This is a genomic window from Microcystis sp. M44BS1 (genome assembly GCF_020244875.1).
In the GTDB taxonomy this organism is placed as follows: Bacteria; Cyanobacteriota; Cyanobacteriia; order Cyanobacteriales; family Microcystaceae; genus Microcystis; species Microcystis panniformis.
Map to the genome: position 1 here is coordinate 1 of NZ_JADBVM010000240.1, position 51,377 is coordinate 51,377.

General features: G+C 41.4%; 49 protein-coding genes. 23 read left to right on the forward strand and 26 right to left on the reverse strand.

From position 1 onward, the window contains the following. Positions 1 to 211: 211 nt before the first annotated feature. From IM515_RS18740 to IM515_RS18765, 6 genes are all read right to left on the reverse strand, one after another. On the reverse strand, positions 212 to 1,108 hold the full coding sequence (locus IM515_RS18740; protein WP_287630365.1) for an AEC family transporter: 897 nt from the start codon (positions 1,106 to 1,108) through the stop codon (positions 212 to 214). A gap of 49 nt (positions 1,109 to 1,157) precedes the next feature. After that, positions 1,158 to 1,733, reverse strand: coding sequence for a Uma2 family endonuclease (locus IM515_RS18745; RefSeq protein WP_287630363.1), 576 nt, complete (start codon positions 1,731 to 1,733; stop codon positions 1,158 to 1,160). Between the two features lie 4 nt (positions 1,734 to 1,737). Further along, on the reverse strand, positions 1,738 to 1,908 hold the full coding sequence (locus tag IM515_RS18750; RefSeq protein WP_287630362.1) for a hypothetical protein: 171 nt from the start codon (positions 1,906 to 1,908) through the stop codon (positions 1,738 to 1,740). Beyond that, positions 1,895 to 2,203 carry a nucleotidyltransferase family protein gene (locus IM515_RS18755; protein WP_024970637.1) on the reverse strand — a complete coding sequence of 103 codons (309 nt, stop codon included), beginning with the start codon at positions 2,201 to 2,203 and terminating at the stop codon, positions 1,895 to 1,897. Before IM515_RS18755 ends, IM515_RS18750 begins: the two co-directional genes overlap by 14 nt. A 46-nt stretch (positions 2,204 to 2,249) precedes the next feature. After that, positions 2,250 to 3,110 carry a formylglycine-generating enzyme family protein gene (locus tag IM515_RS18760; protein WP_287630361.1) on the reverse strand — a complete coding sequence of 287 codons (861 nt, stop codon included), beginning with the start codon at positions 3,108 to 3,110 and terminating at the stop codon, positions 2,250 to 2,252. A 206-nt stretch (positions 3,111 to 3,316) separates the two neighbouring features. Then, positions 3,317 to 5,743, reverse strand: a complete 2,427-nt coding sequence (locus IM515_RS18765; RefSeq protein ID WP_287630360.1) for a dynamin family protein — start codon at positions 5,741 to 5,743, stop codon at positions 3,317 to 3,319. A 221-nt stretch (positions 5,744 to 5,964) separates the two neighbouring features. Between IM515_RS18765 and IM515_RS18770 the strand changes: the two genes are divergently transcribed. Then, positions 5,965 to 7,605, forward strand: a complete 1,641-nt coding sequence (locus tag IM515_RS18770; protein WP_287630359.1) for a phospholipase D-like domain-containing protein — start codon at positions 5,965 to 5,967, stop codon at positions 7,603 to 7,605. Between the two features lie 338 nt (positions 7,606 to 7,943). Here IM515_RS18770 and IM515_RS18775 read toward each other — a convergent pair whose 3' ends face one another. The 3 genes from IM515_RS18775 to IM515_RS18785 form a co-directional block, all read right to left on the reverse strand. Then, entirely contained in the window at positions 7,944 to 8,255 is a 312-nt protein-coding gene (locus tag IM515_RS18775) for an MgPME-cyclase complex family protein (RefSeq protein WP_002789077.1), read from the reverse strand. 67 nt (positions 8,256 to 8,322) lie between these two features. Continuing rightward, on the reverse strand, positions 8,323 to 9,045 hold the full coding sequence (locus IM515_RS18780) for a pyridoxine 5'-phosphate synthase (protein ID WP_216628782.1): 723 nt from the start codon (positions 9,043 to 9,045) through the stop codon (positions 8,323 to 8,325). A 59-nt stretch (positions 9,046 to 9,104) separates the two neighbouring features. Next, positions 9,105 to 9,449, reverse strand: coding sequence for a YbaB/EbfC family nucleoid-associated protein (locus tag IM515_RS18785; RefSeq protein ID WP_287630358.1), 345 nt, complete (start codon positions 9,447 to 9,449; stop codon positions 9,105 to 9,107). Between the two features lie 449 nt (positions 9,450 to 9,898). Between IM515_RS18785 and IM515_RS18790 the strand changes: the two genes are divergently transcribed. Continuing rightward, on the forward strand, positions 9,899 to 11,095 hold the full coding sequence (locus tag IM515_RS18790) for a DUF4377 domain-containing protein (RefSeq protein ID WP_287630356.1): 1,197 nt from the start codon (positions 9,899 to 9,901) through the stop codon (positions 11,093 to 11,095). Between the two features lie 249 nt (positions 11,096 to 11,344). Here IM515_RS18790 and IM515_RS18795 read toward each other — a convergent pair whose 3' ends face one another. Further along, entirely contained in the window at positions 11,345 to 12,166 is an 822-nt protein-coding gene (locus IM515_RS18795) for a slr1353 family protein (RefSeq protein ID WP_287630355.1), read from the reverse strand. Positions 12,167 to 12,588: 422 nt separating this feature from the next. Here IM515_RS18795 and IM515_RS18800 point away from each other — a divergent pair, with 422 nt between their 5' ends. From IM515_RS18800 to IM515_RS18820, 5 genes are all read left to right on the forward strand, one after another. Next, positions 12,589 to 14,841: a ribonuclease R family protein gene (locus tag IM515_RS18800; protein WP_002771855.1), complete on the forward strand. Its 2,253-nt coding sequence runs from the start codon at positions 12,589 to 12,591 to the stop codon at positions 14,839 to 14,841. A 2-nt stretch (positions 14,842 to 14,843) separates the two neighbouring features. Further along, positions 14,844 to 15,626, forward strand: a complete 783-nt coding sequence (locus tag IM515_RS18805) for a DUF3153 domain-containing protein (protein ID WP_287630354.1) — start codon at positions 14,844 to 14,846, stop codon at positions 15,624 to 15,626. Between the two features lie 270 nt (positions 15,627 to 15,896). Continuing rightward, positions 15,897 to 16,943, forward strand: coding sequence for a class 1 fructose-bisphosphatase (gene fbp, locus IM515_RS18810; RefSeq protein WP_287630353.1), 1,047 nt, complete (start codon positions 15,897 to 15,899; stop codon positions 16,941 to 16,943). Positions 16,944 to 17,194: 251 nt separating this feature from the next. Beyond that, positions 17,195 to 18,565 (forward strand): AAA family ATPase, encoded by a 1,371-nt coding sequence (locus tag IM515_RS18815; RefSeq protein WP_287630352.1) that lies wholly within the window; start codon positions 17,195 to 17,197, stop codon positions 18,563 to 18,565. 17 nt (positions 18,566 to 18,582) lie between these two features. Next, complete coding sequence (locus IM515_RS18820; RefSeq protein WP_287630351.1) at positions 18,583 to 19,227, forward strand: HNH endonuclease family protein; 645 nt, start codon at positions 18,583 to 18,585, stop codon at positions 19,225 to 19,227. Between the two features lie 665 nt (positions 19,228 to 19,892). Here IM515_RS18820 and IM515_RS18825 read toward each other — a convergent pair. From IM515_RS18825 to IM515_RS18835, 3 genes are all read right to left on the reverse strand, one after another. Next, entirely contained in the window at positions 19,893 to 20,279 is a 387-nt protein-coding gene (locus tag IM515_RS18825; protein WP_012265532.1) for a type II toxin-antitoxin system VapC family toxin, read from the reverse strand. A gap of 5 nt (positions 20,280 to 20,284) precedes the next feature. After that, on the reverse strand, positions 20,285 to 20,509 hold the full coding sequence (locus IM515_RS18830; RefSeq protein ID WP_287630350.1) for a DUF2281 domain-containing protein: 225 nt from the start codon (positions 20,507 to 20,509) through the stop codon (positions 20,285 to 20,287). A gap of 335 nt (positions 20,510 to 20,844) precedes the next feature. After that, positions 20,845 to 21,066, reverse strand: coding sequence for a hypothetical protein (locus IM515_RS18835; protein ID WP_287630349.1), 222 nt, complete (start codon positions 21,064 to 21,066; stop codon positions 20,845 to 20,847). Between the two features lie 24 nt (positions 21,067 to 21,090). On the opposite strand from IM515_RS18835, the gene IM515_RS18840 reads away from it, so the two are divergent. The 9 genes from IM515_RS18840 to IM515_RS18880 all read left to right on the forward strand — a co-directional run bounded on the left by IM515_RS18840 (position 21,091) and on the right by IM515_RS18880 (position 27,943). Further along, complete coding sequence (locus tag IM515_RS18840) at positions 21,091 to 21,438, forward strand: NADH-quinone oxidoreductase subunit K (RefSeq protein ID WP_002796737.1); 348 nt, start codon at positions 21,091 to 21,093, stop codon at positions 21,436 to 21,438. Beyond that, positions 21,435 to 22,871 (forward strand): cation:proton antiporter, encoded by a 1,437-nt coding sequence (locus tag IM515_RS18845; RefSeq protein ID WP_287630348.1) that lies wholly within the window; start codon positions 21,435 to 21,437, stop codon positions 22,869 to 22,871. Before IM515_RS18840 ends, IM515_RS18845 begins: the two co-directional genes overlap by 4 nt. After that, positions 22,868 to 23,251 carry a Na+/H+ antiporter subunit E gene (locus IM515_RS18850; protein WP_193959127.1) on the forward strand — a complete coding sequence of 128 codons (384 nt, stop codon included), beginning with the start codon at positions 22,868 to 22,870 and terminating at the stop codon, positions 23,249 to 23,251. The genes IM515_RS18845 and IM515_RS18850 overlap by 4 nt, the downstream gene beginning before the upstream one ends. Continuing rightward, positions 23,248 to 23,499, forward strand: coding sequence for a hypothetical protein (locus IM515_RS18855; protein WP_002739224.1), 252 nt, complete (start codon positions 23,248 to 23,250; stop codon positions 23,497 to 23,499). Before IM515_RS18850 ends, IM515_RS18855 begins: the two co-directional genes overlap by 4 nt. Continuing rightward, the gene (locus IM515_RS18860) at positions 23,496 to 23,765 is read left to right on the forward strand and encodes a monovalent cation/H(+) antiporter subunit G (RefSeq protein ID WP_002771875.1); all 270 of its coding nucleotides are present in this window, start codon (positions 23,496 to 23,498) and stop codon (positions 23,763 to 23,765) included. Before IM515_RS18855 ends, IM515_RS18860 begins: the two co-directional genes overlap by 4 nt. An 8-nt stretch (positions 23,766 to 23,773) precedes the next feature. After that, positions 23,774 to 24,316 carry a DUF4040 domain-containing protein gene (locus IM515_RS18865; protein WP_002771877.1) on the forward strand — a complete coding sequence of 181 codons (543 nt, stop codon included), beginning with the start codon at positions 23,774 to 23,776 and terminating at the stop codon, positions 24,314 to 24,316. Continuing rightward, complete coding sequence (locus IM515_RS18870) at positions 24,316 to 24,978, forward strand: Na(+)/H(+) antiporter subunit B (RefSeq protein WP_002738825.1); 663 nt, start codon at positions 24,316 to 24,318, stop codon at positions 24,976 to 24,978. Before IM515_RS18865 ends, IM515_RS18870 begins: the two co-directional genes overlap by 1 nt. Before the next feature lie 273 nt (positions 24,979 to 25,251). Further along, positions 25,252 to 27,363, forward strand: coding sequence for a DEAD/DEAH box helicase (locus tag IM515_RS18875; RefSeq protein ID WP_287630347.1), 2,112 nt, complete (start codon positions 25,252 to 25,254; stop codon positions 27,361 to 27,363). Then, positions 27,356 to 27,943, forward strand: a complete 588-nt coding sequence (locus IM515_RS18880) for a DUF2290 domain-containing protein (protein ID WP_052277095.1) — start codon at positions 27,356 to 27,358, stop codon at positions 27,941 to 27,943. The genes IM515_RS18875 and IM515_RS18880 overlap by 8 nt, the downstream gene beginning before the upstream one ends. Here IM515_RS18880 and IM515_RS18885 read toward each other — a convergent pair. Next, the gene (locus IM515_RS18885) at positions 27,914 to 29,200 is read right to left on the reverse strand and encodes an RNA-guided endonuclease InsQ/TnpB family protein (RefSeq protein ID WP_052277096.1); all 1,287 of its coding nucleotides are present in this window, start codon (positions 29,198 to 29,200) and stop codon (positions 27,914 to 27,916) included. The two genes, IM515_RS18880 and IM515_RS18885, sit on opposite strands and share 30 nt — an antisense overlap. A 671-nt stretch (positions 29,201 to 29,871) precedes the next feature. Further along, a complete protein-coding gene (locus IM515_RS18895) occupies positions 29,872 to 32,043 on the reverse strand; it encodes an EF-hand domain-containing protein (protein ID WP_287627981.1) in 2,172 nt (723 codons plus the stop codon). A gap of 293 nt (positions 32,044 to 32,336) precedes the next feature. Here IM515_RS18895 and lepB point away from each other — a divergent pair, with 293 nt between their 5' ends. After that, positions 32,337 to 32,939, forward strand: a complete 603-nt coding sequence (lepB, locus tag IM515_RS18900) for a signal peptidase I (protein WP_287627980.1) — start codon at positions 32,337 to 32,339, stop codon at positions 32,937 to 32,939. A 260-nt stretch (positions 32,940 to 33,199) separates the two neighbouring features. Here the strand turns inward: lepB and IM515_RS18905 are convergent, their stop codons facing one another. The 6 genes from IM515_RS18905 to IM515_RS18930 all read right to left on the reverse strand — a co-directional run bounded on the left by IM515_RS18905 (position 33,200) and on the right by IM515_RS18930 (position 39,745). After that, positions 33,200 to 34,057, reverse strand: a complete 858-nt coding sequence (locus IM515_RS18905) for a hypothetical protein (RefSeq protein WP_287627979.1) — start codon at positions 34,055 to 34,057, stop codon at positions 33,200 to 33,202. Beyond that, a complete protein-coding gene (locus IM515_RS18910) occupies positions 34,038 to 34,712 on the reverse strand; it encodes a helix-turn-helix domain-containing protein (RefSeq protein ID WP_185241044.1) in 675 nt (224 codons plus the stop codon). The genes IM515_RS18905 and IM515_RS18910 overlap by 20 nt, the downstream gene beginning before the upstream one ends. After that, the gene (locus IM515_RS18915) at positions 34,709 to 35,524 is read right to left on the reverse strand and encodes a TIGR04255 family protein (protein WP_287627977.1); all 816 of its coding nucleotides are present in this window, start codon (positions 35,522 to 35,524) and stop codon (positions 34,709 to 34,711) included. Before IM515_RS18915 ends, IM515_RS18910 begins: the two co-directional genes overlap by 4 nt. 394 nt (positions 35,525 to 35,918) lie before the next feature. Continuing rightward, positions 35,919 to 36,890 (reverse strand): ribose-phosphate pyrophosphokinase, encoded by a 972-nt coding sequence (locus IM515_RS18920; RefSeq protein ID WP_287629103.1) that lies wholly within the window; start codon positions 36,888 to 36,890, stop codon positions 35,919 to 35,921. A gap of 204 nt (positions 36,891 to 37,094) precedes the next feature. Beyond that, positions 37,095 to 38,888, reverse strand: a complete 1,794-nt coding sequence (typA, locus tag IM515_RS18925; RefSeq protein ID WP_130758283.1) for a translational GTPase TypA — start codon at positions 38,886 to 38,888, stop codon at positions 37,095 to 37,097. 152 nt (positions 38,889 to 39,040) lie between these two features. After that, complete coding sequence (locus IM515_RS18930; RefSeq protein ID WP_012265516.1) at positions 39,041 to 39,745, reverse strand: DUF1997 domain-containing protein; 705 nt, start codon at positions 39,743 to 39,745, stop codon at positions 39,041 to 39,043. A 124-nt stretch (positions 39,746 to 39,869) separates the two neighbouring features. Between IM515_RS18930 and IM515_RS18935 the strand changes: the two genes are divergently transcribed. After that, positions 39,870 to 40,529: an SDR family oxidoreductase gene (locus IM515_RS18935; protein ID WP_287629102.1), complete on the forward strand. Its 660-nt coding sequence runs from the start codon at positions 39,870 to 39,872 to the stop codon at positions 40,527 to 40,529. Positions 40,530 to 40,554: 25 nt separating this feature from the next. Here IM515_RS18935 and IM515_RS18940 read toward each other — a convergent pair whose 3' ends face one another. Next, the gene (locus tag IM515_RS18940) at positions 40,555 to 41,118 is read right to left on the reverse strand and encodes a Uma2 family endonuclease (RefSeq protein WP_287629100.1); all 564 of its coding nucleotides are present in this window, start codon (positions 41,116 to 41,118) and stop codon (positions 40,555 to 40,557) included. A 21-nt stretch (positions 41,119 to 41,139) separates the two neighbouring features. On the opposite strand from IM515_RS18940, the gene IM515_RS18945 reads away from it, so the two are divergent. Further along, positions 41,140 to 41,340 (forward strand): ATP-binding protein, encoded by a 201-nt coding sequence (locus IM515_RS18945; RefSeq protein ID WP_287629099.1) that lies wholly within the window; start codon positions 41,140 to 41,142, stop codon positions 41,338 to 41,340. Positions 41,341 to 41,355: 15 nt separating this feature from the next. After that, positions 41,356 to 41,928, forward strand: a complete 573-nt coding sequence (locus IM515_RS18950; RefSeq protein WP_287629098.1) for a L,D-transpeptidase — start codon at positions 41,356 to 41,358, stop codon at positions 41,926 to 41,928. A 5-nt stretch (positions 41,929 to 41,933) separates the two neighbouring features. On the opposite strand, the gene IM515_RS18955 is transcribed toward IM515_RS18950, so the two are convergent. The 4 genes from IM515_RS18955 to IM515_RS18970 form a co-directional block, all read right to left on the reverse strand. Next, entirely contained in the window at positions 41,934 to 42,650 is a 717-nt protein-coding gene (locus IM515_RS18955) for a hypothetical protein (protein WP_287629097.1), read from the reverse strand. Between the two features lie 123 nt (positions 42,651 to 42,773). Continuing rightward, on the reverse strand, positions 42,774 to 44,282 hold the full coding sequence (locus tag IM515_RS18960) for a pentapeptide repeat-containing protein (protein WP_287629096.1): 1,509 nt from the start codon (positions 44,280 to 44,282) through the stop codon (positions 42,774 to 42,776). A gap of 444 nt (positions 44,283 to 44,726) precedes the next feature. Then, positions 44,727 to 45,029, reverse strand: a complete 303-nt coding sequence (locus tag IM515_RS18965; RefSeq protein WP_002758478.1) for a hypothetical protein — start codon at positions 45,027 to 45,029, stop codon at positions 44,727 to 44,729. Positions 45,030 to 45,200: 171 nt separating this feature from the next. Further along, positions 45,201 to 45,893 (reverse strand): response regulator transcription factor, encoded by a 693-nt coding sequence (locus IM515_RS18970; RefSeq protein ID WP_193959561.1) that lies wholly within the window; start codon positions 45,891 to 45,893, stop codon positions 45,201 to 45,203. Between the two features lie 45 nt (positions 45,894 to 45,938). Between IM515_RS18970 and IM515_RS18975 the strand changes: the two genes are divergently transcribed. The 3 genes from IM515_RS18975 to IM515_RS18985 all read left to right on the forward strand — a co-directional run bounded on the left by IM515_RS18975 (position 45,939) and on the right by IM515_RS18985 (position 50,751). Next, on the forward strand, positions 45,939 to 47,303 hold the full coding sequence (locus IM515_RS18975; protein ID WP_287629095.1) for a sensor histidine kinase: 1,365 nt from the start codon (positions 45,939 to 45,941) through the stop codon (positions 47,301 to 47,303). Positions 47,304 to 47,804: 501 nt separating this feature from the next. Further along, positions 47,805 to 48,206 carry a photosystem II protein Psb27 gene (gene psb27 / locus IM515_RS18980; protein WP_002732185.1) on the forward strand — a complete coding sequence of 134 codons (402 nt, stop codon included), beginning with the start codon at positions 47,805 to 47,807 and terminating at the stop codon, positions 48,204 to 48,206. 175 nt (positions 48,207 to 48,381) lie between these two features. After that, complete coding sequence (locus tag IM515_RS18985; protein ID WP_287629093.1) at positions 48,382 to 50,751, forward strand: endonuclease MutS2; 2,370 nt, start codon at positions 48,382 to 48,384, stop codon at positions 50,749 to 50,751. Positions 50,752 to 51,377: the final 626 nt, after the last annotated feature.

Below are 51,377 nucleotides of genomic sequence, written 5' to 3' on the forward strand. Positions count from 1 at the left end.
GAATTATGAATTATGAATTATGAATTATGAAGTGGGGTGTTGGGGGAGTGGGGTTTTAGGGTTTTAGGGTTTTAGTGGAAATTACTCTATCTCCCCATTACCCTATTCCCCCATTTCCCTATCCTCTTCTAACTGATAACTGCTCACTGATAACTGATAACTGATAACTGACTCCTAACCCCACCAACAAAATTTTTGCTGCAAATCCTACTTATAAATAGACTTTTAATAACCAAAGAAAGAAAGGAATAGTCAGAAAACTAGCAAGGGTAGTGACCACAACTGTGCGGGCCATTAAAGTGGCCGAACCACCGAATTCTGTGACTAAAATGACAGTATTAACGGCGGTGGGCATGGCACTCTGTAGGATGAGAATTTTTAGATCCATACCAGTTAATCCTAAACTATTGCCGATCGCAAATGCCAAAAGAGGAGCGACTAAAAGACGCAAACAGGCCCCTAATAATTCTAATTTACCGATCGCTAATTTTTGCTGAGATAATTGAATACCTAGGATAATTAAAGCCAAAGGAATTGCCGCTTGTCCTAGATAGCTAATACTTTTATCTAATTGCAGGGGAAGATGAAAAGAGAAAGTTTGAAAGCTAATGCCGATAAAAATTGACCAGATTAAGGGCAATTGAAAAACTAGGCGAAATCCTGAGAGAAAGCTTTTTCCTTGCAAATAAGCGGGACTAATACCAAATAACAGAATGCTAGAACCAATCATATAGATTATCGCTCTTTCCAGTCCAGCCGCACCCAGAGCAAAACTAGCCACAGGTAAACCCATATTACCGTTATTGGGCATCACAGCGGCAGCCATGAGGCTTTTGCGGGTATCAGCATCGAGACTGAGACAAGAGGCGATAATTTCGACGACAATCGCCATTACCAGTGAAATAAGAGCAAAGCCTAGGAGAATTAAACCGATATTGCTGCCGGATAAAGTGGTGCGATAGAGTCCATCAATCACCAAAGCGGGAGCAAGAATATACACCGTGATTTGGGAAAGGGAATGCACTTCAACAGTGAGAATTTTTCCTGCTATCACACCGATGAGGATGATAAAACCCACTGGAATAATAGCGGAGAGGATGACAAGCATTAATCAGGTAAAAAGTAAATAGTACATAGAAAAAAACTGATCTGATTTTTTAACGGATTTCTGTTATGTCTTCATATAAAGATTCGATCGCACAGTGAAAATCGATACTAGCTAGATAAATATCTGCTCCTTTGCTGTAGGGATAAAGAACCCAAAATCCTTCATCATTGCGACGAAAACAATCTACACTGATGCGTTCTTGACTGATAAGAACGTATTCTTCTAAAGTTTCAAGGGAACGATAGTCGGCAAATTTATCGCCCCAGTCAAAGGCAGCAGTAGTGGGGGATAATACTTCTACAACCAAGCGCGGATAACGGATAAAATCTTCCGAGAAAGACCGATTATCTCGCGAGTCGCAAGTAACTACAAGATCGGGATAAAAATAACTATTAGCTATTTCTAGACGAACTTTCATAGCTCTGGCATAGACAAGACAACCACTACCCCGCAGCCGGTTTTTTAAAAGCGTGGCTAAGTTGATAATAATCATACCGTGGGCTTTACTTGCACCGTCCATGGCGTAGGTTTGACCGCGAATGTATTCGTGTTTATCCTTGGCTATTCTCTCCGTTGCTAAATAATCTTCCGGGGAAAGATAGTTATAGTCAAAGTTAGTAATCATTTGGTTAAATCACTTTTATTGTCTCTAAAATCAATTCTAACTCTCGATCGAGGAGCGGTACATTTTCAAAAATTGTCTGACAAACACCTGCAAATTTTGCTGGTTGATTGGCAAATTGTTGAGCTAATTGACCGGCTCGGACAATATCTAGTAAAAAAGCCTTATCCCGCCACATAAATCACTTGCGCTGTCTCTAAAATCTCTCGTTGACGAATCCAATTATGACTCTGCTCGATCGATTTTTTCGTTAGCAAATCAACTTTCCGTCCCAATAAATTCTCTAATTCCCGTTTCATCCTCGAAAACTCCAGAAGTCCCCAAGAAACACTATCTTGGAAACTGACCAGTATATCAATGTCGCTGTCTGGACGAAAATCTTCCCGCAAAACCGATCCGAATAAACACATTTCAGATATCTGCCATTTCTGACAAAATTCGCTGATTATTTGCTGGGGTAGTTCTATTTTCAATTTTTTCACCTCCCTGTCACCAGTAATCAGCGATCGGTTTTCAGATTTAAGGGGAATTATCGCTAACGACACGAAAACCAATATCATAGAGTCCAGCAGTAGCCATAAATTTGACTCGGTAGGCCGAGCGACATTTGTTCGGGCCATCATTCCAGGAACCGCCGCGTAAAACTCGTCTGTCCCTATCTTCTATTGTGGCTGCTTCGTAGTTATCGCGCCAGTAATCTGCACACCATTCCCTGACATTTCCGTGCAAATCGTAGAGTCCGAAAGGGTTAGCGACGGCAAACATTCCCACCGGTGTGGTTTCCCTGCGATCGCATCCTAGGGAACCTTCCCCATAACGACCAGAACTGCACACTTTCCCGCCATAATCCCAGTCCACCCCGGAATAGTTGGCTAAATCCGTGGAAATTGTCGGGCCAAAGTGGAAGGGGGTTGATGTACCTCCCCGACAAGCGTATTCCCATTCTTTTTCTGCGGGTAAACGATAATTCAGTCCTGTGAGACGGGATAGGCGATCGCAAAATTCCACCGCTTCCCACCAGTTAATTTGTTCTACGGGGCGATCGTAACCTTCAAAATGGGCCGGATAGGGATTAAGTTCAATATTTACCGGTTCTAATTTTGCCACCTCGCGCCATTGTCGTTGGGTAATTGGGTAGCGACTCAGACAAAAAGCCTGAATATTAACCAGAGATTGGGGACTTTGACTCAATTTCCAGCCTAACTCACTTTTGGGCGCACCGATGAGGTATTGACCGCTAGGGATAGAAATCATTTCTAAAAAGGTTTTTTTGCTTAAAAAATATTTATAACCTCGATTAGTGACTTTTTCCCGTTTAATTTCCTCACCTTTGCCATTAACAGTGACCACCTCATCGGTAAAATCTAACCATTCTCCCATTCTGCACCCCTCTATCGGTTATCGGTTGATCGGGTTAAGCTGCGAGTCTAGAAAAATCTCGCAACCCACCAGTTACAAGAATAACAAGACTTCGATCGCTTATCCCCCGATGAGTTTTAATTTTAATTAATTTTTTGCTTTGACAGCAAATCGGTTTTTAACAGATGGATTGTTTCCCCTCACTTCTCACCTTCCCACTCCCCATATTAATCGCTGGAGTAATTAACAGCTTCCGGGACAATCTCTAATTCTTGTTCACCAATTACAGGTAAATGATTTTTCTGTAAACCCATAGCAGTTAAACAAGTATTAAGAGAGTTTATCGCTTGGTTATAATCCTCAATTTTTTGGTGAATTTCTTCCTGTTTGCGGGCATTATTCGCAATTTTTTCCGCTGCTTCCTGTTCTAAAGTTTGTTCTAGATAAGAACGAGCTTGATTGAACTGTTGTAGAATAGTATCCGCTTGTTTTTTTGCCATTGGTATCAATTGATTTTTCAGAGTATTATTAACAGTTTGGCGGAAATTTTTATGAATTGTCGCTGATACTTTTGGCTCAAAATCTAACTTAAGTAATTGACGGATAGCAGGTTCGGCAGCAAGAATACTTTCACAGTCATAACCTTGGGCAGTTTGTTGCACAGTTTGCCGAAATTGAAAGATCGAAAAAGTGCCTTCGTTGTAAAAATTATGATTTTCTCGTACATAGCGATCGCACTCAGTTTTTGCTTCGGAAATCAAGGCATGAATTAACTGCAATTCTAGCTGTTTTAGCTGATTTTCTATGCCACCATTGTTACCCAATAAACGATATACTTGCCGATAATAATCACCTTGCCTTACCGCATCTAAAAGACGCTGACAAAAGCGACTAATTAAACTGGTTGACTCCTCAATTAACACATCTTCTAGCTGGTTAGACAGATAATAAAAAGCTTCCACTAATACTGCTAATAAAGGTGCTGTAGCATTGCGAGGATGAGTTAAAGTCGCTTGCGAGTAAGCATTTTTAACAGAAAAAGTATTTAATAACTCATCCAATCTTGATACCATTCTCGCTTTCAGTTTCTTAAAGTCTTCCTCAAAGTTTTCATCGCTATTAACCACGACAGCATTGACATAACCATCGATATGTTTAGTTAATTTCTCTCCCACTTCCTTTAACTCTTGATTGAGGTGATTTAACTCCAGAGCTTTCATCGCCTCAATTTCTCGTGGTTGACTTTCTAAATCACTATAAATCCCTTGATAATAATTTTTGAGAGTAATGCAGAGAGATTGTAAATCATCGGCTAAATTAGCAAACAATTGCGGACGCTTTTCCTCCGTGAGATAACGAGTAATTGCCGTGCGAAATTCTTCGATACCGCTATCAGCAATTAACTGCTCTAGTAAAGGAGTTCCCCACTCGCTTAAAACTCGGAAGTAATTTTTATTAGGAGTTTCATAACCGTGGATGGAAACTTTAAAGGGAGTTGCCAGTAATTTACCGGAGTTGGCACAATAGTTATTAAACTCGCTGACAAATTGCGGTGTTTCTTCTTCTCCTCCTAAATTTTTAACACTTTCGGTAAAGATAGAATCTAAACCATAACGCTGATTAATATTGGTTTGATTTTTCACCTGATACCCATAAAACCCTAAAAGTCCGCTGGTTTTGTAAATGCGGGAAGTATCACGAAATTGCGTTTGAATTAGGTTTTCTAAACGCTGTTTTAGTTGGGCTGAGTACCAGGTTTCATCGATGCGGTTAAAAACATAAAAAACTCGATCACGAATACCAGCATTAGAGCGAATTTTTTCGAGTAATTCCGTTTCTTCTGTGGCTAATTCTCCCGCAGAAGCAGCCTTTAAAACACAAACCACTGCCGAAGTATCAGGATGCTCTATTTTACGATAGGCTAAGGCGGCATCTTTTTGGACTGGGGCATCAATACCGGGCAAATCTACCAAAACGTTACCATCTTTAAGGAGAGGATGATGACAGTAATATTCTAGACGTTTTAAGACGGCGCTATTGCTACCACGACGGGCAAAACTTGCCGCTTCTGCTAAATTAGAAAAGTGAAATTGTTCCATGGAATAGGTGGCATTATGCAGCGTATGGATCCGCTCACGATTTTGAGTAAATCCTTCAATTAATAATTTTAAACCCTGAGCTTGTTTAGCTCGCTCGGATTTGCCTTCTCCCCCTTCCTGTTCGATAATTTTTTGACAGTATTGGTTTAACTGACTACAGTATTCGGGGGAATTAATGTTACTGGGATTGGTTAATTGCAGATTTTGACAGACGGTATCGACTAAAGTACGAATTTCTACTTCGCTGAGAAAGGTTAAAACCACTCTTTCCTCATCAGCTTCTGCGTACTCAATATAACATTCCGTACCCGTTGCGTGTCCTTCGGCACTATACAGCAATTCTCGCTCTAAAAGTGCATTGATTAACATTGATTTCCCAGCACTAAAAGCACCGGCGAAAACGATTTCAAATTTGGGAGAAATGGCTTTTTGTAGGGCAATTTCTATCTTGCTGGTATCCTGTTGATTGCGGAGAGAGGATTCGCCTTTTAATAGTTCAATTATACTGTTAACATTACCAGCCAGATTACTGCATTGGGGTAAAAGTTCAGTCATGGTAAAACCCAAATCTAGAAGAACAGTGCTATTGTTCCCCAGATTATAACAAAATTCCCTAACTAGATGTCACATCTTTGGTCAGCGATTTAAGCAATCAAAGACAAAGCCATCGTCTTCAATCTAGAATCAGGATTGATTATAATCAATTTAGTACATACAGATTTCCGAGAACCTCCTTAGGTAAAAATTCCCTCCTGAATCCTAGGGTAATGATAATTATGTGGACAAAAATGGCAATAGATAAATTGAGATTAAAAAAAATTCGGCCTATGGGACAGTTGGGATTTTTGTTAGGAACAGTTTTTCTTTTGGGTGGCTGTCATTCTCTGAATGTTATCCAAAATCGTCCCCAACCCTTGCCCCAAGATCAATATATTCAAGTCTATTTTAATTATAATCAAGCCCAGGGTTCAAATTATACCGATCCCTATCGCCAAATTAATCGCCCGGGGGATAATTTAGAACAGGTTATTATTGATAATATCAACTCGGCCAAAAGTTCGATCGATCTAGCTGTGCAAGAGTTACGTTTACCCGCCATCGCTCAAGCTTTAGTTGCTCGTCAGCAGCAGGGAATTAAAGTTAGGGTTATCCTCGAAAATATTTACAATAAACCTATTCATACTTTAGCCAAAAACCAAGAACAATCAAGCGATCGAGAACAGGAACGTTATCAAAACCTTTTTGATTTAGTTGACATAAATCGAGATGGTAAATTAAGTCCAGAGGAAATCGCCCAAAGAGATGCAATTACTATCCTCAAAAAAGCGGGTATTCCCCTAATTGATGATAGTGCAGATCGCTCAAAAGGTAGCGGTTTAATGCACCATAAATTCATGGTTCTTGACAATCACACTACTTTAATCAGTTCAGCTAACTATACCTTAAGTGATATTCATGGAGACTTTTCTAATCCCAAAACTGTCGGGAATGCCAATCACTTATTAGTAATTACTAATCCCCCACTAGCTAGAGTTTTTCAAAGAGAATTTAATCTGATGTGGGGAAGGGAAGATAGTCCTAAATTTGGCTTAGATAAACCCCAGAGAAAACCACAAACAATTACTATCGGTAATAGTAGTCTGACGGTCAAATTTTCCCCCGATTCTACCGCTTATCCCTGGGCAATTACTAGCAATGGTCTGATCGGTGAAACTTTAAATCAAGCTAAAAAATCCGTGAATTTAGCCCTGTTTGTCCTGACGGAACAGCCTTTAGCTAATATTCTCGCCCAACGACATCAAAAAGGGATAGAAATTAAAGCTTTAATTGATCCTAGTTTTGCCTTCCGATACTATAGCGAAGGATTAGATTTATTAGGAGTTGCTCTCAGTAATAAATGTCGTTATGAACCAGATAATCAGCCTTGGCAAAACCCAATTAATACCCTAGGAGTTCCCGATCTAGCCCGGGGAGATAAATTACACCATAAATTCGGTTTAATCGATGATAAAATTGTGATTACTGGTTCTCATAATTGGTCAGCAGCTGCTAACCACCAAAACGATGAAGCTTTAGTTATTATCGATAATCCCACCGTTGCCGCTCATTTCGATCGAGAATTTCAATATCTTTACCGTACCGCTAAATTAGGACTGCCGGAAACTCTTAAAAATCGGATCGAACGGGATAGAAAAAACTGCCCCCAATCTGTAACAATTAAAAGCGATCGCTTAATTAATTTAAACACTGCCACAAAAGAGGAACTAGATACTTTACCCGGTATCAGTGGCAAATTAGCCGAAAAAATTATCGCAGCCCGGCAAGAAAAACCCTTTACTTCCCTAGAAGATTTGGATCGAGTATCGGGAATCGGTAAGGGAAAAATTAACAAGCTCAAAGGCAAAGTTAGCTGGTGATGATTGCTTCGTCTGTATTTTTAGCCACAGACAAAAACTAGCAATTTTCCCTTGTTATACTAAATCCGGTTATTAAAAACTGATTATTTATGACCCCTTTTGCCTCTTGCATGAGCAGAAAACGGGTTTCTCCGAGAAACCCGTTTTCTGTGCGTTACTCAACGGATTTAATATTACGGCAAGCTAAGTAGGTAGGTGTTAAAATCGTCAGCCCCCCTTATTAAGGGGGTTCCCCCCGCCTATCGGCACCCCCCTTATCAAGGGGGGCAGGGGGGATCGAACCCAAAATGTATCTTCTATTTAATTATAACCACTTATTTACCACAGACAAAAAAGGGTTATTTTAACGGATCGGAAATAGTATCGGAAGGAGCCTCAAACTGTCCAGTAATAACGTATTCTAGACGCAATTTCAGCCAAGTAATAAACTGTTGGTTGAGAGAAACAATTGCCGCTGCTGGTTGGGGAGTTTTCTTTTTGATATCGGCAAAAGCGGGAGTATCTAAAAAAGCTGGATTGGCAATTAACCAAAAATCAATTTCTTGACCTTTTTCTTGATAATTCCTGATTCTTTCCTTCAAAACTTCCTTTTCGATCGCTTCTTCTTCTAAAAACTTTTGACTGGCTACCAAATAATAATAAGTTGTCATCATCTTTCCTTTAATTTTTCACTGTAATTGTTCCCTAGTCGGGAGATTAGCTGATAGCTGATAGCCTTTACAATTGCCCACGCATAGCCAATTTCATTTCCCTAACAGCCCGTTCCAACCCGACTAAAACCGCACGACTGATAATTGTGTGACCAATGTTCAATTCTTCCATATTGGGCAAACAGGCGACGGCATAAACATTCCAATAGGTCAAACCGTGACCGGCATTCACCCGCAAACCGAGAGAGGAAGCGTATTCACAACCTTCTTTAAGAATTGTTAATTGTGCTTGACGATCGCTCTCCTGTTGTGCTTCGGCGTATTGACCGGTGTGGAGTTCAATAAATTTCGCCCCCGTATTAGCGGCCGCTTGAATTTGGGCAAAATCGGCATCAATAAACCAACTAACGGGAATATTAGCCGATTGCAGGCGCTCGACAACCTGACAAAAACGGTCAAAATTGCCCAGTATATCGATCCCCCCTTCCGTGGTCACTTCCTCGCGCTTTTCGGGGACAAGGGTGACATAATCGGGTTTAATATCGAGAGCAATGGCGATCATTTCCTCCGTCGGGGCCATTTCCAGATTTAGATGAGTCCGCACCGTTTGCCGGAGAATCCGCACATCGCGATCCTGGATATGACGACGATCCTCGCGTAAGTGAACGGTAATGCCATCAGCACCGCCGATTTCAGCCAAAACCGCCGCCGCCACGGGATCTGGTTCCACGGTACGGCGAGCTTGGCGAATTGTGGCCACATGGTCGATATTGACACCCAAAGTCAGCAAAGTTGAACCTCCTTGTTTGTTAGTCCAACTTTCCATCTTACCATTGCGGTCAAAAGCGATTACATACTGGGGATATTTAAACCACTGGTCAGTTCTTCCATTTTGGCGCGCATGGTTTCCGTGGAGGCACTATAGGCGACTTTCATGGCTTCTAGAATAGACTCGGCCACAATCTCCAGATCTTGGGAGAGGAGAGAAGGGTCGATTTCAATACCCCGGGGTTCTTGGTTGCCACTGAGATAGACTGTCACGAAGCCATTTTCACTCTGGCCGGAAATTTCCATATTTTCCAGTTCTTCTTGCAGAACTTTGGCCCCTTGTTGCACCTGTTGCGCTTTTTGGAAAGCGTCTTGTAATTCTTTAATCTTACCGAGACCGAATCCGAATCCTTGTCCTTGTGCCATGGTGTTTTTTTTGTTTAAGGGGTCATTCAAGGTTTTTATTGTACTGCTTAAGGTGAACCGGGTCAACTTTTTGCCCTCACAGGGCAAAAAGTGATTAATAGACCTCCTGCAAAAGTAAGTTATCGAGGAGCTATCGGGTCAAAATATCTAAAAGCTCCGATAAGTTGGACATAATCTCAGGTTTTATGGATAGGATAGTTGTCTATTGTCTTTTTTCTCCTCCTGTCTCGGAGTCTCCTGTCTCCTTACCTAAGGTCAGATTTTTGATTTTTGCAGGAGAGCTAATGACAACGATGACTTTCTGACTAAGTTAAGGTTTGCGGGAACTTGTTCTCTCTTAATCCGTCACGGGATGGTCAGAAAGAGAAATCCGCAAAATTATCCCAACCACTGAGTCGATTACCTCACGCCATAATACAATTGTTGCTTTGACGAGGAGAATAGCAATTTTGAACGCCAAAAAAACGGGAATTTTCTTGACAATTGCCCTAAGTTGTGCTTTAGCAGCGAAAGCGGCGATCGCTAATACTTCCCCTTTGGAGGGGACTCGATGGAAACTAAGGGGGTGGACAGCCGGAAGTTTGGTGAAAGAAACGGAAATTACTGCCGCTTTCCAGAAAAATATCCTCAGTGGTTCGGCCGGATGCAACCAGTATAATACTGGCTATCAAGTCAATAATGACACGCTTCAGATCAATCAAGCGATCGCTACTACGAAAAAAGCTTGTCCGGAACCGCAGATGAAACAAGAAAATCAATATCTGACCGCCTTGCAAGGAGTGGAACAATTCCAAGTGACGGCTAAAGGCGATTTACAGTTATTTTATCGTACTCCCGAAGGTTTAGGAATACTCACTTTTACCCCCGCACCGACCACCACGCGCACGGAAAAGACAATTTATATCAATTCTAGGAAACAACCCTGTAGCCAAGGCCCAACCAAAGACTGTTTACAGATACGAGAAAAACCAGAGGAAAACTGGAGATTGTTCGCCAATAGTATCGAGGGATTTGATTATAAACCAGGATTTTTCTATCAAATTAAAGTTAGCATTGAAACCGTCTCCAATCCAGCTAATAATCAAAGTTCGGAAACATGGAAGCTATTAGAAGTTATTAGCCAAACCCCAGAAAAAGAGACTCCGCGAGCTTGGTTTGATCGACAGTTAACTAATTGGAATAAAGCCAAGGCACCTATACCCAAATCTCCCGTTAAAACCGTGATCGATAACCAGTGTCGTGAACAGGTTCGTCCGGCAATTACTGCCAATGATCAAGCGCTTAATAAAGCAGGATGGTTACTGTACGGATCCGTGCAAACCTATGGGAAAACTAGCGTTATTTCGGCCATGAGTGGAGTGGATGGAATGTGCCGACCAATGGGTTATCAAGACTTTGTTTTTGTCGATGGTAAATTCGCTGGCACTCTTTCCCCGCGACCGATGGATTCCCGCACTGATGGTGCATCTCAGAGAATTGTTTTACAAAATAGCGATCGAATTATTGTGGTTTTTAATCGCTATAAAGATACGGATCCTCTCTGTTGTCCTTCCCAATTAAGTCGCGTTGTTTATCAAATTGAAACAGTCAGCGGAGTGCCAGTTGTTGTTCCCAAAGAAGCAGAAACAGAAGCAGTGAGAAACTAATTCAGTTATCAGTTATCAGCTATCAGTTATCAGTTATCAGTGAGATAGGGAAAAAAAGACTGGCAGCTAATAGCTTCTTTATTATATCTCCCGCAAAAGTGAGTTTTTAATCGCATTTTCCAGAAAAAGATCGCTTTTCTAGCAGTAGAAAATAATCTATTTCTTTCTGCTTCTCCTGACTCGGAGAATACTGGCTCGGAGACTTCTCACTTAACGGAAGATTTTTAATTTATGCAGCAGGTTTAGTGATTAGGCACTGATACTAGATAAGTAGTTATAGAATTCTAATAACTCCTCATTAGTTAGCAGTAAACGGGACTTTTTGCCATAGGTAGAAATCAGGTATTCCCGACCTTTTTCTGTGGTCCAAGCTAATCGTTTCATCTCCACATCAATTTTAGTTTTAAGCACTGAATAATCGATTTCTTCGGGAATAACAACAACTGGTTCCGGTGCCGGGGGTTCTTCTTCAGTTAAACTCGCTTCTTCTGGCAATTCTGATAATAAGGAGTAATTATCGGGTTCCATTTCTAATAATAAAGGCTCTGGTTCCGGTAAAGGAATATCCTTAACTTGGGGTAATTCCGGTTCAATTTTAGCCGGGGGAATATCCTTAACTTGGGGTAATTCCGGTTCAATTTTAGCCGGGGGAATATCCTTAACTTGAGGTAATTCCGGTTCAATTTTAGCCGGGGGAATATCCTTAACTTGGGGTAATTCCGGTTCAATTTTAGCTTCAGGACGAGGTATTTCGGTGACTTTAGCCGTTTTAGTCGATTTTTTGGCACTAGGGACGGTTTTAGGTAAATCGGACGGTAGAGAAATATTATTGGGGCTGATTTTTTCCACAAGCTGGAGATCGGGGGTGTTTTCAGCCTCTAAAAGCAGTAAAGCTCGTTCTCTGGCTCTATCTTCGGCGATTTCCACCGTATCTGCCGCAGCTAAACCTGTAACGACCGTTTTTCCCTCAATTTCGATGATCGCTCTCACAATATACTTGCCGTGATCGATTTGAACTAACTCGCTAATCAGGGCAACTTGGGGGTAACGTTGGCGTAACTTTTGCAACATGGTGACTTTTTCGAGTTCTTTTGTACTTATAATAAAATACTCTATCGTAATTATGGAAAAATGTAGCAAGTTCTTGCTAGGATCAAAGATTAGATAAAATTTTCAGTTCTAGGATTAGCCTTGCCCATGGTAACAAGATTCTACTAGGCTGAAGCTTCTGCCAGCAAGAAGAGCGATCGCCAAAAAGTTTGCCAGTGTTCGCTATTGGCTTATCCTAAGGAAGGATTCGATAATTCTCAAGGTAGGTTCGGGTGTTCGATGCTTGCTTAGTTTACCTTCACTGTCACCTACAGCGATCGCAATTAGCCCGATAGAGATAATCTCTCGAGTCAATGGTTTAAATCAATCCTCTCATTATATAAGTATTTAAACTTAATTGTCCACCATTCCGTCAGTGTCTTGTAAGTAAGGATTATTGTTAGATGGACTTCTCGATCGCCACACTCCTCTCTCATCTTAGTGATGATAAATTAGCTACGGGTAAACTTCTCGAAAAAAAATTAGGCTGCGAAGACGATCCCGAAAGCTGCGAAAAATTGCAAGTGATTCTCGATGCTTTGGAACGTCTGGGAATGGTTGTCAAAGAACGGGGGCGCTATCGTCGTGTGATCGAGGAAAATATCGTAGAAGCAAAGCTGCGCTGTTCCAGTAAAGAATTTTGCTTTGCTATCCAAGATATCGAAGATGCTGATGACATCTACGTCTCGAAAAATCATCTCAGTAACGCTTGGAATGGCGATCGAGTTTTAGTCAAAATCATCCGCGAGGGAACCCGTCGTCGTTCCCCAGAAGGAGAGGTGAGATTAATTCTCGAACGAGCTAATCCTTCGCTTCTAGCGCAAGTAAAACAGGAAAATGAGCAGTTTGTGGCGGTTCCCCTCGATGATCGCCTGAAATTTACGCTTAATCTCCTCGAAAATGGTCAAAATCTCCAAGAAAATATCGATCACCTCGTTCATGTTTCCGTCCTCCGTTATCCCCTAGGGGAAATGCCTCCCATCGGTAAAGTTACTCGCATTCTCGGTTCCACGGCCGAGGCCGCTGCCGACACAGATATCGTCTCCTGTAAACACGATCTACCCCATAATTTTCCGCCAGAAGCCCTTGAAATTGCCGATAATTTAGCAGATTTCTTCGATAGTGGCGAAAAAGAACAACTGCGAGATTTAACTCCACTCTTCACCTTTACCATCGAAGATGACACCCCCCTGGATTATCCCCCAATCATTGAAAATGCCTTTTCTTTAGAGAAAATCAACCAAAATCGCTGGCAAGTCGCCATTCATATCAGCGATGTCACCCGTTACATCGAACGGGGCGGATTATTGGATAAAGTTGCCAAAAAACGGGGAACAGCCGTCTATTTAGGCGAAAAAGTGCTGCCATTAGTCCCGGCTGCCCTTGCCAGTCGTTGTTCCCTGTCACCCCAAGAACAGCGCCCCGCTATTTCTATCCTCGTCACCCTCGATGATAAGGGGGAGCTAGTGGAGTACGAAATCACCCGCAGCCTCATCCAAGTGGATCAACATTTTACCTATCAACAGGTGCGCGATCTGCTCAGTGAAGAAGATAGCGAAGCTGCCCCCACCGATACCGTTGAAACCCTGAAAGATTTATTTTTCAGCGTTTGCCCCACCCTAAAATCCCAACGTCTGCAGCGGGGTAGTTTTGATATTCAATTAGACAAAATCTCTCCCTACAAAGATGAAGGACGGGGGGGGACTGTTCTCGCTTCTAATAATTTACCAGCCCGTTCTTTACTGACAGAAGTGGCGATTTTAGCCGGCAAAGTTGTCGCTGAACATTTACAGGCCTTAAAATTGCCCTGTATCTACTGTGGACAATCGGAACCGGATTGGGATGAATTGGAGGATTTACTCAAATTAGCCAATAATTTAGGGGCAGAATTAAATTTAACTGCCGAGGAGGAGATTAAACCCAATGACTATCAAAATCTCACCCGCACTTTTTCCGCTTCTTCATCGGTGAAAGTCCTCAATTATCTCCTGCAAGAAACTCTCAAATTAGTTAGATATAGCAGCCATCCTCTGCCCCATTTTGGTTTGGCCTATCCTAGCAATTATACCCACTGTCTCTCCCCCCTACAAAGATATGCCGATCTTTGGGTACAACGGGTGTTAAAACTTCTATTAACTGAGGGGAAAGATCGCCGCAGCAAAATCGTCAAAGTCGGGGTTAATTTGGGCAGTAATAGCTGTCATGGACAGATTCATTGGAATATTCTCCCAAGTCAAATTCAGGAGGAGTTAGAAGAAGAAAGCCATCTAATTGTTTCCCATCTCAATGATCGCTCAAAAATTGCTGAAGATGCCGAAAAAGACCTAGAAGGATTGAAAAAAGCCGAGAAAATGAAAGAAAAAATGGGTCAAGTTTTTCGCGGCTTAATTACCGGTGTACAATCCTATGGTTTCTTCGTGGAAATTTCCGATTTATTAGTGGAAGGGTTGGTCCATGTTTCTTCTCTCAAGGATGATTGGTACGAATATCGCGCCCGTCATAGCTGTTTGGTAGGACGAAAAAATCGCGTTGCCTATCGTCTCGGTGATGAGGTAGAAGTGGAGGTAAAAGATGTAGACTATTATCGTCAGCAAATCGATCTAGTTACGGTTAGCGGTGGCAGTTCAGCAAGTTATGACGACTTAGAAGAAGATTAATTATGAATCAACCAACCACCGAAAAAATCGGGAAAACCCGCTTTATTCTGCCCTTTTTATGCGGTATTTTTCTCTTTTTAACTGGCTGTGTCCGTTACGATGTAGGCATTAATTTTCCCCACCAACACCACGGGGAAATTATTCAACATATCACCCTCGGACAACGTTTAACCAGTCTCAGTCAAACCGAAGCCACTAAATGGTTAAATAGTATCGAACAGAGGGCAAAATTACTTAAGGGGAAAACCGCTCATATTTCCGAACGAGAAATCATTGTCACTATTCCCTTTAGTAATAGTCAGGAATTAGAGGAAAAATTCAATCAGTTTTTTGATCCTAGTTCTTCCTTTAAAATCACAAATTCCCCTAATACCGATGATATAAAGTTACTGCAACTAGATTCAAAACTGGCAGTTACAGAACAAGATTGGTTCTTTTTGAGCCAGAAAAACTTAAAATTAACCGTTGATTTGCGGGCTTTGGGTGTACTTTCCGAACAGGGAAATATTATCATTAGCCCCGGTTCCTTAGTCGATATCGACTTCGCTTTAAATACTCCCTTAGCTGGTCAAAATATTGAAGATGACTCAGGATTAAATCCCTCGGTAGAACAAGTTGATAATCAGTTAATTTGGCATTTAAAACCGGGAGAAATTAACACCATTGCGGCGGCTTTTTGGGTTCCTAACTATTTAGGTATCGGCACAATAATTATTGTTTTAATAACAGTTTTTGCCTATTACTTGAAATATAAACGCTTGCCCGGTGTATCCCCATCGACTTAAATTGAGAGGGCAACTAAGTAGTTAGTGTTAAAAACTGTCAGACACCCCCCTTATCAAGGGGGGATTAAGGGGGTATCCATCTTCAATTTAATTATAAACAGCTACTTATTGACCAAAATTTAATGATCAATGGGGGAAAAATTAGCCAACTCTAAAACTGATCTAAAAATTGGCCAACAATAGGGAAAATTTTGGCTAGGATCAAATCATAGTCATAATTGAGACTAGACGAGTTTCCCTTTTTTTACTTTATTACTGGCAATTACAGTTATGGTTAGCAATATTCCCTTTTCTATCCCCGAATATAGCCTCGATCGAGATTGTACCACCCTCTCCCGTCACGTCCTGCAGCAACTACAAAGCTTTTCCCCCGACGCACAGGATTTAAGCGCAATTATGAGTCGGATTGCCCTAGCGGGGAAATTAATTGCCCGTCGTCTCAGTAAAGCGGGATTAATGGCGGATGTGCTAGGTTTTACTGGAGAAACCAACGTACAAGGGGAATCAGTCAAGAAAATGGACGTTTTTGCCAATGAAGTCTTTATCTCGGTTTTTAAGCAAAGTGGTTTAGTTTGCCGTCTTGCTTCCGAGGAAATGGATAAACCCTATTATATCCCAGAAAACTGTCCCATCGGTCGCTATACCCTACTCTACGACCCGATCGATGGTTCTTCCAATGTGGATATTAACCTAAATGTGGGTTCGATTTTTGCCATCCGTCAACAGGAAGACAATGATTTAGACGGAGAGGCGCGGGATTTACTGCAAAATGGTCGTAAACAAATCGCCGCTGGTTATATTCTCTACGGACCCTCGACTATTTTAGTTTACTCGATCGGTCGCGGTGTTCATGCCTTTGTCCTTGACCCCAGTTTAGGGGAATTTATCCTTGCCCAAGAGAATATTATTATCCCCGACCATGGCCCGATTTATAGTACAAATGAGGGCAATTTTTGGCAGTGGGATGAGGCGATTCGCGACTATACCCGTTATGTCCACCGTCATGATGGTTACACGGCCCGTTACAGTGGGGCATTAGTGGGAGATATCCATCGAATTTTAATGCAGGGTGGTGTTTTTCTTTATCCGGGTACTGTTAAAAATCCCCAGGGAAAATTGCGCTTAATTTATGAAACTGCACCCCTTGCTTTTTTAATTGAACAGGCAGGAGGTAAAGCTAGTGATGGGGTGACAAATCTTTTAGATATCGTTCCCGATAAATTACACACCCGCACACCTTTAGTGATCGGTAGTATCGAAGATGTTAAATTAGTAGAGTCTTTTATCGCTGATCGCCGTCATCGCGATGGAGTTTAACTTATAGTTTTATTTAGAGATTAAGTAAGTAGTTATAATTAAATTGAAGATAGATTTTGCCTCTGATCCCCCCTGCCCCCCTTGATAAGGGGGGTGCCGATCCCCCCTGCCCCCCCTTGATAAGGGGGGATCTGAGAACTTTTAACACCTACCTACTTAGGAAGCCAGATCTTTTCACTATTTCCTAACTGTTTTACGGTTTTATATCTAGTCTATCAGCAGTCAGCATATCCCTCGCCACTCTCACCGATATGGAAATTCAACGGGTCATCTTAAATAACATCGGGCTATTTGAAAAGCTGGAAATTTCCTTGGCACCTACAGAGCAAAACCCAAGCAACATTACTGTTTTTGTTGGTAATAACGGGGCTGGTAAAACTGCTATACTAAAAGCATTAGCAACTTCTCTTAGTTGGTTTACTGCTCGTTTACTTACAGAAAAAGGGAGTGGTAATCCTATTTCTGAAGATGCCATATTTAATACTGCTAATGCTGGCAGCATTGAAATCGAAGTCTGGGATCCCTCCAAATCATTAAACAATCCCGATCAAAGCGAGATTGACCATTATTTCAGATGGATTCTTGCAAAAAATAGAAAAGGACGTAAAGCCCAATATAATAGCAACCTTAATGACTGTACGCGCTTGGCCAATCGTTATCGTGATGCCCTCACCCATGATGACAAAACTAGCCTACCTCTAATTGCGTTTTATCCTGTCGAGCGTGTCGTATTCGATATTCCACTAAAAATTAGGACTAAGCATACCTTTTTGCAATTGGACGGTTATGATAACTCCTTAAGTCAGGGCGTTGACTTTCGTCGCTTTTTTGAATGGTTCCGAGAACGGGAAGATACCGAAAATGAATCAGGAATTCCTGAAGACGTTCTAAACCAACTAAGACCACTAGCTGAAACCAATCAAGACTTATGGCAATTGTTAAACGAACGCAATGCCTCAGCTAAAGATCGGCAATTAACAGCAGTTCGCACCGCCATTAGCCGATTTATGCCCCATCTGGATAACCTTAGAGTCCGTCGTAAACCTCGTCTCTACATGGCAGTGGACAAAAATGGTGAAACCCTCAACCTAGCCCAACTTTCACAAGGCGAAAAATCCCTAATGGCTCTTGTGGGTGATATTGCCCGCCGTCTAGCCATGCTGAACCCTGCCTTAGAAAATCCTTTAGCAGGTGATGGTATCGTTTTGATTGATGAAGTCGATTTGCATCTACATCCCTCTTGGCAACGTTGCCTCTGCGATCGCCTGACCGAAACTTTCCCAAATTGTCAGTTTGTGCTGACAACCCATTCACCTCTAGTGATCAGTGATTGTAAAAATGTTTTGATCTACACTTTAGCTAATGGCGAATTGCGACAGTTGCCCTCTCAATATGGGCAAGATGCTAATACTGTCTTATTAGATGTCATGAATACCAGCATTCGTAATGAGAAAATTGAGACTGAATTGAACGATCTGTTAGATGCCATACAAGATTCAAAGCTAACCGAGGCTCAAAAATTGCTGGCAGAATTAAGTGAGGAACTACCTGCCAATCATCTCGAATTGGTCAAAGCCAAACTACTGCTCCGTAAACAAGAATTGCGTCATGGGAACCATTAGTAAAGGGGCTGAACCTTATGCGAACCATTAGTAAAGGGGCTGAACCTTGTTGTTTAACAGCTTGGAAGAGGAAGAACCCTCATGGGGCATACGATGATTTAGATAAAACAGAAGAAGGGAAAGTCGTTCGGGCAAAGATTCGAGACTATGCTCTTAATGAGCAGTTTTATCTTTGTGCCTATTGCTGCCAGCAAATCGAAGAAATTAATGCTTGCCATAATGAGCATTTAGAAGCTCAAAAGCTAAATCCTAAACGTACGCTCGACTTTTCAAATATTGTTGCTAGTTGTAATACCCCCAATCAATGCGGTGATGCACATAAATCTCAACACCTACCCCTAACTCCCCTGATGACAGAATGTGAAACAGAACTGCGATTCAAAATTAGTGGACGGGTAGAAGGATTGAGCGATCGGGCAGTTGTCACGATTCGAGTTTTAAATTTGGGTGACGATGAAAAAAATAACCGTGCTTTGATCGAAAAACGGAAGCAGTTGTCTAATGCTTTATTATGGGCAAATGATATAAATCCAGATGACGGCTTAGAGGATGATGAAATATTAAATATATTAATCAGTGACCTATCACAACCTCAGCAAGATCAGATGGAACCTTTCACTCCAGTAGTAATTAATATCTTGAGAAGTTGGCTCCAGGCTTAAGAGCAACCCTCTTGATAAATCTGCTCTAAATTAAAACCTAAAACAGACAAATAACAACTCAAATGCAGCGGACGGTTAAAAGAAGTAAGGATTACCAGAATTCAAAAAAGCAATTTTAATAAAAAAAGCTTTTTTCTTTGTTGTATTCCAGGCTATTTAAGGGTTTAGACTGATTTAAGCTACTAATTTACTATAACCAGTCTAGGAGAGCCAGAAAAGTTAAGGGATGGGATTAAAAGAGTGATTGTAATTCTGGACTCTAATCAAAGAAAAATATCCCAGTCGTCGGGTTATTATTGCTACCAAAAATATCAAAGATTTCCAAAACATTACTGATTGCTCCCTCTGGCAAGATATACATTATTAAAGCGAAACCGCTTGCTTTTATTTTTTTCAATAATAATTATAGATCCAAAACAATCTATTTGCCACCCGAAAAACTCTTGATCAATTTGAACTCGATCGAGGATAATTAGAGAAAGTATCTTTGCTGGTGAAATTGAGCTTTACTTTGTCTAGGAAAAACCTGCCTTAGACAAAGTAAAGATCAGAAAATCCTACACCATGGATACTCTAACGGTCGTGCGGTGCGCCAAACCCAACGGTTAAGGTGTTACCCATTGGCTCATAATAAACGTTTACTTCTGCCATTTTTGTCTGATTAATTATAAGGTTGTAATGATTGGGTAGGAGCGAATTTTTTGGTCAACTGTAATAATGATTAAATCATTTTGGATTGCTTGACAAATTAGCAGTCTATCAAAGGGATCACGATGCAAGGGAGGTAATTTCATTAAATAGGCGATGCTTTCTTCATCAATCGTTAAACTCGCTATTTGATGGCGATCGCGTTGTTTGGGCAGATAAACTTCTGGTGATTCTGGCAAGGGAAGTTTACCTAATTGATATTTAATAATGGCTTCCCAGATGGAGGCTACACTTAAATATACGCTATTTTTAGCGTCTTTAATGGCATCACAAAAATCTTGTGAAAGTTGAGGATCTCCATTAAGAAACCAGAGAAAGATATGAGTATCGAGTAAAAGTCGCATGATTTTTATAAAGGGTTTTCAAAGTCCTGTAAGATTTCATCGGGTAAGGTATCGTCAAAGTCAGCAGGAACGGTAAATTCTCCTTGACAGAGGGCGTAGGGTCTAGGCGTTTTTGGCTCTTTTTGTTGATTCCTTCTGGCTTGGGTAAATAATAAAAAGTCAAGCAGTTCTTCAACAATTTCTTCGGAGATTTGAGATATTTCTTGGATCAGTCTTTCTCTAGTTGTCATTAGGTTTGCTCCTTTTAAGGTTGAATATTTAAGATTTGACGTTGTTGATTATTACGGCGATCGAGTTCTTGCTTAAGGGTTTCTTTTGTTATCGTTGGCATTCAATTTTTCTTGGCGGTCTAATTGCGGGAAATAGCTCTTATAACAGTATAGCTATTGGTTTGGTGGTTTTGGTCGTTTACATAGGGTTTTCTGAATAATGGTAAAACCCTTTTAAAATAAGGCTTTTGACCTGTTAAAATCCGATGTTAGTGCCAGACAATCGGATTGGGACTCTCAAAAACCTTTTGAAAAATCTGGGAACGAGACGCATTCATTCCTTTAAGTGTGTCAATCTATTCTAGGGCTACAGAATTGGCTCCTTTATAAGCTTGGTTAAAGGCTACAAACACAGTTGAAAAAACTGCGATTGCCACCTTCATACCAAACAAGCGAAACCGCTTGCTTTTATTTTTTTCAATAATAATTATAGATCCAAAACAATCTATTTGCCACCCGAAAAATTCTTGATCAATAGGACTCGATCGAGGATAATTAGAAAAAGTATTTTGACTCATAACCAAATCTAATCAAGAAGCCCAGTGACGATTCCCCTGCTAGAGTTGTTTGTATTCGCCACCGTTTTGTGCGGATTTTTAGGAACATTCCTGAAAAAAAACTTAATCATGAAGATTATCGCCATGGATGTCATGAGTACCGGCGTTATCGCCTACTATGTAGTGATTTCTTCCCGTGACGGTTTATTTACTCCCATCCTCGGTACAGTTAAACAGCAAAATTACGCCGATCCTGTACCCCAAGCAGTGATTTTAACAGCGATCGTCATCGGTTTTTCGATTCAGGCGTTAATGCTGGTGGGAGTGATGAAATTAGCCAAAGATAACCCCACCCTCGACAGCAGTGAGATAGAAAAAAATAACACACCATGAATACTTTAACGATCGCTTGGATAAGTTTACCCTTTTTGATCGGCTTTATCATCTATTTATTGCCGCGATTAGACAAATATCTGGCTCTCGCCGCCACTATTATCTCTCTCGCCTATTCTCTCCTTCTATTTAGCCAATCCTCCCCCATAACCCTTAACCTACTGGATAATTATGGCGTGAAACTGGTAGCCGATCAGTTAAGTGCCTATTTTATCCTCACCAATGCCCTGGTGACCATGGCGGTGATCTTTTATAACTGGGAAAGTAGCAAAACCGCCTTTTTTTACGCCCAAGCTATCATTCTCCACGGCAGCATTAATTCTGTCTTCGTCTGTGAAGATTTTATTAGCGTTTACGTTGCCCTAGAAGTAATTAGTATTGCCGCTTTTCTGGTGATTGCCTATCCTCGCAGCGATCGCTCTCTCTGGGTTGCCCTGCGTTATCTGTTTATCAGCAATGTGGCGATGTTATTTTACCTTATTGGCGCAGTTTTAGTCTATAAAGCCAATAATTCCTTTGCTTTTGCTGGTTTAAAGGGCGCACCTCCCGAAGCCTTGGCTTTAATCTTCATGGGATTATTAGTCAAAGGGGGAATCTTTGTCTCGGGATTATGGCTACCGATGACACACTCGGAATCGGAAACCTCCGTCTCGGCGCTGATGTCGGGGGTGGTGGTAAAAGCTGGCATTTTTCCCCTCCTGCGCTGTGCTTTAATCCTAGAGGATTTGGATGGACTAATTCGGCTTTTGGGGGTGCTAACGGCGATTTTTGGCGTATCCTACGCAGTGTTTGAAAAGGATAGCAAGCGGATGTTAGCCTTCCATACTATTTCCCAATTAGGTTTTATTTTAGCCGCCCCGGTAGTCAGTGGTTTTTATACCCTTACCCACGGTTTAGTTAAATCTTGCCTATTTCTGTTAGCGGGAGTTTTACCCAGTCGCAATTTTAAAGAATTACAGCAACAATCGATCCCTAATTCCCTCTGGATTGCCCTAGTGGTTGCTAGTTTTTCTATCTCTGGATTTCCCCTATTATCCGGTTTTGGGGCAAAAGCGTTAACGATGAAAAATTTAGTCCCCTGGCAAGAGATTATGATCAATCTTGTGGCGGTGGGGACGGCGATTTCCTTTGCTAAATTTATCTTTTTACCCCATGCGGGTGGCGAAAGTAAACAGAAGCTAACTATCGGTTTCTGGATAGCAATAATTCTACTCCTTGCCGCCCTATTTTTATCTAATGCTGTCTATGTTGAAGCTTATAATCTTCCCAATATTATCAAAGCTTTAGCCGTCATCGGTGCGGGGTGGTGGTTATATCTGGGAGTTTTCAAAAAGTTATCCCTAAAATTATCGCGGGCATGGGAACAATTTGATAATCTCGTCGGGATGATGAGTATAATGTTAGTTCTATTATTTTGGATGGTATTGGCATGATCGGACATATAATTCTGCGTTTAACTATGTGGTTTTTGCTCACCGCTAATTTTACCCCTGCTAATATTATGATCGGGGTGGCTATTGCTTTTCTTTTACCCCGTAATTTCGCCTCTAGCGAAACTTTAGGCGATTGGTTAAAGGTAATAATTAAAGTTTTTATGGCTATTCCCCAAGCTTATAAAGAAGCGTTTGAGATTATCTTTCGTCCCCACAAGGAAGAAGAAATTATTTTCGAGAGAATGTCGGGTAAACGTTCACCCAGATTAGCTTTTTGGGATATATTTCTCATTACTTTTACACCGAAAACTATCGTCACCGAATACAAGGAAAATGAGGGTTATGAAGTTCATGTAATTAAACGGAGTTCCCAGGGATGAATATTGTTCTCATTGCCATGATTGTCGCCCTATTAATTCCCCTTTATGAAGTGGCAAAAAATGATGACATCTGGCAAAAAATGGCCGCCTTTGCCAGTGCTTCCAGTAAATCATCGATTATTATTCTAGTGGTGTCAGTTCTGCGGGATGATTGGATGATTGGAGTGGTAGCAGTGATTATTCTCAGTGTCGGTAATGCCGGCTTTATGTTATTAGCACAAATTCTTAAACGACTGAACGAATCATGATTGACATTTTCAGTTATATCTGCATCACTATCGGAGTTTTTTTCTGGTTTTGGGGAACGGCGCATCTTTTAGACAAGCGCTCGGTATTATATAAATTACACGGTCTATCTGTCGCTGATACTTTGGGTTCCATGGCGATTATTTTCGGGCTACTTTTGAAAGTTCCCCACAATTGGCCTTTATTATTATTGGCAATAATTTCCCTAGCAATTTGGAACACCATGTTAGGCTACGTTTTAGCTTATACTTCTAGCGATCGAGAGTAAAATTAAAGATGAATGAAAGTTATCTCTATGTTATTGTTGCCCTCTTGCCTTTAACTGCGGCGATGGTGATGTTACAATCTAATCCCTACCAAGCTTTAGTAATTCGCGGGGTTTTAGGGGCAATAGCAGCCTTAGTTTATGCTTTATTAGGGGCGGCAGATGTATCTTTAACCGAAGCTTTGATGGGAACCATGTTAGCTGTAACTCTCTACGCAGTGGCGATTCGTTCCTCTTTAGTGATGCGTTTAGGAGTAATTGCCGAGGAAACCGATACAGTTTTAGAACAGTTAAAAACTCAACTACAAACGGTTTTAAGTAAACGTTTTATGCGTTTAGAATTAGTTGCCTATAGTGATAAACAAGCTTTGCAACAGGCACTTATGGATAAGGATGTTCATGCCGTCTGTATCCGTCAAGACAATCCAGAAACCATCCCCTACGAAACCACAATTAGATTACCCTATCTCTACGATATTTTTAAAAATGAATTAACGGCAGCAAACACGATTTTAACCTGTATTGAAACCCCAAAATTAGAGGAGAAACACTAATGAAATGGATTTATACTCTAGCCGCCATTGCCTTCGCTGTCAAAATGGTAATTATTCCCAATACTGCTTCCTCTATATCATCCTTAGAAATTGTTGAATCCCTAGTGCGCGACGGTGGTGTTCCTAATGCGGTTTCGGTGGTTATTTTTCGTAATCGTCTTTACGATACCATCTATGAAGTGGTTGTTTTTACTATTGCGATTATGGGGGCAAATTTTCTTTTAGCCACTGAAAAACCCGCCAGTAAAATCCATCAATTTACTGACCAACCTTCAATTATTTTAGCCCGTTTAGGGTCAACAATTGCCGCTTTAGTGGGCATTGAATTAGCTATCCGCGGCCATTTAAGTCCGGGGGGAGGTTTTGCCGCCGGAGTCGCCGGAGGTACGGCAATTGGTTTAATAGCAATTACCTCGTCTCCCGAATGGATGCAAGCAATTTATCGCCGTTGGCAAGCGGCAACATGGGAGAAAATTTCCGTCTTAGTTTTTATTGTTTTAGCCGCCATTACTCTCTCAGGATTTGAGTTACCCCACGGGGAATTAGGGGCGCTATTTAGTGGCGGCATTTTACCGATACTAAACATTTTAGTCGCCGTTAAAGTAGCTTTAGGTTCCTGGGCAGTAATCCTCGTTTTTATCCGCTATCGCGGTTTATTGTGAAGCGTAGATGGACAAATAGAAAAAAGAACGTAGGTTGGGTTGAAGCATGAAACCCAACGCCCGCTCATGTTACGCTACCGCTAACCCATCCTACAAATAATTGTGCCTCCCTACTTAATATCTATATTTATGGCTGTAGGTCAAAACTGAGGATTAAACCATAATCATAACATGACTTGATGGTTGAAAAAATGCTATAGTAATTTTGTTGCCCTCCTCAAGAATCAATAGGCATCTAATGATTCTGCTAAAAGAACTCCCGAGGTAAAAATTATGGTTAACGTTATTCGCGGTTCTTCAGCTAAACCTGTATCTTCTCAAAGATTAGCTAAATATTTTGAGGAAAGAACAGATCTAGAGGGAACATTGTATATCGGCTATCCTATTATTGGAACTCCCCAAGGAGGATATCAAATTGATGCTCTATTAGTCTCTCGTCAGCAAGGGGTTATTATTTTTAATATTGATGAGGGAAAAAATTATGATTTGGATATTGAAGGTACTCAAGACGAGAGCATAACCAAGTTAGAAGCAAAACTGCTGTCTTATAAAGAGCTTGTTCAAAAAAGAAAGCTAATGGTTAACATTTCTGTTGCCACCTATGCACCGATTTGGAATAATTATCCAGAAGGAATTAACCTAGAGGAATATCCTGTTCTTATTAAAGATAAAGATCTTGATGATTTTATCGAGAAATATCAAGGCAATGATTCTGAATATTTCGAGAAAGTCAACTCAGTTATACAAGCTGTTACAACCATTAGAAAAAAAGACGCTCGCAATTATGTCGTTAAACCGGATTCTAGGGGAGCAAAGTTAAAAAACTTAGAAGATTCTATCGCTAATCTTGATGAAACTCAAAATAAGGCTGTTTTAGAAACGACTAAAGGTGTACAAAGAATTAGAGGTTTAGCTGGTTCGGGAAAAACAATTGTCTTAGCGCTGAAAGTAGCTTATCTTCATGCAACTCATCCCGATTGGAATATTGCTGTTACCTTCTATACACGCTCGTTAAAGGATCAATACAAAGATTTAATTACTCGGTTTAGTTATGAGCATAAAAATTCCGAACCAGACTGGGAAAAAGTAAAAATTATTCACGCTTGGGGGAGTCCTAAGATAGAAGGAATTTATTATGAGCTATGTAAACGACATAATATTGAATATTTAGATTTTAGTCAAGCAGACAACCTAACATATTCGGATGAAGAACCTTTTGAGTTTGCCTGTCAAAAAGCCTTGCAAGAGATTAAAAAATTTCATCAATATTATGATCTTATTTTAATTGATGAAGCCCAAGATTTTCCTCAAGACTTCTTAAGACTCTGCTATGAAATCTTGAAAGATGATAAACGTTTAGTTTATGCCTATGATGAGTTGCAAAGCTTAAATAGTAAAGTCATGGATTCTCCCGAAGTTATTTTTGGAAATGATAACCATGGTAATCCTAGAGTTAAATTGGAGAATTTACCCAGCGAACCCCAACAAGATGTGGTTTTAAATACTTGTTACAGAAATTCTCGTCCTATTCTTTCCTCTGCTCATGCTCTAGGTTTTGGAGTTTATTATCCACAGGGACTAATTCAAATGTTTGATAATCGTCAATTATGGCAAGATATTGGTTATGAGGTTGAAGAAGGAGAATTAAAATCAGGAGAATTTGTTAAACTGATTAGAACCCCCAAAACCAGTCCTAAATTCCTTGAAGAACATTCTTCTATCGATGATATTATCAACTTTAAATCTTTCGATAACAACCAGGAGCAATTTGAATGGCTAGTGGAACAAATTGCAAAGAATCTCAACGAAGATGAATTAAGATGCCAAGATATTATGGTTATCCATCCAATACCTAAAAATGCTCGCAACGTTTTTGGAAAAGCTAGAGAAATGTTATTTACAAAAAATATTAATTCTCATTTAGCAGGCAGCACATCTTCTCCCGATGAGTTTTTTCAAGAAAACTCGATTGCTTTTACACAGATTTATCGTGCAAAAGGCAATGAAGCGGCAATGGTTTATTTCATTAACGCTCAAGAAGGTTTCTCTGGTTCACCATCAGAAATTGCTAGTAAACGCAATATTTTATTTACAGCGATGACTAGAAGTAAAGCTTGGTTAAGAGTTATTGGTTATGGAGCAAATATGCAAGCTTTAGAGACGGAATTTCAGGAAATTAAATCGAGAAATTTTGCTCTTGAGTTTACCTATCCAACCCCAGAAGAACTTCAACAAATGAAGAAGGTTTATCGAGATACTCTTAATACCAAGAGAGATAAAAATGACAGGGAAAAGCAAGCAATATTAGCTAAGGCTAAACGGGGTGAAATACGATTTTCAGCAGATGAAATAAAAATACTAGAAGAATCGTCTAGAAATGCTTAATGTTCAGAATATCTTTAAAGATGTTAAAAATTTAACGGCTAAATTGATAGAAGTAGGATTATCAAGTCAGCAGAACTTTCCGACTTTGAATAAATTGAGTCAAAATATTTCTGAGATTAGCTATGCCAATAGTTCCGACTTATCCATTGCCCTAAAAAATGTTGCCTATCAAGATATTTATGATGAGCTTGATCGCGGGAAGAATTATAATATTAAAATGATTGATGGAGCCTTGATTCAATTACTTTATCGCTTCCAAGGATCGCAGTTATTATCCCATAGACTAGCTTTCTTCTCATCCCCTTATTTAGAATCTTTTCAAAATGAGCCAGAACTATATGAAGAAGACGAGATATTTGCCGATATTATCGCCAAAAATATTGTAGCTGTACCGATTAGATTTGATTACGATCCTGATAATTTTCAAGAGATTCATCACCCCAGATGTCATCTCACCCTAGGACAATTCAAAAACTGCCGAATTCCAGTGTCCTCCCCTTTAACACCCAGCATATTTATTGCTTTTATCCTTCTTGACATACTCCCACCGTCAAGCTACGCTGTGACGGGGGATTCTTGACCTATCACTATCGGAAATTCCTTGTTCAACGAGACAGCTTAGATTCTCAATGTCTCCATTAAGAATCCAGAGGCCGGACTCTCCCAAGGCGTTTGGGTCGGTTTCTGTTTGCCCAACAGTACCGTTGAGATGATTTCCCAAATATTGCAACCCTTTTTTAAGAATATTTATTGCTGCATTATGATCCCTATCTAAGACTGTTTTACAATTGGGGCATTGATGAGTTCTAGTGCTTAATGTTTTTTGAACTCTCGTCCCACAAACTGAACAATCTTGGCTAGTGAAATGGGGAGGAACAGCAACACAAACAATCCGATAAATCTTGGCAAAATAATTCAACCATTCAGTGAATTGATACCAAGAAGCATCACTAATCGACTTGGCAAGCTTACGGTTTTTGACTAAGTTTCTTACCTTTAAAGCCTCATAGACTACCAGATCATTAGACTGGACTAACGCCAAAGCGTCTTTAATTGCTTTGTCTTTACGTTGTCTTGATACTTTCAAGTGAAGTTTAGCTACTTTTATCCGTTGCTTGTGATAGTTTTTAGACTGTTTCTTTCCTTGACGAAACTTTTTGGATAATCTCCTTTGTGCTTTTTTCAGTCGTTTTTCTGACTTTCTTAAATAACGTGGATTCTCTACAGTATTGCCTTGGGCATCGGTATAAAATTCCTTTAACCCTAAGTCAATTCCTGTTATTTGTCCCGTTGGTTTATGGTATTCTTGCCGTTCTACGTCAATCAAAAACTGGCAATAATAACCGTCAGCACGTCTAACAACTCTTACCCGTTTAATCTGTTGTTCTGAATAATAAACTAATGTCTTTTGACTACACCATAAATCAAATTCTCCTGCTTTAAAGCCATCGGTAAATCTGATTTTACGTCGGTCATCAGATAGTTTGTAGCCCGTTAATTTGTATTCAACAGAACGACTATGCTTTTTAAATCGGGGAAAACCCTTTTTACCTGGTATCTTGGCATGACAATTATGATAAAATCGACTAATTGATTGCCAGGCTCTATCAGCAGCCGATTGACGAGCTTGAGAGTTTAATTTATTTACCCATGGTGTCTCTTTATTGTCTGCTAGTACAGCACAAAGCTTTTGAAGATCATTACGGGTTGTCCCCTTATTGTCCATCCAATAACGAACACAAGAGTTACGTACAAACTGAGAAGTTCTAATAGCTTCATCAAGTTTTTGGTATTGTTCTGGTGTCCCGTTTTTTAACTTGGCTTCTACGACTAGCATTGATTAATCCTCGACCATTGGATAGTTTAATTATAACACAGTTTACCCACAGATGGTAGTATTAAAATCGTGCTTCGCAGTTAATATCCTGGTCGGATTTCATCCCCCGCAAAGGTGAGTAAGTACCTAAGCAAAATTAATTACACATCTAAGCCACTACTCCGTCAGACTTCTGGTGTGAGGAAACAGTGAACTGAAAACTCAAATCCGATCCCTAATAGCTGTCTCCCTTCTCCCGTCTCCCGTCTCCTGTCTCGGAGTCTCCTGTCTCCTGTCTCGACTAGGAAATTAATTTTGCACGACTACTTATCTTGTCGAAAAATCTAGCGGGGGCATTCATCCGACATTTTAGGTAACTTTTACAATACAGCCTATCATCTATATTCCGAGCAGATCAATTTTAACAATCAGCGATTTCCAGAAACCATAACTGAAATAGAAACAAATATACTACATTTTGCTATTAAATCTCCCTCTCTATAGTCCCTATCGGATTTACCCTCATACAGTTCAGCAAAACCTCGAAATTTTTTCTCAAAAAAGCTTGACAAAATCCCTCAACTTGACTTATACTTTCTAGTATAATGGGAATCCGTGCCTGCCTGCGAACAGCTATTTTTTGAGAGAATTAAAGGAGTCAGGGAAAATAAAGACTCCTTAGCCAAGACAGTTTATTTGTGGAATTGGTGGAGTAGGTTGCGAAATTCCTGAAAACTAATCAGATTATTGCAACCTGTATCGGCCTGCTGTAACATAGCTTCGATTTCCTTGTCTGTCACCCTCGGTTCGATCGCCTGAAGACAAGCTTTTAACTCCTCAAGGCTAATTTGTCCCGAACCATCACTATCGAATAGCTGGAATCTTTCTAATAAAATTCTTTCCTGTTGATCAAGATCGCTCTCACTACTAAAAGATAGACGATCGAAGACCTGAAAAGCGCGGGCGATATTCTGCCATAATTGATGGGCCAGAGGACGATGGAGAATCGTTTCCTCCTCCTGACCAGTAACTCCGTACTGGCGACGCAAAGACTTGACAGTTTCGGTTTCTGCGGCCGGCAATTCCGTCAATAAATGCTCGATCGCCTCCCTGGAACTCTTACCGGTTAACACTTCCAGCAATTCCGATCCCACCTGGCGATCGGGGTCTTTTTTCCAAGTCACCAACAAACTTTCTAACAAAGCATCGCGATAACTCTGCAAACGCAACCAATCCTCGCGACTATACTGCTTTTCCGGATCGAGAAGTTCGGCCGATTCCACACCCAACTCTGTTAAAATTGCCTGATGTTCCGCATCAGTAATCGTTAACTCTAAACGCATTTGTTGCAGGATTTCGAGGCTGTGGCCGAAGTCAGTATATCCCTGCTCCAAAGCCTCTTTTAACACGGCTTTATAGGCTTTTAAACACTTCTGGTGGGTGAAATCCGGCAGTATCTTGGCCAACACATACACCTCATCCGCATCCAAAGTTTCCAGCGATCGCCGATCAAGATATTTAGCTGTATCGAGACCCAGTTTACCCAACTGTTTACGCAATCTTCCCGCTAGTCCTTCCCGTTGGTAAAGACCCGGATTCCTTGTCCAGGTGCGATATAACCATAAACTACTCAAAACAGCCGCTAAAATACTAGCGAAATAATGCCAAAATTTTGGCAAAAGATTAATAAAAGGACGACCACCGAAAATAAGGAAGAAATTGAAAATCAGAAAAGTTCCGACAGTAAAGACGCGGTGACGGATAATTTCTGTCGATAAGGGCGACTTTTGGCGAATTCTATAGACTTTATAGGCATTTTCAACTTTTTTACCGAGAAAGTAACCCAAAAAAGTGCAGATTGCCAAAGTTAAGGGGACAGCTACCAACTCCGGAATCGCAATTGCCTGACCTGCAAGATAAAAACCCGGTTTAAAGAGGGATTCTAGCTGATTTTCGTCGTGCGCCCAAGCTCCAGAGAAATAATAGTCCCAATTGCCAGCATATAGATAATAATAGATAAAATAGCCAAAAACTAAGCCAAAATAACCGTAATAAAGCCATTGGCGATCGCTTTTAGTAATCCCGTCCCAATAGGCTCTTTCCGCATCGATATCGATACAGGGACTCTGACAGGCAACACAGGCACTTTGTTCGCTACCATCTTCATGGACAATACGACACATAGATTGAGTAATCCCACCGCGACTGTCTTCATGAGCGGTGCTATTCAGTAAACCCCTCGGTTCACAGTAAATCCTTTCCACTGGACTCATGGGACAGAAGTAGTTACACCAAGATTTGCCCCCATACCAATAACCCACAAAGATGGCCGCTAGAATAGTAAAGATTAAAAAGCTACCCAAGACTAAGCGATCGGAATTATCAAAGAGAATCCGTCCGCATAAACCCAAAAATAACAGACTTAATTGTAGATAGAGATAATTCCGGGCTAACCAAGAGTTTTTCGGCACTTTATAGATTTCATAGCGGACTTTCCCCGATTTATCGGTGTATTTTTTCTGACGCTGTTTACCCAAAGCGCGCGGTATTTGAGAAAGAAAGGATAAAGGACAGATACGCCGCCAGAGTTCGTGACCGAATACTAATAAGATAAAAATGCTACTAGGAACCACTATTCCCCAAAAAATCGGCGCAGCTAACTGATAGGAGGATTGGGGTAGGCAAACTCCCTGGACTTTAATGCACACATTGCGAGCAACTCTCAGGGGACTAGCAAGATTATTAGGATCGGTTAATTGTGCCGAAATCGGGTCAAAAAACAGAGAAAATATCAGAATTAACCAAGCGATGGTAACAACCCATCGCAGATAGTGCATTGATCGTTCGGGAATTTGTGCAAACATAGGTCTAAGTAGTGACGGAGAAGAGACTTTTAAGGGAGATTAGGGCTTCAATCCTCGAATTTAACGTTTTTCCTCTAATAGCGGCGAAAAACTTGCCTTTTTGAGGGACTGCATTGCCTTTTTCTACCCCCGAGGAAATTCCCCTTCAGGCAGCAGGATGCGGCGTTGACAAATTAACAGTGATCCAGTATATGTGGGAAAATTGTCTTAAAATATTATCTACGCTGCTACTATCACTAAACTAGAACATTAAAGAGCGCATTAGCTTAATCCTTCTCAAAAGTTTAAATTCTATGGCTGAAAGCTTGAACCATAAATCAGAAAAACCTTCTCCCCCTCCCGTACCCCAAGAAAATCCTTGGCTAGAAGCAGTTAAAACCATTGTCACGGCTGGAATTTTGGCTTTTGGCATCCGCACTTTTGTGGCCGAGGCCCGTTATATTCCCTCTTCTTCCATGGAACCCACTCTCCAGATTAACGATCGCCTAATTATCGAGAAAGTTAGCTATCATTTTCATAAGCCAGAACGGGGTGATATAGTGGTTTTTAGTCCGACAGCCGCTCTAAAAGCTCAAAATTTTCACGATGCTTTTATTAAACGGGTGATTGGACTGCCGGGGGATAAGGTGGAAGTCAAAAACGGTTTAGTTTACGTCAACGGTAAAGTTTTAGCGGAAAAATATATCGCCGAAGAACCTAATTATACTTTCGGACCGGTGACAGTTCCCCCCGATCAGTATCTGGTTTTGGGCGATAATCGCAATAATAGTTATGATTCCCACGCTTGGGGCTTCGTTCCTCGGGAAAACTTAATCGGTCGCGCCGTGGTGCGTTTTTGGCCCTTCAATCGTCTGGGAGGACTTGACAACCCCGACGCTGCCACAAATCGGAATTAATGTCAAGAAAATTTAGTCATTTTCAATAAATTCTAGACATTCTCGACTGGTGAAAGTCTCCACTGGTCTAATATTGGTCTTCTCAATCCCGATCGAAATGACTAGAGATTTTTCAGTATTATGAGGTACAGTAACTAATATCAGTTATCAGTTTTTTAGCCATCAGCTTGTTTCTCCCTCTTCCCTAAAACTGGAGACTTTGTATCTGACCAGTATCAGAATTGCGACAATATTTGGAAAATTGTTTTAATTCTAGTTTTCTATAAATCTAACTTTTCAATATTGCTTTGGGCCATAGACAAATGATCAAGATCCAGTGGATCACTGTCAACATAATCTTTTGCGGTCATATCTTCTAAGCTTACTACTAAACCATCAGACTGAAAACGTCCAGATTTAGGTAATAAATTTAACCACTTGTCTAGCCATTTGTCCCATCCAATGCCATTATAGTCGTCTTGTTCTTCTTCACGAATAAAATAAAACATAAGTTCAGGATTTTCATCATTCCACGAAGGTCTTGCACTAACTCTAATTTCTCGCAAAGCTCGTAAGGCTTCCCCTTCATCACTTTGTTTAGTATGCTTATCTTGCATCCGTTTTTGAAGTTTACTGACAAATTGAATAAAATCATCTGGAAAAGCAAAACGGATTCTTTTTCTTGCTATCGCTTGTGTTAAGAGTCTTTTTTCTTGATCAGTTACACAACCCTGTTGACGATTCCATTGTAAGATTAATGCTTTTTCGACTGTCATTACCCTATCGAGATCAGCTACTAAGTTTAGTTTGGCAACTCCTTCAATGTAAGCGTATTGAGGTCGTCTGCCTTTTTTTATCTCACTAATTTGTTCAGCTTCAATTTCTACCAGAGGAACAACTTCTAAAAAAGGACGTTTACAACAAGAACGGACAATATCGCAAGTTTGTGTAACAACAACTAGACCTTTTACTTCCGATTCTACAAGATCATTTTCTTCAGCATCTTGCTTTGTAGAATCAGGTGTAAGAGGAAATTGAGGATTAAATCGATGAACAAACCACTGTTCTCCTAAAACAAAATCCCCTTGACACCATTTGTGTAACTCATTGTTAATGAGATCAATCTGTTTGCTTTCCACTGCGATTTTGACCACTCCTCAATGTTTTAGCAGGTCTAGAACGTCCAACATCATGATGAATAGAATCTTGTAAAGCATCAATTAATATCTCCGGTGGTAAAGGCCTACGAAGCTCACTCTCCTCCTCAGACAAGGGTGTTAATTGCGGTCTTTTGGGTGGATTACCACGCCCAAGATTCTCTCTTACTTTATCATATTCTCCTGCTCTTAATTGGTCTAAAGGCAGTTCCCCATCAGCATTAGGATTCAATAATAACTTACGGTTAAGACTTGCACTTCCTCGATCAATATATCTAATCACTCCCAGTAATCTATTTAATTTCTCCTCATTGTCACTAGCTAGAGGCTGTCCACTTGCCCAAAAATGAATGCTTCGACGTGAAACATCAAATAGTTTGGCAACTTGCTCCCAGGTCAGTCCACTGGTTTTTCTTAGTTCATTAATCGCTTTTTGACTATCTTGAAAAAGATGAGGATTGTGCTTCGGAATAACTATTCCGCTATTAGTTCTTTCTGAAATCGCTAGTAACTTTTGAGTGGCAAGACTACCAGAGCTAATGGTACTGGATTCCGCAATACCAGCAAACATTCTAAATCGTTTTTGAGGATTGATTGGGCCAAAAGTATTTGAACGTTCAAGCACTGAGTTACTCATTGTTCACCTCCAAAGCGTCTTAGAAATTCTTCGGTTACTGACCATCGGAAAAAAGTATAAATTCTTTCAGAAAATCGTTTTGCATCCTCTAAAATTTTTTCAACGTCAAATTCTTGATTCTCTGAAATAGACATATCTAAATCAAGAAACCAACTCGGTTGATCAATCGGTTCAAGGACATTTGGATCAAAAGTAGTGTTACCCGGAATCAATCCCCATCGTGCTAAAAGTGTCTCTTGGGTATTAGGTAACTGAAACAGAGATTCATTATAACTTTGAAGAATATATTCTTGAAATGTTGACGCTGTAATATTTATCAGTTCTGATCTGACTAAATTAGAAATATTCCCTACATCAATACCCTCAATACGATCAACATATCTAATACCGATTCGCTCAACAAGGTTGGGTTGAATATGTTCATTAACCGCAGTTAAAACTTCTCTCATTCGCTCTAAAAAGTCCTGACGACTGACATACTTTGATGTGTCTAAGGCTACAAAATTAGATGCTAATGAGACTCGCCAATGATTATTGGCATCTGTAAATCGCCAGATAGCCTCAGCTTGAGATCTGACGGCATCTTTTTCTTGATTATCAAAAGTTAATTGATAAGTTCGTTCCTGCCGTAACTTAGGATACTTTGTTCTAATAGCTTCCTGAAATGGAGTCACAAATTTCTTATCCTCAACGGCCAGAATTTGTGGGAACCGTACTTGTCCAAGCACACACACTAGAGGTGCATTAGTTAAGTGAACCTCTGGAGGAGTTGGATCGATCAGTGGATTGTTAATATCGACCACTTTGGACATTTTAGGCTATTTATCTCCTGTATTAAGCGTTTTTAGCTAATAAGTAGGGAGGCACAATTATTTGTAGGATGGGTTAGCGGTAGCGTAACCCATGCAGGCGTTGGGTTTCATGCTTCAACCCAACCTACGTTCATCTTATATTTAATTCCACCCACCCACTCAGAACACAATAACTATCGGAAGAACTGTTCTGTATCTCCATTGTACGGCAAGACTGTGAAATAACCAGTGAAGTTTAAGAATTGCTATATTTAATTTTCCGATCGATTCTCTCTCTACACCTTCCCCCTCTCTCAGCCAGATGGAGTGGTTGATACTGCCATTAACCCACCCCATTTCCACAGAAAAGGGCTAAATATAAAAATTCCCCCTAAAACTAGGGGGATTCAAGCATCTATTTGAACATATTACTCACGGAATTGTCCTCATGGATGCGCCATATTGCCTCACCCAGAATCGGGGCAACCGGCAAGACTTTTAGTTGCGGGAAAAAATGTTCTTGCGGCACGGGAATCGTGTTAGTAACGATCACCTCCTCGACTATGCCACTGGATAAACGCTCGATCGCAGGACCGGAAAAAACCGGATGGGTGGCACAAGCATAAACCTGTCGCGCCCCCTTATCTTTCAGTAACTGCGCCCCTTGAGCGATCGTACCGGCCGTATCGATCATATCATCGACTAAAACCGCCGTTTTATCCTTAACATCGCCGATCAAGTTCATCACTTCCGCCACATTATGGGTTTGCCGGCGTTTGTCAATAATTGCCAGGGGTGCATCATCGAGTTTTTTGGCAAAAGCCCGCGCCCTAGCCACCCCACCCACATCGGGAGAAACCACGACGATATCGGGTAATTTTTTACTGAGAAGATAGTCCACCACCACTGGGGAACCGTAAACGTGATCGAAGGGAATATCGAAATAACCTTGAATTTGGGCCGAATGCAAATCCATGGCCAACACGCGACTTGCCCCCGCTTCCGTGATTAGATTAGCCACCAGTTTAGCTGCGATCGATTCCCGTCCGGCGGTTTTGCGATCGGCGCGAGCATAACCATAATAGGGAATTACGGCGGTAATTTGTCGGGCAGAAGCACGACGACAGGCATCAATCATGATCAACAATTCCATCAAATGATCGTTGACGGGATTGCAACAGGGTTGAATTAAATAGACATCACAGCCGCGGATCGATTCCTGAATCTGGATGTACAATTCACCATCGGCGAAACGTTTACGAATCATCGGTCCCACATCCATACCCAGATAACGGGCCACCTCTTGGGCAAGAGATACATTAGCGGATCCCGAAAAGAGACGCAGACGATTGCTGTCCGACGCGGCGGGAAACATCGGATGTCGCATCAAAGTAGCAGAATAGCTCACAGCAGATTCTTTACCCTCAAACTCAAGGCACTTTTTTCTATCATCTCAGTTTTGTTGAAAATCTGAGTGGATTTCTTTGTTAGATCTCAATCTTAACCAATTACCGATCATCTTCCAGTCGTTGCGGCCCCTTTTAGCGGCAATTGCCATGGCCAAATTGCCGCCAGATTTTGTCAAAACCGATTAACGTTTGGCTAACTTTTTCACCGGTAATTTACGCAGACGGATCGATTTCGGGGTAATTTCTACCAACTCATCTGGTCCAATGTATTCGAGGGCGCGTTCGAGACTCATATCCACGGGGGATTGTAACTGAACCAATTCATCCCCGGTGGCGGAACGATGGTTAGTTAACTGTTTAGTTTTACAGATATTGATCTCCACGTCTTGGGGCCGGTTACTTTCGCCGATAATCATGTTTTTATACACTTTTGTCCCCGGAGTAATAAAGAATACCCCCCGGTCCTCGGCGTTTTTGAGGGAGTAGAAAGTGGCCACTCCTTCCTCAAAGGCAGTAATCACGCCATTGTAACGGGTGGCTAATTCCCCGGAAAAAGGACGATATTCGAGAAAACTATGGTTCATAATCCCCTCACCGCGACTCAGACGGATAAATTCCCCCCGGAAACCGATTAAACCCCGGGCCGGAATCACGAATTCCAATTGAGTACGGCCATTGCTGCCCGTCTGCATATCCTGCATTTCCCCTTTCCGTTGGCCGAGACGTTCGATACTGGAACCTACCGCTTCTTCGGGTACATCTAAAACGAGGTATTCGTAGGGTTCGCAGGGTTGACCGTTTATTTCCCGATAGATAACCTGCGGCTGCGATACTTGGAATTCGTAGCCTTCCCGACGCATGGTTTCGATGAGAATGCCTAAATGCAGTTCTCCCCGTCCCGAAACTAGGAATTTCTCGGCAGAATCACTTTCTTCCACCCGCAGAGCGACGTTAGTTTCTAATTCTCGCATCAGACGATCGCGAATTTGCCGCGAGGTGACAAAAGTGCCTTCCTGACCGGCAAAGGGAGAATCGTTAACCGAGAAGGTCATTTGTAGGGTCGGTTCATCGACTTTAATTAGGGGTAAAGCTTGCGGGTCATCGGCTAAAGTTACCGTTTCCCCGATGTTAGCGTCGGCAAAACCAGCCACAGCGACGATATTACCAGCGCTGGACTCGTTTAGTTCCACCCGTTTGAGGCCTTCAAAACCAAGAAGTTTTGTTATTTTACCCTTGACAATTGCGCCCGTATCCTTTACTAAAGCAGCCTGTTGACCGGCTTTAATTACGCCGTTATGGATGCGGCCGATAACGATGCGTCCTAAGTATTCCGAGTAATCGAGGGTGGTTACTTGCAACTGTAGGGGTTTGTTAATGTCCCCGGCCGGTGGTGGAACGTGGTGTAAAATCGCCTCAAACAGGGGCTGCATATCTTTGTCTTCGTCTTCGAGGCTTTCTTTGGCGAATCCTTGCATCCCGGAAGCGAACAGAGTAGTAAAATCACATTGGTCGTCATCGGCACCCAGTTCCACAAACAGATCGAAAACTTTGTCCACGGCTAGGTTAGGATCCACGTTAGGGCGATCGATTTTATTGACCACGACAATCGGTCTTAATCCCTTTTCTAGGGCTTTTTTCAGCACAAAACGGGTTTGGGGCATCGGCCCCTCGTTAGCATCGACAATCAGGATACAACCGTCCACCATACCTAAAACCCGTTCCACTTCGCCACCAAAGTCGGCGTGACCGGGAGTATCGACGATGTTAATCAGGGTGTCTTGGTAACGAACGGCGGTGTTTTTGGCCAGAATGGTGATACCGCGTTCTCTTTCGAGGTCATTGGAATCCATGACGCAGGTGGGTACATCTTCCCCTTCTCGAAAGATCCCCGACTGTTTGAGGAGTGCATCGACGAGGGTGGTTTTCCCGTGGTCAACGTGAGCAATGATAGCAACGTTACGGATAGGCAGAGACATAAAATATTGAAGTAGTCTTAGGTTTATTTTTACGGGTAAACATTTCTTAATAATTCTAGCTTAGACTGACCAGCACCGTTAGCAAATCTTTATTTTTCCTTGCTTTCCCATCAGCAAGCTCTACTGCTTACTGTTGACAGACCCCCCAAACCCTAGGCAAGTAACCCACCCTCGCAGGAGTCGAGACGATAGAAAAGACGACTGGAGGCAGGGGGTAGGGGTAAATTGAAGCTAGAGTGAAAATCCTCTTGAACTTTGTAGGTTAAGCGGGGGGAAACTTGGCGAACAATTTGCGTCAACAGTTTATCACCGGTTTTTTGGAGAATGGGACGGGGAATCTTATAAATAAACTTGGGAAACTTAACCATAACATCCATACGCAGTTCCCAGGTGACTTGGGTGATAACCGCCGGAATATCCCGTCCCTGTTGCCGAAAAATTGCCTCAATTTCCCGACTAGGAGAAGATAGCGGCATTTCCTCTAGTTTCATAATTGCCTGATAATCCACTAGATAGCCCAAAAACGGTTGATCGGGAATGGGGACACTGCGAGTATGATAGACTCCATTGACGGGAAGTTCCAGAACCACAGCGATTTTCGGCTCCAGTTCATAGCCAAAAGCTCCATATTTACCGATGGTGATAATATAACCATTCTCACCGAAGGGCAGAGTTTTCATCGGTTCGGCACAACGACAAAACCAACCTTCGTGAGCGCCCAGATAATCGGCAACCTTGTCCTGATTGCTATACATATCCATGGCTCCGGCAAAACGGGTTTGAAAACCGAGAAATTGATTGTCTTCTTTGACTTCTACAGATTCGCGAGCTAGGGAGTTAATGAGGGGACGCTGCATGACTTATAAACCTGGCAAATGATAGTACTAGAAACATTTGGGGATTAACCGCCAAAGGATCAGGGAAATTTGTAGAATCGAGATTAGTGTAACGTATTGTTAAAAACTATTAGGTCAAGAAGCGATGAAAGCATTTGTAGCAGGAGCCACGGGGGAAACGGGACGGCGAATTGTTGCCCAATTAGTCGAACGTCAGATTCCCGTCCGCGCTTTGGTGAGAAACCCAGAGAAAGCGGCGGAAATTTTGCCCGCAGGGGTAGAAATCGTCGTCGGAGATGTGCAACAGGCCGATAAGTTAGAGGCACTCATCGCTGATTGTAGCGTTTTGCTATGCGCCACGGGAGCCAGACCGAGTTTTAATCCCACGGAACCTTTGTTAGTGGACTACTTGGGAACTAAAAATCTCATCGATGCCGCAAAAAAGAAAGGAATCGAGCATTTTGTTCTCGTTACTTCCCTCTGTGTATCTAACTTTTTCCATCCCCTCAATCTCTTTTGGTTAATTTTATTCTGGAAAAAACAAGCGGAGGACTATTTAATCAATAGTGGCTTAACCTACACGATTGTGCGCCCCGGCGGCCTTAAAAACGATGATAATCTTAATGCAATTAAAATGTCATCCGCAGATACCCTTTCTGAGGGCAATATTCCCCGCACAAAAGTGGCCTCGGTTTGCGTAGAATCCTTATTTTATCCCGCCGCTAACAATAAAATTCTCGAAATTGTTGCCCCCTCAGACGCACCCAATCTCGATTGGCCCCAATTGTTTCAAAGTGTCACCTAAACAGTAATCAGTTATCAGTTATCAGTTAACCTCTTAACCAGTCAAATAATTGACCGAGGGTGATTTGAAAATTCGTAGCAAAAGCGGGGACGGGTAAAAGAGCATTTTCTGATTCAAAAATAGCGATAGTTCGATCACTAAAATAAACAAAGATAATTTCTTCTTCTGGATCGATTAACCAACCCATTTGAGTGCCGTGATCTAGACAATAAAGAATATTTTTAACAACTTTAGTCTGATTTTGATCTGGAGAGAGAATTTCAATTAACCAGTCAGGAGCGATCGCAAAATTATTTAATACTTTTCCCTCGCCATCGCGGGGAATATTTTCCCAGAGAAAAACTGAAACATCAGGAACTAGAGAACGACTGCCAAAAGTACAACGCAATTCGGGATAGGCACGGGCAATTCGTTGGGGTTTTAGACTAGCGTTAATCGCTGGAACTAAATCACCTTGAATAGTGCTACGTTTACCTTGGGGCATGGGTTTAGGAATAATTTGACCGTCAATAAATTCCTTGGCGGGTTTAGTTTCTGGTAATTGTAGAAATTCCCTTAGTGTCAGGGAATTATTAACAGTCACAACCATAAAATTTTTTTATTGATCGTTATGCTCGTTAATTTTATCGCAATTTCTCCAAGCAGAGAAGATCAAAAACAGTTATATAAAAATGTCCGTCACCTCCCTGGGAAAGGGTTGGGTTTGGTGGTAGCGCAGAAATGCGTGGAACTACACGGAGGCTCGATCGAAATTGCTAGTATCTCCTGTAATGGAATCACTGTCACGATTCTATTACCGAAAGTGGCCTGAAAATAAAATCATTATATGCTAAAAGTTTTAAACGATATGGCGGAATTTTTCAAGAATCGTTGTCGCGGCCCAAATCCGCTTAAGCAATTAGCGCTGCTTTTTCTCCTGTGTCTCGCTTTCGTTGTCTGTAGTCCTGAAACGGCCTCAACTACGCCGGACAATTACATGACACTAACCCCCACAGGATTGACCAATAAGCTAGGCAATCCACTTTACCAACTCAGCCTTTACGGTAACGGGCAGTTAATCGCCGCTTACATGACCGTCGCCGGACGGGCGCATACTCAGAATTATAATCGCCATCAAGCCGGGACAGAAGCACCCTTGCCAGACGGGAAATATCGGGTAGCCAGAGAGCCTGTTCCAGGAACAATTCCAGAAGCAGGAGATCGTTTCCTCCCCATACAGCCTTTGTTTCGGACTCATCGTTCAGCTTTGGGCATTCACTACGATCCGTCCTTTGAAAAACCCAATGGCGAAGACGGGACATCAGGATGTATCGCCCTGACCAACCGAGCGGATCTCGACCAGGTGTTGAATTACGTTCGTACTTATCGACCTCAATATCTCGAAGTTAATATTCAGTAATTCACTCACTTACATTCTATGTAATCGTAAATTTTCGGGTCTTCCACTGGTTTTAACTCTCGACGAGGACACCACTGATTAATATTGACTGCCTTAGCTTTATTCTTCATCTCTTGCGGTACTTGCGGTATTTGCTGATTAGCCTCTTGCGTATTCTTGTAATTAATCACGGCTGGATAGAAATACTTTCCATTCTTAAAAATTGCTAAGTTGTGCTGTAATTTTTTAAACTTATCTTTGAGTATTTCTATCTTATCTTGAGCCTTTTGGGAGCTATCTAATTGAGCATCAATTATAATGGCTCCTAGGCCGCCATCCATTATTTCTCCTCTCTTACAGTCATAATAACTTACACCCAGTTTAACTGCTCTATTTTTCCTCCAGTCGGGACGACACCACTCTTGAAGATTAACGACAAAAGAGCCTCGAGAATATTCACTATCAATTATATTTCTTGATTCATCAGCATCAGTTTTAGATTTAAATAAAACAACGCTTGCATACCAGTTTCTCCGCTTAAATAAATAATTTTCTTTTTGATATTGTGGGAATCTTTGAGGAAGTTGGTCTGTTTCATTTTTTGCTTTTTTAATGTCCCGCTCTGAACTATAAACTACTCCATAGGAAAAAGCTGAATCTGGTTGATCTTGAGAAGATGCCAAGGGAGCAAGACATACACTTAACATTAAAATAGTTAAAATTAAACGGTAGTAATATTTCATATATAGCGTTTCCTGTTTGCGAGAGGTACATTATTGATGTTGAAAAGCTTAATCAGCAAAGGTTTAACTGTGCCACACAGGGGTGAGAACTGCTATAAATCTCTAGCTGCAAGTTTTAAATGTTTATTTAGAATTGCCTAGATATTGCTCAGTTGGGTTACACCATCTATCGGTTTTGGTAATCCTAGAATTAGTGTTAGTGTTTTTAAAATCGGTTAATTTTAACCAAGTGATTTGATTTTTATCATCTTCTGTATTTTCAAATTTAGTTCTTTTAGTTCCCTGACTGTAACAAACATTCTGGAATTTTGATGATGTACTAATTTTTATATTTTTAAGCTTAGTATTGTAGAAATTTGACAAATTCAAAGTAGCACCTGAAAAATCTACCCTTTGTAGAGTAGCCGAGCTAAAAATGGATAATGTCAAGTCTGCATTTGTTAATTTTACATCAGTCAGATTAGCTCTTGTCATATCGGCTTTGTAAATTTTTACTCCATTCATATCGACATCTTGTAATACTATATCTTGTAAATTAGCGCGATCTAATTTAATTTCTGGGTTGGGTTTGTTTATCAAGTTTGATTCAGCCAGATAAGTGATAACTTTCCCTTTTCTTGGGCCATCTAATTCATCTAAAACAGCTAGTGTTAAAGCTCGGGCAATAGCTTGAGACTCTGGTGACAATTTAGGTTGATTTTGATCCAGCGATGGAGAGGCAGTTGGCTTATTATTAGATTTTGGCAACGTTTTTTCTGCGAGAATTAAAGTTTGCATCTTGGAGAAATAATCTTTTAAAAGTTCTTGCTGTTTTCCCTCTTTAGCTATTTGCTTGTCTCTAGTTTCAGAAGCATAATTTAAATAGAAAGCACCAAAAGCTAACATCAAAGGGACAATCAATAATTGTAACCAATCCCAAAAACTTTTTTTCTGGAAGCCAGACCATTTAAAATTTGATATCCAGTTTGATATGATGATTACAAGGAATATACTAAGTGATAATAACAGCACTGAAAGCAGCCCTTTTATCCAGGGTTTATCACTTCCAAATTCACCGATTAGAGCAATAGCAACGACTATCAAAAACCCAAATATAACCAAGAATATATATACCCAATTTTTTCCTTTCTCGAAGAAATCTCTAATTTTATTATGTTTAAGTTGCGGTGATTGCTGCTTCAGATAGCTGGCAAAATCTATATCAATTGGTTCACTATCTTTGTCTGTTCCAGCTTCGTCATCAGTGAATATCAGAAAAGCCAGAGCTTTGCCATTTATTTTTTTTTTCGATGAATTTTCTGGCAAATCATTCAACCATCTTAAGGAATACTTTAGTCGTTCAATAATCTCATCACTTTCGAAGGGCGAATAAATCCCAGGAACTCCTCTGATATCAAGATTGCGATGTTCGATAATATGATGTTCGATAATATCATGTCGTTTTAGTATTTGCAGTTCCTTAGCTTCTATCGTTCCTATGTTAAAGAAGTGTGTATTTGATAAGCCAATTCCGTAATGCCAAAGTTCCTTCTCTTGTTCCCACCATTTGACAAGCTTGCCGTAATATTCACTATCTGGATTAACGGTTTCTTCAATGCGTATAATTAATCGTGCGATTTCTGAAGCTGTCATAAATATCCCCAGTGGTGCAGAAAACCCATAAAAGACTTGCTGTACAAGGAGTCCGAATTAGATAGCGGGTTGACAGGAGGAACAACTTTATGAGGTGCTTAAGTTCCGCAACTAAAAGACATCGCTAGGTCAGCCTTTATCTTTGTATCCTAAACTATTTGAACAGCTAAGTCAATCAGGGTAAGCACTTCTTAACAATCCTTGACAAAATGAACTTTATGTGAGTTGCTCATCCCATTTTTCTTTATTTGTGGCAGGCATCCTACACGCCTTTCCCTTTCTGGGAGAGGGGTTGGGGGTGAGGGTAATTAACCATCTCTGCTATTACTTTAGAAAAATGGTATTATTGCCTTTTGTCAACGGGGAAGTCCAAATATTCAGCCAACCCTAAATAAATCGGAGCGAGAATCATTCTCAATCAGGGGAAAACTTCCGGGGAAGAAATTAGGAAACACCACCCAGACGGGCGTATTCTAAAATTGACTGGCTAAGAGCATCGCGATCATCGCGGGTGAGATAATAATTCCGGCCGCCGATATCATTGAGAAATCGCAGTAGGGCAAGACAAGCGGACTCTAGATCCGCCCGGTGTCGGGCAGCCGCTAAAGCTTGTTCAGAGGTGGCATAAACTAGGCAATCGCTAATTCCTTCCCTGCCATCCACTCGCCAACATTGAAAAGAATAACCCTGCATTTCTAGGATCAATTCAATCTGCCAACCGTGATAGTCAAATCGCGTGTAAATCATGTCAAGCAGCCCCGTTTAGGAGAGGAGAGTCACAGGTTTGACCGCTCTGATTGTCTTAGAAGTCCCGCACCTGTCTAACTCTCTAATTTAACGGGTGATTATGGAAACCCTCTGCAAACTTCGTGCAGATTTCGTGCAGAAATGATTTTGTCTACTGTCCCAAGGCAGATATTACTTTAAACGATAACCAAGACCGTGAACGGTTTCAATAAAGTCTTCCGGCGCACCGAGGGATTTTAGCTTGTGACGAAGACCGCGAATATGGGAAGTAACGGTTTCCTCGGCCGGAGAATCGTCCAAAGACCAAACTCGCTCAATAATACCCGATCGACTTAAGACCCGGCGCCCATGGGTAACAAGTAATTCTAAGAGAGCGAATTCCTTGGGGGTGAGGGAAAGAAGTTGACCGTTATAACTGGCCTCGTGGGTACTTGCATTTAACTGCAACCCCCCCCAAGATAATAAAACACTGCTGGTGCTGCTGCCACGTCGGATCAAGGCCCGAATCCGCGCCATTAATTCGCCCAAATCGAAGGGTTTAGTGACATAATCATCGGCCCCTGCGTCTAATCCGTCGATTTTATCGATTACCGTATCCCTTGCGGTTAATAATAGGACGGGAACGGTGGCATTAGCAGAGACGGGATGATGGGGTTCCGCTCGTCGCAGACGTTGACAGAGTAAAGTTCCGCTTAATTTTGGCAGGGTGACATCGAGAACTAAAAGATCATATTTGCCTAATTCTAGCCAATTCCAGCCTTCTTCTCCGTCTCTAGCCACATCAACAACGTATTGTCGCTCGCTCAAGGCCTCTCGCAAAATCTCGGCTAGTTGCATATCATCTTCTACTACTAAAATTCGCATGGTCTAGACATAGAGTAAGCTGGAAATAGCGTCGGTTAACTCCTGATGAATTGGCTCAAACAAGGAAAATGGATCGCGGGAGGTTTCGGGCTAACTGTCTTATTGATGGGAACTATTAGCCTAGTTTCCTATCGCAATACCCTCGCTCTGCGTCAGCGCGCTGCCGAGGTGGAAGTTACCTACGAGATTATCGATAATCTCAGTAATCTTTACGCTAACATGGCGGTGGCCGAATCGGGAAGACGGGGTTATATCAAAACTGGCAGCCCCAGTGAATTGGGCCGTCATCGTCGGGCGATCGCTTTGATGCAATCTAACTGGCAACTCCTGGCTAAACAATTAGAAAACGGCACAGATTTCGAGCGGGAAATGGTGACTCAGATCGGGGATTTAATGTATCGGCGAATTGCTCTATTTAATCAATCGATCGCCACCTATAAATCTGATCAATCCGATGATCTTTTTCAAGATGCAATCACGGTTAAAAGTGTCCAGATTCGGGATAAGTTTCAAAATCTTCTTATCTATTTACAAGCTAGTCAGAAAAGGAATTTAAGAAGTAGCATTGCTAGTTCTAGGGATAGTATCCGCGAAAATTCTCTGTTGGGTTTACTGGGAACTTTTACTAGCTTTGGGATTATTTGCGGAGTTTATTTTTTAGTTTTTTGGCAAGAGAAACGGCGACAAAACAGTGAGAAGATTCACCAATTATTACTACAAGAAAAAGAAATCTCTGATCTAAAAATTCAGCTTTTTTCCATGATATCCCATGAGTTCCGAACCCCTTTAACCGTGATTCTTTCTGCCTCGCAGTTATTAGAAAATGGCTTAAAAGATGCAGATCAGTCGAGCAGAAAAAACCTATATAGAATCCAGTCTTCTGTCAAGCTAATGAATCAATTCTTAACAGATATTTTGATTTTAACTAGGGCAGAATCTGGCAATCTCAGTTGTCAACTAGAGCCGCTCGATATTGAAGCTTTTTGTTTAAATTTAGTCGAAGATTTTCAATTTATCAATAAAAATAATACACCGATTAAATTTGTCAGTCAGGGATTGATGATTCGTCCCTATCTAGATGAGAAACTGCTCTACTCGATTTTAAGTAATTTACTCTTAAATGCGATTAAATATTCCCCCACAGGAGCAGGGATTAGTTTGATTTTGTGGAAAGATAGCGATCGCATTGTTTTTCAAGTCCGGGACCACGGTATCGGCATTGCCGAGGAAGATAGAGGTAAGATCTATGAACCCTTTTATCGGGGTCAGAATGTGGAAAATATTATCGGCACGGGATTGGGGTTAGCAGTGGTTAAAAAATGCGTCGAACTCCACCGCGGCGAAATCGCCCTAGATAGCCAAGTGGATAAGGGAACAAGCTTTACCGTCAAACTGCCGATTTCACCTTAGTTTCAGCTTGAGCGGTCTAAAGATTACAAAATGTAACTTTCTTTCTTCCGAAATGGGACGAAAGCAAAGAAGAATTTTTAAGTAAGTAGTTATAATTAAATTGAAGATAGATTTTGCCTCTGATCCCCCCTTAGTCCCCCCTTGATAAGGGGGGTGCCGATCCCCCCTGCTCCCCTTGATAAGGGGGGTGTCTGACAACTTTTAACACCTACCTACTTATCTTCTAGATAAATCGATCGCAAAGTCCAATCTCGATCGATCCTGAAACCGCCACCAGTGCCTGATCGCGGCCCGAATTAGTCCAGAATCAACTCACTCCGGGTTGATGGCATGGCAACTTTTAGGCAAAAATAGGGCTTTTGCCGTCAAAAAAGCCTATATTTGGGCTATTTACCCCCCAGTTGACCCCTGATTTTTGCAGCCAGTTGACTCCCATGAAGAACTGGTCACGGTTTCCTGATAGGATAAGGTGACTTGGGATTAACTTATGGTGTTGAAAATATGTCTCTAAAACCTTACATTTCTCGCTTATTAGCTTTGGTTCTCGTCCTGGTCATCGGATTGATGGGTTGTTCTGGTAGTTCGGGGTTAACCGGCAATTACGGACAGGATACCCTAACAGTGATTGAAACTTTAACCACAGCCCTTGATTTAGTCAAAGATGACCCGAATAAAGCGGCAGTTGAGTCGCAAGCAAAGGAACAAATCAACGATTACATCTCCCTCTACCGACGAGATAAAAAATCCGGGGGTTTGCGTTCTTTCACTACTATGCAAACAGCCTTAAACTCTCTGGCAGGTTATTATACCGCCTACGGTTCCCGTCCCATCCCCGACAAACTCAAACAACGTTTAAAACAAGAATTTAAACAGGTGCAATTCTCTCTCCAGAAAGGAATTTAGATACAGATTAGGGGTTGGGTGTTAGGGTTTTAGGGGGTTAGGGTTTTGGGGTATTAGTTGAAATCCCCCCATCTCCCCACACCCCACACCCCACACCCCACACCCCACTCCTGTAAAAATCAGACCAAATCCGGTTAGACTAGAAATACAAAGCGTATTATAAAAAACTACAAAATTGATTCAAGACGAAACCCTAGAATTATTGGAATGGCCGCGGCTATGTCAACACCTAGCTACTTTTGCAGCGACTAAACTCGGTGCGATCGCGATTCGTCAATTGCCGTTACCAGAAAGCAAAGAGGAAAGTTTAAACCTACTCTGCCAAACCAAAGAAGTTTATAGCTTAGAACAAAAATTAGATAGTCGTCTTTCCTTTGATGGGATTACCGACATCGGTGATGCCCTAGAAAGGGCGCATCTGGGGGGTTTATTATCGGGACAGGAACTTTTAAATATTGCCACGACTTTGGCCGGAGTGCGACGTTTACGGCGTTTAATTGACGAACAAGAAGATATACCAGTTTTAAAAGAGTTAGTAGCCGAAATTCGCACCTATCCAGAGATAGAACAGGAGATACACCGTTGTATCGATGAAGATGGCCGGATATCCGATCGCGCTAGTCCCCAATTACGGGAAATTCGGGGACAAATGAAGGTGATTAAAGAGCGAATTTACCGCAAATTGCAGGATATCATGCAAAAACAGGGCGGTGCTATCCAAGAAGCGGTGATTACCCAAAGAAGCGACCGCTGGGTGATTCCCGTCAAAGCAGCGCAAAAAGAGCAAATACCAGGGATAATTCACGATACTTCCAGCACAGGGGCGACTTTTTACATTGAACCTCACTCTATCGTTGACCAAGGCAATCAACTGCGGCAATATCGTCGTCAGGAACAAATCGAAGAAGAAAAAATCCTGCGGCAGTTAAGTAATACAATCGCCGAAGCCTTTGACGACTTAGAATATTTACTAGCGATCGCTACTAGGCTCGATCTGGCCACCGCTAGGGCCCGTTACAGTTTATGGTTAGAGGGTAATCCCCCCCACTTTATCGATGGTTCGGAAACGATTACTTTACGGAATTTGCGTCATCCTTTGCTCTGGTGGCAAAAACACCACGAACAGGGGGGGGAGGTGGTACCGATAAATGTGCAGATTAGCCCAGAAATTCGCGTTGTTGCCATCACCGGACCAAATACCGGCGGAAAAACCGTTACTTTAAAAACCCTCGGATTAGCGGCTTTAATGGCGAAAGCGGGCCTGTTTATTCCAGCGCGGGAACCGGTGGAGATACCTTGGTTCGATCAGGTTTTAGCCGATATCGGAGATGAACAGTCTTTGCAACAGAGTTTATCGACTTTTTCGGGTCACATTCGCCGGATTGTCCGCATTTTAGCGGCGTTAAATTCTCGTTCTTTGGTTTTACTCGATGAGGTGGGAGCAGGTACGGATCCGGCCGAGGGAAGTCCTTTAGCGATCGCTATTTTACAATACCTCGCTGATCATAGTTTACTGACGGTGGCTACCACCCACTACGGGGAATTAAAAGCGTTGAAGTATCGAGATTCTCGCTTTGAAAATGCCTCGGTAGAGTTTGATGATCGCACTCTTTCCCCCACTTATCGACTATTATGGGGCATTCCGGGGCGTTCTAATGCTTTAACTATTGCCCAGCGTTTGGGATTAAGTCCCGAAATTGTGGCCGAAGCGAGAAATCATCTGGGGGGGTTATCGGAGGAGATAAATCAAGTAATTGCTGGTTTGGAAGCGCAAAGACGGGAACAGGAGTCAAAAGCTAAGGAGGCTAGTCAATTACTCCAACAAACGGAGAAATTTTATACAGAAGTTTCTACACGGGCTAATTCTCTACAGGAGAGAGAGCGAGAATTAAAGCGTTATCAGGAGCAGGAGATACAAAAGGCTTTATTATCGGCAAAAGCAGAGATTAATGACGTTATTCGCCGATTGCAATCAGGAACAAAAACCGGTAGAGATGCCCAAAAAGCCACAGAGGAATTAACTGCGATCGCAGAAAGGTTATTACCAAAAACGGAAAAAACTAAGGTTAATTATCGTCCGCAAGTGGGGGAAAGGGTACGCTTGCCCAATTTGGGACAAACTGCCGAAGTTTTAGCAATTTCACCGGAATCAGAGGAGATTTCCCTGCGTTTCGGGATGATGAAGATGACCCTACCCTTAGACCAGATTGAGTCTTTGGATGGTCAAAAAGTGGAAACTGCGCCAAAACCTGCCAAAAATTTGCCCCAAACTCCCACAAAACCCCAGGAGACCCCTTTAATTCGTACTGCTAATAATACCGTCGATATTCGCGGTTCCAGGGTGGCAGAGTCAGAAACGGATATCGAACAGGCGATCGTCAGGGCTACCCCATCGGGTATATTATGGATTATTCACGGTAAAGGTACGGGGAAATTGCGTCAAGGTGTTCACGATTTCCTATCCCGTCATCCCCAGGTAAAACGCTTTCAATTAGCACCCCAAAATGAGGGCGGTTCGGGAGTAACTATCGCTTATTTAACTTAGGGTTTGCCAAAAAGGTTTTTTGTCGGGTTAGAAGTCAGTTATCAGTTATCAGTTATCAGTTATCAGATGCGAGTTTTCAGTTCACTGTTTACTGGACGGCTACGCCGTGCCTTTGGCAACACTGAAAATACTCCCCAACTCCCACTCTACAATAACTGCTGGCAGCCAGAAATACATTGGGTTGTTATCATACTTTGTGCTTTTTGTCAAAAAAACTTTTTTTTTGCAATAAAACTACACAAAAAAAAGATCATCGTTATGGGTGAAATTGACTCATTTACCCGTCTTAATTAGGATCAACTTCTAGGTGTGGCAAGGGTTTCAACCGTTGCTGCCCAAAAAAGCACAAGATAACCCATTATGAAATTCTATCAAATCGCTGTAACCATTGGAACATCGTTGTTAAATAAAAATCTTTCTCAATTAATTCTTAAGAATTTATAAATATTGCGGAATGTTAATTTAAATATTCTCAAGTTTTTGGAGTCAGTAGATAATTTTTGCTTATCTTTGTCCAACATTGGGTTAGAAGTCAGTTATCAGTTATCAGTTATCAGTTATCAGTGATCAGTTATCAGTTATCAGTTATCAGTTATCAGTTATCAGTTATCAGTTATCAGTTATCA

Bases quoted from the DNA above. Each gene is read 5' to 3' on its own strand.
- fbp (WP_287630353.1), top strand. From the start codon at position 15,897: ATGGTTAGCAATATTCCCTTTTCTATCCCCGAATATAGCCTCGATCGA.
- IM515_RS18895 (WP_287627981.1), bottom strand. From the start codon at position 32,043: ATGTTTGCACAAATTCCCGAACGATCAATGCACTATCTGCGATGGGTT.
- IM515_RS18805 (WP_287630354.1), top strand. From the start codon at position 14,844: ATGAATCAACCAACCACCGAAAAAATCGGGAAAACCCGCTTTATTCTG.
- IM515_RS18910 (WP_185241044.1), bottom strand. From the start codon at position 34,712: ATGAGTAACTCAGTGCTTGAACGTTCAAATACTTTTGGCCCAATCAAT.
- IM515_RS18950 (WP_287629098.1), top strand. From the start codon at position 41,356: ATGCTAAAAGTTTTAAACGATATGGCGGAATTTTTCAAGAATCGTTGT.
- IM515_RS18875 (WP_287630347.1), top strand. From the start codon at position 25,252: ATGGTTAACGTTATTCGCGGTTCTTCAGCTAAACCTGTATCTTCTCAA.
- IM515_RS18750 (WP_287630362.1), bottom strand. From the start codon at position 1,908: ATGTGGCGGGATAAGGCTTTTTTACTAGATATTGTCCGAGCCGGTCAA.
- lepB (WP_287627980.1), top strand. From the start codon at position 32,337: ATGGCTGAAAGCTTGAACCATAAATCAGAAAAACCTTCTCCCCCTCCC.
- psb27 (WP_002732185.1), top strand. From the start codon at position 47,805: ATGTCTCTAAAACCTTACATTTCTCGCTTATTAGCTTTGGTTCTCGTC.
- IM515_RS18975 (WP_287629095.1), top strand. From the start codon at position 45,939: ATGAATTGGCTCAAACAAGGAAAATGGATCGCGGGAGGTTTCGGGCTA.
- IM515_RS18945 (WP_287629099.1), top strand. From the start codon at position 41,140: ATGCTCGTTAATTTTATCGCAATTTCTCCAAGCAGAGAAGATCAAAAA.
- IM515_RS18960 (WP_287629096.1), bottom strand. From the start codon at position 44,282: ATGACAGCTTCAGAAATCGCACGATTAATTATACGCATTGAAGAAACC.
- IM515_RS18915 (WP_287627977.1), bottom strand. From the start codon at position 35,524: ATGTCCAAAGTGGTCGATATTAACAATCCACTGATCGATCCAACTCCT.
- IM515_RS18920 (WP_287629103.1), bottom strand. From the start codon at position 36,890: ATGCGACATCCGATGTTTCCCGCCGCGTCGGACAGCAATCGTCTGCGT.
- IM515_RS18970 (WP_193959561.1), bottom strand. From the start codon at position 45,893: ATGCGAATTTTAGTAGTAGAAGATGATATGCAACTAGCCGAGATTTTG.
- IM515_RS18865 (WP_002771877.1), top strand. From the start codon at position 23,774: ATGAATGAAAGTTATCTCTATGTTATTGTTGCCCTCTTGCCTTTAACT.
- IM515_RS18745 (WP_287630363.1), bottom strand. From the start codon at position 1,733: ATGATTACTAACTTTGACTATAACTATCTTTCCCCGGAAGATTATTTA.
- IM515_RS18770 (WP_287630359.1), top strand. From the start codon at position 5,965: ATGTGGACAAAAATGGCAATAGATAAATTGAGATTAAAAAAAATTCGG.
- IM515_RS18800 (WP_002771855.1), top strand. From the start codon at position 12,589: ATGGACTTCTCGATCGCCACACTCCTCTCTCATCTTAGTGATGATAAA.
- IM515_RS18775 (WP_002789077.1), bottom strand. From the start codon at position 8,255: ATGACAACTTATTATTATTTGGTAGCCAGTCAAAAGTTTTTAGAAGAA.
- IM515_RS18955 (WP_287629097.1), bottom strand. From the start codon at position 42,650: ATGAAATATTACTACCGTTTAATTTTAACTATTTTAATGTTAAGTGTA.
- IM515_RS18760 (WP_287630361.1), bottom strand. From the start codon at position 3,110: ATGGGAGAATGGTTAGATTTTACCGATGAGGTGGTCACTGTTAATGGC.
- IM515_RS18860 (WP_002771875.1), top strand. From the start codon at position 23,496: ATGATTGACATTTTCAGTTATATCTGCATCACTATCGGAGTTTTTTTC.
- IM515_RS18820 (WP_287630351.1), top strand. From the start codon at position 18,583: ATGCGAACCATTAGTAAAGGGGCTGAACCTTGTTGTTTAACAGCTTGG.
- typA (WP_130758283.1), bottom strand. From the start codon at position 38,888: ATGTCTCTGCCTATCCGTAACGTTGCTATCATTGCTCACGTTGACCAC.
- IM515_RS18935 (WP_287629102.1), top strand. From the start codon at position 39,870: ATGAAAGCATTTGTAGCAGGAGCCACGGGGGAAACGGGACGGCGAATT.
- IM515_RS18870 (WP_002738825.1), top strand. From the start codon at position 24,316: ATGAAATGGATTTATACTCTAGCCGCCATTGCCTTCGCTGTCAAAATG.
- IM515_RS18835 (WP_287630349.1), bottom strand. From the start codon at position 21,066: ATGAGTCAAAATACTTTTTCTAATTATCCTCGATCGAGTCCTATTGAT.
- IM515_RS18795 (WP_287630355.1), bottom strand. From the start codon at position 12,166: ATGTTGCAAAAGTTACGCCAACGTTACCCCCAAGTTGCCCTGATTAGC.
- IM515_RS18850 (WP_193959127.1), top strand. From the start codon at position 22,868: ATGATCGGACATATAATTCTGCGTTTAACTATGTGGTTTTTGCTCACC.
- IM515_RS18845 (WP_287630348.1), top strand. From the start codon at position 21,435: ATGAATACTTTAACGATCGCTTGGATAAGTTTACCCTTTTTGATCGGC.
- IM515_RS18815 (WP_287630352.1), top strand. From the start codon at position 17,195: ATGGAAATTCAACGGGTCATCTTAAATAACATCGGGCTATTTGAAAAG.
- IM515_RS18880 (WP_052277095.1), top strand. From the start codon at position 27,356: ATGCTTAATGTTCAGAATATCTTTAAAGATGTTAAAAATTTAACGGCT.
- IM515_RS18785 (WP_287630358.1), bottom strand. From the start codon at position 9,449: ATGGCACAAGGACAAGGATTCGGATTCGGTCTCGGTAAGATTAAAGAA.
- IM515_RS18885 (WP_052277096.1), bottom strand. From the start codon at position 29,200: ATGCTAGTCGTAGAAGCCAAGTTAAAAAACGGGACACCAGAACAATAC.
- IM515_RS18825 (WP_012265532.1), bottom strand. From the start codon at position 20,279: ATGCGACTTTTACTCGATACTCATATCTTTCTCTGGTTTCTTAATGGA.
- IM515_RS18765 (WP_287630360.1), bottom strand. From the start codon at position 5,743: ATGACTGAACTTTTACCCCAATGCAGTAATCTGGCTGGTAATGTTAAC.
- IM515_RS18830 (WP_287630350.1), bottom strand. From the start codon at position 20,509: ATGACAACTAGAGAAAGACTGATCCAAGAAATATCTCAAATCTCCGAA.
- IM515_RS18855 (WP_002739224.1), top strand. From the start codon at position 23,248: ATGAATATTGTTCTCATTGCCATGATTGTCGCCCTATTAATTCCCCTT.
- IM515_RS18740 (WP_287630365.1), bottom strand. From the start codon at position 1,108: ATGCTTGTCATCCTCTCCGCTATTATTCCAGTGGGTTTTATCATCCTC.
- IM515_RS18940 (WP_287629100.1), bottom strand. From the start codon at position 41,118: ATGGTTGTGACTGTTAATAATTCCCTGACACTAAGGGAATTTCTACAA.
- IM515_RS18965 (WP_002758478.1), bottom strand. From the start codon at position 45,029: ATGATTTACACGCGATTTGACTATCACGGTTGGCAGATTGAATTGATC.
- IM515_RS18930 (WP_012265516.1), bottom strand. From the start codon at position 39,745: ATGCAGCGTCCCCTCATTAACTCCCTAGCTCGCGAATCTGTAGAAGTC.